This window comes from Shewanella aquimarina, assembly GCF_023349185.1.
Taxonomy (GTDB): Bacteria; Pseudomonadota; Gammaproteobacteria; order Enterobacterales; family Shewanellaceae; genus Shewanella; species Shewanella aquimarina.
The window spans coordinates 1-57,671 of record NZ_JAKIKY010000004.1 but is presented as its reverse complement, the minus strand read 5'-3'; the positions used below and the strand labels follow the sequence as shown (position 1 = coordinate 57,671).

Below are 57,671 nucleotides of genomic sequence, written 5' to 3'. Positions count from 1 at the left end.
ACCTGCAGGAGCAGGAACCTCATCCCATAGAGGTGTATGCCAGAGCCAGGCAGATAGATATCCGTGTGGCCCTCAAGAGCCCGAGCCTGAGGATGTTGGTGGATCATGTCAGTCACAGCGAGGATATCGGCCTGCTCTCCTCGGCCATGTCCATGAGCTATTTCGAGAATCGCAACGACGTGGACTACCTGGATATCTCTAAGATCTGGTTAGAAATCACAGACCTTGAGACGCAGAGCTACTATCTGCACTGCCACAAGGGGATCAAGCCTGAGCTGGTGAACTGCCTGCGCAGGATTTTAACGGAGAAATTACTCGAGATGCAGGCACACTGTGCTCGAGTGACCCAGAAGCGCGCCCCCCTTGCACGGGCCTTGGACCAAGCCTAGACAAGCACAGAGATAAGTTTAACCGCCAAGAACACTTAGCCGCTACAGGCCGCGCCGAATGCGCTGGCTAGTGCACGTTCTGCTTGATCAGCAGAGTTATCTCCCGCTTTAACCAGTCGAGATGGGTAGCGCAGCGACCGCCGCGGCTCAACATATAGAGCCTGGGATAGGGTTGCTCTTGATACAGACGCTTGGTATCCATGCTCGACAGGCAGCATACATGCAGGCCAGGTAATAGCTCACTGTGTTCGTATACCTTGCTGTAAGGCAGCAGGCTCACCGTCTTATCGTCCGACAGATACCGATAAAGCTGATTAAAGGCCAGCCCCTCTCTTCCTATCTCGGTAGGCGCAGGATGGCAGCTGAGTCTGTGTTGGGCGCAGTAACGCTGGAAGGGATCCGGCGCCAGCTTATCAAACTGGCCGAATGCGCTTAGGTAGGGATAGTTGGCGATATTGGCCAGACTGATCTCCTGCTGCAGCAGGGGATGCTTGAGGGAGCAGAGTAGATACAGATGGGTTAACTGTTTGAGTGGTTCGACACTGAGCCTATCATCTTGCAATGCCTTATCCGAAGACTCGCTGACAATTGCCAGATCGATAAGCCCCTGGGCCAGATCTTCTACCAGATCCACACTGCCGCTACGCAGCTCATAGCTAATAGGCAGCTGTGCCTCGCTGATGGCGCCACTCAGGCGTTGAGGCAGCTCGGCAATCAAGAGATCGCTGACATAGAGCACCATGATCTGGCTCGCGGCCTGATCGTGACAGATCTCCAACTGATGCAGCTGCTCGCCACATTGCACCAGCGCCTTCACCAGAGGGTAGAGTTGACGGGTAAAATCGTTGGGTTCCAGGCCATGCTTCTTACGAATAAACAAGGGATCGTTAAAGATCATTCGGGCATGCTGCAGACAGCGGCTTACCTTGGGGGCGGGTATATTCATCTCCATCGCCACCGAAGAAGCGGAATGCTTTTCATACAAATTAACTAATATATTGGCGCTCAGCATATCTAAACTATCTAGAGTCATATTTTTCATTTAAAAATACCTCTCCCGACATCGAATATACCCATTGAGAGTATAGTAAATATTATTAAGCAGACAATACTTTTATTCTGATTCAATAAAACAAATAAAATAGACCTAGATCATATTTCTAAATTTCAAGCATTTACAAAAACATTGCAATGACTTAATTTTAATGCAAAACATCTTATAAACCCCACCAACATTCAGATATTCGACAATTAAAAATCACATATCTAATTATTGATTATCTACAAAATGAAATAGCAAAAAACAAGTATCTGATCCAAGGCTAAATTTTAATAATCCGATTTCAATAGTTATTGTAATTAAGTCCCATAAGGTAATAATTAAATCGAGAGTTAAAAATCAAAATAACCTTGGAGGTTTATCATGAACGCCACCGCTACCGTTATTTTAAGCTATGCATTTATGTACTTTGTTTTGTTTATCATTTGTCCTCTCGTCATCGTGACCTTCGTGATGACCTGCATCAAGTTCTTTAGATCAAGCGAGAACCAGCTGGTCGATGCCAGCGTAAGCATCAAGCCTCACCTGCTCGACAAGGATTCAATGCAGTTTCTCAAAGGCCTAAAGGCCATCGCCGCCAATCGCTACGATGTCCTTTACGGCGCGTCACTGGTGAATGTCGTCGACTTGGATGATTCCCTCAAAAACCACGAAGAGGTACAGGACTTCATGGAGCACTGCCACCTGGATTACGTGGTCGTCGATAACGAATCTTCTGCAGTCAAACTCGTGGTGAGCGACCCTGCGGCCAGCTCTCCAGAGCAGATGAAGTTTGTCGAAAAATGTTTAGATTACATTGGTGTACAGCTCATCAAACTCGACAAAGACAAGCATTGCGACGAAGCCTTGCTGCGCACCGCACTCGCCGCCTGATGAGCGCCTTTCACAGCAAGTATTGACGAGCGTCAACCCCTCCATTGACGCTCATCTTTCCCCACAACGTCATGCTCACTGAGGTGTAAGGATGCATTATGTGTCAAATTACCCCTTGTACTACTCTGCTGCTCAGCGTCCTCACACTTGGCCTGGTGGGCCTAGCGCCCAACGCCCTAGCCGCCGACGAGCTGGCCAGCCGCAGCTGTATCAAGTGTCATAAACGCAATGGCCAGCTCGAGGGCATACACGCCAGCCCTGGCCTCGCCATTCTCTGTCAGGACTGTCACGGCCCCAAAGGCAGCCATCCCAAGAAGGGATCGACCATCATGACCTTTGGGCCCGATAGCCCCTTCTCGGCTCAGCAACGCGGCGCCGTCTGCCTGACCTGTCACGATCATCAGGCCCTGGGTGAAGTCGAATGGACCCACAATGTGCACGCCAACCGCCTTGGCTGCGATCAGTGTCATCGACTCCATCCCGAGGCAGATCCCATGTTGTCGCTCGATACGCAACAGCACAGCCAGCTGTGTATCGGCTGCCACCAAGTCGAACAATAGGAGGCCTGTGATGCAAGTTTCTAAACGCCAATTTCTAAAGGGAGTGGGGGCGCTACTGGCCGGTGTCTCTGTGTATGGTGCCACCCGCACGCCCCAGGCCAACTCCCTGCTCCAGCCCGAGAAGGAAAGCGAGCTCAAATACGCCATGGTGCACGACGAGAATGCCTGTATCGGCTGCAACGCCTGCGTCCAGGCCTGCCGTGAGGTCAATCATATCCCCGAGGACGTCACCCGGGTGAAGATAGAACGCAAGGGGCCCTTTGGCGAGTATCCCGATCAGAGCTACCGCTTCAGCCGCGTCTCCTGTCAGCACTGCGAAGCCGCACCCTGTGTACGGGTCTGCCCCACAGGCGCCGCCTATATCGATAAGGAGACGGGCATAGTCGCGGTCAATAGCGATCGCTGCGTCGGCTGCCAGTATTGCATCGCCGCCTGTCCCTATCAGGTCAGGTATATTCACCCCGAGACCCGCACCGCCGATAAGTGCGACTTCTGTCAGCAGAGCCGTCTGGCGCAGGGGTTGCAACCTGCCTGTGTCGAGGCCTGCCCCACCAAGGCACTGACCTTTGGTAACCTCAAGGATCCCGAATCGGATCTGGTCAAGCTGCTGAAGACCAGGCCCAGTTACCGCGCCAAGGTGGACCTGGGCACCCGGCCTAAGCTGTTCCATATTCAAACCATAGATGGGGAGATAATGCTATGAGTGCTCTTCATTTCGAAGGCCTGGTATGGCATTGGCCTATCGCCATATACCTCTTCCTCGCCGGCCTGTCTGCCGGGGCGGTATTTTTCGCCATCATGCTGAAACACTTCAAGTTATCCCACGAAGCCTGGCATTCGCCCTTCGTGCAGGCGGCGGCCATCATAGCGCCGGTCGCCGTGTTTGGTGGCCTGGGGATCCTGGTATTCGACCTCACCCGGCCACTGGATTTCTGGAAGATCCTGGTGTTCTACAACACCAGTTCTGTGATGTCTATGGGGGTGCTGGTGCTGATGGCCTATCAGCTGGTGCTGTTTGCCTGGATAGCCAGCGTCTTTCAGCGCCGCATCACTCAGCTACTGGATAAGCGCCTGCCTATCGCCAACCGACTGCTTAACTGGCTGGTGAAACAGGAAGCGGCGATCACAGGCGTCTTGGTGATCCTCGCCATCTCGCTTGGGGCCTACACCGGCTTCCTGCTGTCGGCGCTGATCGGCTTCCCGCTGCTGAATAACCCGGTATTGCCGCTGCTGTTCTTGATCTCCGGGCTCTCCTCCGGCGCCGCCGCGACCCTACTGGGTGGGGTGCTGCTTCGGGGTAATCCCAATGGGGTCGAGGTGCGTTTCATCCACGGCATAGAGATCCCGTTGATTTTGGTGGAGATTGGCCTGCTGTTTACCTTCTTCGCCGGATTAATCCTCTCCGGTGGTCAGAGCCAGGTCGCGGCGCTCAACGCCTTGGGCTTCGGCTTCTGGGGTTGGATCTTCTGGGCCGGCGTGATCGGCATAGGCCTTACCCTGCCACTGGCCTTCAACCTATGGATGAAGGTGTCGGCGGATCGTAAGTTCGCCTATGTGGCGGTCACCGCCAGCTTCAGCCTGATAGGGGTGTTCTTGCTGCGCAACTTTATCCTCTATACTGGCCAGATGACGGGGATCTAATCCCCGCTGGCCATTCAATCGCGGGCGTCATCTGCGCTGATCAGGTGCAGCGGCGCCCCATCACTCAAGTAAGCCTCATCCACCTGATCCAGGCCGTTGTAGCGGATCATATGGCGAATCCCATCTATGTAGGCCTGACCTCGTTCGGAATATCGCTCCAGAGTGCCCGCCAGTTCCAGGCCTGTGATCGGCTTGTTGCCTTCGCGCAGCTGCGACCTAAGATCCCGCAGCGACTGGTAGGCATTGTTGGTGTTGAGGTTAAGCAGGTAGCCCTCCACCGAAGCCAGCGGTGTGTCGAAACGGGCCAGGCCATAGTTGCCCAGCTCCTTACGCTGTTCCTTTGGCTTCATCCCCTTGCCGCTAAAGTCCCACTGGCCGAAGAAGGCGTTGCCCTCGACGGTAAAGCGAGACGTCGCCCAGCCACTCTCCTCCGCCGCCTGGGCCAGCACCAGAGAGGGCGGCATGATATCGACCCGCGCCAAAAGCTGCTGGCGCTGCTCTTCGGTCAGGCTGCCACTCTCATCGGTATGGCTGCCGCTCTCATCGGTTAACAGGCGATACTTACGCGCCAGGGCCAGTAGCTCTGGGGCATCTAACTCCGCCTGGGCGATAGTCTGCCGCTCCAGCAATATCTTCTCATTGGCCACCAGGATAAGCGGCGCCATCAGGCGAAAGAACACCATCTTCTTGAGCTGCACCGGGATCTGCGACGAGGTCTGCTGCCAACGCTCACTCACGGCCTCGAAGGTGAGCCTGGGTACCTCACGACTGCCCGCCTGCCAGGCCGCCTGGTTATAGTCCAGGCGATCAAACAGGGCGATCAGCTCATCGAGGGAATTTAATACCACATCCTCAGGCGCCTGAGTGGGCCGCGCCTCGGAAACCGTCTTGAAACTGGTCTGTGTCTGCTGGCTATCGGCGGGAGTGGCCAGCTGACTGGCATCTTCGACCTGCGGTTCCATCCCGGCGGCGGCCAGCACGGCCGACAGCTGGCCATCGTCGCTCGGGCGATACCAGAGCGCCCAGAGTATCGCCAACGCGGCGACCACGAGCAACATAGGCAAAATCATCTTGTTTAGGCGGTTTTCTTTCGACATATCGGCTTCCTGTAACGGGTAACGACAGAGAGCAGTTGGCGCCTCCACTTCTTTGTTTACTCTAATCTATCTTATTACCTGAGTCTCTAGTGATCTGTCCTATTTAGTTAGCATCCGTGCGTAGACGCGGCCGAGCAGTTGTCGTCTCAACACTCAACTGACAGTATGGCCACATGTAATGAGAGCACACATTAACAATGTAATAGATTATTCCCTTAATTAAATAAATCTTTTATTCAATTATGCATAAAACTCATCATGTACCCTAGTTAACTCTCTATAAAGTCTAACCAAAGCTTTTATATTAAAATCTTATTCAAAAATTCGCCTAAAATACTTTATTTAAAACAAACTACACAAAATCAATCTAATTTAGAAAACACGGAACCAACCAGAAAGCGTAAACAGGTGGATAAGAAAAGGTTAACAAGCTTTAAATTAAAGAGATAAAAACGCACCTAAATGTGATAAGACCCACAATATTTAGGTTAATGCTATTTTAATATTGATTAAAATTTACCTGTTTCATACATTGAATATTCGTCTCAAATTTAAATGTATCTTTTTGTATCATTTTGGCGATATATTCATTTCTACTTAGCTGGTTATATGTTGAAACAAGGAACTGTCACACTATCAAGCTTAACTCTCTTGCTTGGCCTGCTGGTACTCTGCCACCTGAGCGCTAGCCTAATGGCTGATGAGCAAAGTATTAGCTCAGGCAAGACGTTGATCTGTGGTACTATTCAAGGAGAGAACCTCGCCACCAAAGAGGTTGCTCCCTCAGGACAAACAGCATTAATCTCATTGCATAGGCAATGCAATTACCAGCAACCAGATAACAGCATTTTTCAGCTAAAGGGTGAAATCCACGAAAGCCAAAACAGCAATGTGACACAGACTGTCGTCATCTTCTGCCTATTATTTCTCTCGGCTGGCCTTCCTTGTTATGGCCAGAGAAAATACCGCACCCCAAAAAGTATTTTGGAATCTAGTTCACTACTCATGAGCTGGATTAAGCCGATTAAGGGCATGCCTTCATAGAGCCATCAGCGCAAATATAAAGGTAACTTTCGCCATTTATATTCACGCCAATAACCAAATCTAAAAAATCTAGCCACATTATTATTAAGCTTGGCTGAATCTTCTAACTTATTCAAATGAGGTTTATTTAATGCCTTATGCACACTCACGTCTGTCGAGTGCGAATTATTGCGCGCGCTCCACGACACGGCATGCAAAATTATCCCTGGGACTAATAATGAGCCTGATGCTGTCGAGTCAGGTATTGGCAGACAATGAAAACGTTGCCGCCGCCATAGACACCAAGCGCTCCCACTGGTCCGGTTATCTCAGTGCCAGCGCCGCCAGCAACACCTTCGAGCAGTCGGCCCCCAGCTCCTACCAGGCCCTCAGTGCCAGCGGCAGGATAGCCTACCGCGACACCTGGGGCAGCATACGTCTCTCCAGCGGCGGCGAGGTGGAGACGCGCCATAACCAGAGCTATTTCTACGACACCTTCTTAGAGTATCGCACCCCGTCCAAGGCTCTGGGCAATGACTGGAGCTATGTCGGCAGCGCCGGGATCTATCTGCCTACCGGCCATACGAGCAAAGAAAACAAGTTGAGGGCCGCCCCCAGGCTGGCGGGCTATCTCTTCTACCGCCCGAACCAAGACTGGAACTTCTATCTCTCACCCCGGCTTAAATATAACGCCTATGAACATGAGATAGGCCGTCACGGCGAGCACTTCATCGAGCACAGCATCAGCCTGCTGGCCGATGCCACCTGGCAGTTCATCGACAATTGGTATCTGGATGTCAACGCCTCCTACACCATGAACAAGCCTTTTAACACCAGTCGTTATGACAACCGTTTCACCATCAGCGAAGAGATCGGCTGGTCGTTTGCCCCCACTTGGGTGGCGGCCATAGGCCACAACAACAGCGGCTATTTCTTCGACCCGGATCGCGGCCCGTCCCACAGCTTTACGCTCTACGACGAACGCAACTCCGTGTTTTATCTATCGATCACTAAATATTTATAAAAAGCACTTATAAATCAAACAACTAGGAGAGGTTTCAATGTACAAAAGCACTGTCGCCATCGCCATATTGAGCGCGATAGGATTGAGCGCCTGCGGCACAGACGAGCCGTATCAGGAGGTCAAGAAAGATGAGCGGATGATCGCCGTCAAAGACTTCAAAGATGCCACCACCAGCGGCGCCGCGGGGGATCAACTTACCTCCTCGACCACCACGGGCGAATTAGCCAGCAAGCAGCCCGAACGACTCTTTCTCTACACCCGCAGCCTGGGTGAGGCACCGCGCTACTCGGCCCCCATCCATGGTTTCTCTCAGGGGGAAGCCAAACTGGTGACCCTGCGCATGACGGAAAACGGCATCCAGCTGCGTCAGATCGACAGAGACAACATAGGTCTGGACCACGACTCGCGCTTCGATAACGAGTACAACAAGGCACCTGTGCTCACGATTCCCGGCGATTACATCGATTTCCAGTGCCAACAAGACAACTGGGGTGACTGCACCAACCGCGAAGAGGAAGTCACAGATCGCAATATCACCTGGGATCAGAAGAAGTTCTTCATTCCTAAGTTTGAAGGTGCACAGATCGCCGAAGAGAACTACACAGATCTGGTCACCTTCAAGCAGTGCACCACTGAAACCGAGTCGGCCCACCTGGTAAAAGATGGAAACTGGGAAGGCTATGAGATGGACTTGGCCAAGGGGGTGATCAACTTCGAAATCGAGCACACCTATCAGGCCAATCCCGCCTGTTTCGGCAAGTTCTTCAAGGGCAGCTTCGACAACCTCTCCTTCACCACCACGGAATATATCTCTGTCGTGGCCCTGGATCAGTTGGCCAGCAAGGACTTTGTCACCATCCCTTATAGTGAGGATGAGAACGGCACCTTCGGCTTCTTCCGCACCCAGCATGAATACCGCGACGGCAACAATGCCGATGGTAAGGATGGCTATGTGCGCCAGTACCTCAACCATTTCAATCCCAAGAAGGAGGCGATCACCTACTTCTTGAGTAACAACTTCTTCGAGCCGAAGAATCAGCCCTTCCTGGACGCGGCCAAACAGAGCATTACCGCCATCAACATTCAGAACAAGCTGTTCGAAACCGGCCTGCCGGAGCTCAAGCTGGCCCAGGCCAACGAACGCAGACACGGTGACTTGCGCTACAGCAACATCACCCTATTCGACGAGCCATTAGATAACGGTCTGGCGGGCTATGGTCCCTCTGCCGCCAACCCGCTGACCGGCGAGATTGTCAGTGGCCGGGTTGACCAATACAGTGCCAACCTACAGCAAGGATCGACCCGCTACTACCGCAGGGTGCAGCTGGACTACAACCGCGGCATGCTAGATCCTAACTCGGTAAAAGATCTTACCGGGGTCGACTATACGCCTTCGCAAGAGGCGGTAGATCGTGCCAATCAGGTGGCGGCCAACAAGCTCATTGCCGAGCAGAACAGTGTCAGCCAAGATCCTATGGTGCAGCAACCACGCACCGAGGCGCAGCCGCAGACAGTCATCCCAGATCTCTCCACAGATGATGCCAACAACGCCCCCTTCGAGGAGCTGGTCAATCAACACAATAAGACCGAAGCCTTCTGGGCAGAACATAACCTGATGAGTGTGGATCAGGCCTTCGGCCTCACAGGCGGCGCTCTACGCGAACTGCCTCGCGGCATTCAGGGTTATGAGATCGACTGGAAAGACACCAACTTCTGGGTCGATGGCATCATAGGCGGCAAGCTAAGGGATATCGAAGCCATGCCCAGCAGCTTCCAGGCGGATCTGGTGACTAAGCTGGCGGCTCAGGCCTTTGCCGGTACCCTTACCCACGAGCTAGGTCATACCCTGGGGCTAAGACATAACTTTGCCGGTAGCCGAGATCAAGCTAACTTCTTTAACGAAGAGGAGATCACCAAGTTCAGCCAAGCCTTCAGTGAGGCGGGTTATCCTCATCTGACGGTCAAGGCCGACTTCTCCAGCCAGATGGATTATAACGCCGACCGTTTCGCCACCACCTTCCAAAAGTACGATCTGGCCGCACTGCGTTTCGGCTATGGTCGTCAGGTAGAGACCCAAGATGGCAGCCTGGTATCGCTCGAGGCGGCCGATGCCAAGCGCCGCGAGGAGCTACGCCAGGGCAATATCACGGGCGAAATTCAATATGGCGCCCTGCATCAGATAGGCAAAGAGCACGACCTGCGTTACTTCGCCTTCTGTACCGACGGCCATGTGACCCTCAACAGCAACTGTAACCGCTTCGACGCCGGCACCAACAACGACGACATAGTGCAGTACTATATCGACAGCTACCACGACAGCTATGACACCATGAACGTGCGTCATAACCGTCAGACCCTGTTCGAAGATCATATCCTGCCCTATACCATCAACCGTCTGAGAGGCTTCAGCGACATACGTCAGTTCGTCGAAGACACGGCCACGGTTGAGGAGCTGTTTGCCTTCGATCAGAACGAGCTGGCCGATTTCTGCCCAGGCCATGAGAACTACTGGTTCTGCGCCTCACAAAGGGCGGTGGAAAAGGCGGCCGACACCTTCCTTACCGCGGCCGGTCTGAGCGACATCTATCTGCATGTCACCTATCGCATGAACAGCGATGACAGCCGCGCCCTGACCAAGGTGCACTCGCTGGAAGATATTCTGACTCGCCTCTACCGTCTCAATGCCGGCAAGCTGGATGAAGGCTTCGAGCTGGGTCAGATCATCACCGCCTACGAGCAAGCCCCTGAAAAATTGAAAGAGCTGCTGCTCAAGGCCGACATCGTCGAGGCCTACCAGGATCTGCTCTATGCCGATGTCAGCGCCAACAAGGGACGCCTGCTCAACGGCGTCAAGGCCCCGGCATCGAGCCCGAATCACCCTTATGTCAACGAACGCGACGTGCTGGGCATGTGGCCCGATAAACTGCTGGCGATGCGTCAGCTGCTGACCCGCAAGTCGCCTCGCAGCACCACGGGCCGCACCTACTACGCCCTGGCAGATTACCCTAAGGTGCACGAGCAGCTCGAAGGCATGCTATGCCAGATGACCATGGGCAATACCGTCAAGGAGATCAACCAATACCTGACCAAGCCTGTGCTGAGCGACAAGTGTAAGGCAGTAGACGCCAAGTACTATATCAACGACGTGGATTATGCCGACCAGCATATCGAGGCGCTGCCAAGCTATGCCACCTCACTGGGACGCTACTTCGGTTTCCCCCTGAGCAGCTATGAGATGAAGGGTAAGAGCAACCTGCTGCAGATGATGCTCAAGCAGGTGGTGCTGGCATCGCGCGACAGCGACTACCGCGGCGAAGAGAAGGCCAGAGTGTGGCGCGAGTATGTGGGCATTCATCTTGCCAGCGACGCCGTTGCCGCCAGCAAGCAGATCAGTCTACAGGGCAAAAACTATGTGGCGACCGAAGAGAACCAGCTGGCTCTCATGCTGATCGACCAGATAGACACGCTCAAGGCACTCATCGCCAACTCGCCCGAGCTGATGAAACATCAGATGAACAGCAAGGGTGAGACCTTCCAGCAACTGGTGGTTGACCCCATCATCGCCCGCGATGAGCGAGTGATCACCTACCTACCTGTACTCTAAGGTCTGGTTTATTCAACACAAAAGAAGCCGTCTGTCGGCTTCTTTTTTTATTGGCACTAACCACTTAGCTGCGCACCTTACCAAAAAATCCAAGGAGGTCATCTCTACTCTTCATAAAAACCTCACCGAATCGGTTGCCAGGCCTGGGCTGCAACAAACGTAGCGAAATGTATCATCTCGTTTAAACGGTTGTTTCGCTACCCAATAATGGTTAACTTATGCTTGATAAACATATAGGAGATCCCCACTGATGGAGCCGGATGAGCAAGCATCCAATCAGTCAGCACTTACCGACCTCATTGCCGAGCTTAAAGCCGAAAATGCGGCGCTCAAACGCGAAAACGCCAAGCTGAAGCTACTCAATGATCGCGCCGAAGAAAAACTCTTCGCGGCGCTGGACGGCAACCGTCTCTGCCTGTGGGAGCAGCATATTCCCAGCGGCAACCTGACCATCTTTAACATGCGCTGGGGCGAGCTGCTGGGCTTTAGCCGTGAAGAGCTGGCGGCCCATGTGGACAGCTGGAAACGGAATCTGCATCCCGAGGACAGAGATTGGGTGATCAAGGCCTTCGAGGATCATGTGGAGGGTAAGTCCGACTACTATCAGGCGGTGCACCGGATGATCCACAAGAATGGCTCGGTTACCTGGGTGTCCGATCGCGGCCGTATCGTCGAGCGCATGGGTGACGGCACGCCACTTAGGATGATGGGCACGCATATGGATATCACCCAGGAGAAGCGTTACGAGCAGGAGCTATCTGAGCTGGCACACTGCGACCCCCTCACCAACCTTAGCAACCGCAAGGCGATCACCCAGGCCTTTGAGGAGCAATATCGACACGATGCCGGGAGCGTCTTCTTCATCGATCTCGATGGCTTTAAGGAGCTCAACGATAAGCTGGGCCACAAGTTTGGCGATCACCTGCTAATCCATGTGGCCGACACCCTCAGAGGCGTGATTGGCACGCAGGCCGACATCGCCCGTCTCGGCGGCGATGAGTTTTTGATCCTGCACCCAAGCCAGGACCAGACACTGCTGCAGGCGCGGGCTCAGTCTCTACTGGATGTCTATCGTCAGCCAATCATCTTAGAAGGAACAGAGGTTAAACTCGGCCTCAGTATCGGCATCTACTGCTTCACCCCGAGCGATGACTTTGCCAGCGCCTGCGAGTTCGCCGATGCCGCCATGTATCGGGTCAAGGCCCAGGGCAAACACGACTACCAGTTCTGGCAGCCCGAGCAGGCGGCCGAGGGCTAGTCGCTATACTCACCTGAAGATTGAACTCACCCGAAGATTTAACTTATCTGAATATTTAACTTACCTAAGCACCTTGCTCAAGAACGCCTGGGTGCGCGGCTCTTGGGGCTGACCGAACAGCTGCTCGGGTACATTGCTCTCCACCACATAGCCACCATCCATGAAGATCACCCTGTCGGAGACATCCTTGGCAAAACCCATCTCGTGGGTGACGATCACCATGGTCATCCCCGCCTGGGCCAGCTGCTTCATCACATCCAGCACGTCGCCCACCATCTCAGGATCCAGCGCCGAAGTCGGCTCGTCGAACAGCATCAGCTCGGGCTTCATCGCCAGGGCGCGGGCGATGGCCACCCGCTGTTTCTGACCGCCTGACAGGCTGGCGGGATAGGCGCTCGCCTTATCGCTCAGCCCCACCTGCTCGAGTAGCCTCATCGCCTCACTGTCGGCCTCGGCCTGACTCATCAGCCCCAGCTTTACCGGCGCCAGGGTGATGTTTTGCTGCACCGTCTTATGGGGAAACAGGTTAAAGTTTTGAAACACCATGCCCACCTTCTGCCGCAGCTTGTCGATACAGGCACCCGGCGCGGTGATCGACTGACCGTCGATCACTATCTCCCCCTGGGTGGGCTGTTCCAACAGGTTGATACAGCGCAGAAAGGTGCTCTTGCCGCTGCCGCTGGGACCTATGACGCTGACCACCTCGCCTCTTGCGATCGACTCGTCGATCCCCTTGAGCACCTGGTTGTCGCCGAAATATTTATGCAGATTACTGATCTTAATCACTTTGCTTAAGCCTCTTCTCAAACTTCGACAACATAAAGGTAAAACTGTAGGTCAACGCCAGGTAGATGAGTGCACAGGTAAACAGGGGCACACTGTCTTCGAAGGTGCGGCTACGGATGATCTCGCCCGAGCGCATCAGATCCACGCCGCCGATGAAGCCGATCACCGCCGTCTCTTTCAGTAGCACGATAAACTCGTTGCCTAGGGCGGGTAGAATGTTCTTAATTGCCTGGGGCAGAATCACCTCCTTCATGGTGACCGCCTGAGACAGCCCCAAGGAGCGGGCCGCCTCCGTCTGTCCCTTATCCACCGCCTGTATGCCGGCGCGGATGATCTCCGAGATATAGGCGCCGCTGTTGAGGCCGAAGGCGATGATGGCGGCGCTCACCTTGTCTACATCCCAGGTGGCCAGCACGATAAAGTAGAGGATCACCAACTGCACCACCACGGGCGTGCCGCGGATAATCCCCACGTAAAAGTTGGCGGGCCAGCGCAGATACCAGCGACTGGACATCTTCATCAGAGTGGTGGCCACACCCAGTATGGCCCCCAAGATCATGGCAAACAGGGTGACGATCAGGGTCACCTTTAAGCCATTGAGGATCAGGTAGATACCTATGAGGCCATCTTCGCCTATGGGGGTAAATAGTGAGGTATTAATTGCGTCTAACATGGCGGCCTACTTCATATGCTTGGCAAGCAGGGCGTCGTATTGACCGTTTTGCTTCATGGTTGCCAGCGTCTGGTTGATGCTGGCCAGCAGCTCGGGCTGACTCTTGGCCACGGCGAAACCGTAAAACTCGGGGGGAAAGTCCAGGGTAATAAGCTTTAGATCAGGGTTCTTGGCCAGGTAGTTGGCGGCCGGTTCGCTATCGAACAGTACCAGATCCACCCTAGCGTTCTTCAGCTCCATGATCGCCTCGAAGCCGGTATTGAAGGCGGTCACCGACTGAGTATATTTCTTGGCCATCATGTCGGCGGTGGAGCCCAGCTGCACCGCGAAGTGTTTACCGCTGAGATCCGCGAGGTTGTGAATGCTGTCGTCCTGCTTGTTGACCAAGACCACCTGAGTCGCCTCATAGTAAGGCTCAGAGAAATTCACGCTGGCCTGACGCTCAGGGGTGATGGTCATGCCAGAGGCGATCATATCTATCTTGCCCGCGTTCAGGGCCACGATCAGCGAGTCGAACTTCATGTTCTCCACCTTGAGAGTCTTGCCTGCATCCTCGGCTATTTGACGCGCCAGATCGATATCGAACCCCATCACCTGATCACCACTGACGCCGCCCACATATTCGAAGGGCGGGAAGGCCGCATTGGTGCCGACCACCAGATAATCTTGCTCTTTGCCACAGCCACTCAGCACTAACAGGGCTGAAAAACAGGCTAACATGATAGATTTGTTCATTATTTACTCGCTTGCTCAGAATATTCACCGAATTGGCAACGACTATAGGCAGCCCACCTCACACAGTCAATACTTATGCGATAAAAATGACTATTTAGTCATTTTATTTGCTTTTTATTAACATACGCCCGGCTATTAATCAGTGTAGTCCGCCCAGCAAGGGACGACCTTGTGGCCAACGGCCGACTTGCACCAATGCAAGTCACGAGAGCACCAAGTTGGTGAGCGCTGTGCGCCTGGTCACACTCGACCGCCCCAAGCGAAAATAGAATATATAGTTAAAAATCAATAAATTAACTTATCATTATAAAGTTGGCACAGAACTTACATACTACTTTGTAGGTAGTTGCTAAGGCGGGCTTACCAGAAACAGATTTAAGCCCATAAGGAGTAGAAGATGAAACCTTGGTTATTGGCGGTCAGCCGCTTCGAAGATTGGCAGTTTATCCTTCACCTCGGCATCAGCCAGTGGGACGTCGAATAGGCAAACACGCAGATTCATCCATAAGGAGTCACAGATGAGTACAATATCTAAGAGTATCTCGCCTAAGATGGCAGAGCGGATCGTCACCGAAGTCAAAAGCAATAACTGCCTGTTATCAGAGGTCGCCAAACAGTTTGGCGTCTCAACCAAGACGGTCTACCAACTGGTCAGGCAGAGCGAGCAGCAAGGTGGACGCGTGGGTGTGCTAAGGGCGGAAATAGACCGCCTCACCCTACAACTCAATCAGCTCATGCGTGAGCTCAAACTCATCCAAGGATGAGACGGCGACAGAACAAAATAACAATAATATAAGAAAACAACGGAATAAGTGGTCTGCAGGAAGCATGGGATTTCAGGTTAGAGGGCAGCAAACATAATAGCCTAAGTCGAGGGCCAGAGACCGACGACGGGCCTGAATCCCAAAGCCATTTAAAAGAGGTGTTTTACAGGTGGCACCTCTAGGGAAGATGCAAACGAGTCCCACAAGGACTTATTCGCAGCTTCCCCAGCGCTCCCCCAAAGGCGCTTTCGCCTGGTGATAGGCAGGACGCTCTATCACCAGGTTTTTTCTTTTAGGCAAAGCACCAAATCGCCCCAAGAAAAACTTTTCAATTTATTTAACCCCTTTTCAGATCCGCTCCGTCTATATGCTCAAACAACTGATTCATATCCGCTAACTTTATAGAGCGTTTGGAGTATTCGATGAAAAAGACCCTGATTGCCACCCTATTTGGTTCATTGGTTTTCACCGGCAGCCTGCTTGCTTTACCTAACGCGGCCGCCGCAGAGCTAAACTTCCCCCATATCGAAACCGTCGGCACCAGCGAGCTGGTCGTCAAGGCCGACATGGCCGAGCTAACCGTCGAGGTGGTGACTAAGGCCGACAACCCGGCCAAGGCCAAGGCGGGATCAGACAAGGCGGTCAGCGACTTCCTGGCCAGATTAGCCAAGGCGGGAATCGCTCGAGAGGATGTACAGAGCGCCAACCTGAATCTACGTCCCGACTATCTGTACGACCCTGAGACACGCACCAACAAGGAGATCGGCTACCTCGCCAGTCGCCAGGTTGTGGTCACCCTAAGGGCCCTGGACAAGCTTAACGACCTGCTCGACAGCGCGCTGCAGCAAGGGATCAACCGCATCCATCAGATCAACTTCAAATCCAGCAAGGAGGCGGAGATGATTGAACAGGCCAGGCTGATGGCGATCAAGGACGCCAAGCAGAAGGCCGCGGCACTGGCGGAAGGCTTCGGCGAGCGCCTGGATGGCGTATGGGAGATCCGCTATCAGGCCCAGGGAGCGGTGCGCCCCATGGTGTATAAGATGAGCGCCGCCCGTGGTGATGTGGCCGAGAGTTACCAGGAGGCGCAGACTAGCATCAGCGATCGCGTCGAGGTGATCTACCGCCTCAAGTAATGCTCCGGCAAGACCGGATCCGCTCAGGCCCGCTGGCTGACACCGGCGGGCTTTTACATGTGTTATGCTCAGCTAACTCCCAGTAACTGAGCCTTATCCGCTATCCCCATGTCTACACTCAAACGCCAGTGCCACCTCTTAAGCCTAGCCCTGTTACTCGTCGCCCTCTCAGGCTGCTCAGATAAGCAGACAAGCCAGCCACCGCAGAGCCTCAAACGTCTGGTGGAAAATAGCTTGGTGGCTGGGCTACTGGCAGAGGATGCCAGCCTGGCCATCACATTGAGCCGCAGTCGGGATCTCAGCGTCTGGACGCTGCCCGAGGGCAAGCAGCGTTTTCACTGGCCGGCGACTGCCTTCGAGCATCCGGGTTATCAACTGGCTTTATCGGGCAACAAGCGTTATCTAGCCTATGCCGGCAAACGCCAGATAAGCCTCATCAATCTTAGCCAAGGCAATATCCAGCTGACCTGGCAGGTCAACGGCTTTAACGACTATGCCAGCATCTCGACCCTGGCACTCAATCAGACGGGAAGACGCATCGCCATCGGCATGAATGAAGGCAGCGTGATCCTGGTGGATCTCACGGCGCAGCATTTTTCTCTGTTCAAACAACACGACACCGAGGTGTCCTTCCTGAAATTTGGCACCACGGACGATCGCCTCCTGTCCGCAGGCCACGATGGCAAGGTGCTCTGGTGGGAAAGTGCCAGCGGAAAGATCATCAAGCAGTTCTCTCTGCCTCAGCGGATCACCAGCCTAGCCTTCGATGAGGCCGATAGGCGCATCTTCTTCGCCGACAACCTGGATAATCACCAACTGCTGGCATTCGATACGGGAGAGGCGCTGAGTCAGCTGAACTATTTCGAGCGCTACCGCTATTTTCGCCGCGCCCGCTTCATTCACAGGGGCGATGAGTTGATCACCGCCACCTCGAAGCAGACTATCTTTCGCTGGCAGGTCGCCACCGGCAAGGAGCTAGAACGCTGGCAGCTCACCCCCTTCTCCATGGGCACGACCGTCATGGATATGGTGAGCCAGGGTGGGCAGCTCATCACCCTCAGCTCAGACGGCGCCCTAGAGCAGTGGAAGTTGGGCGCAGGGAATTAAGCACTTTTCTCTGAGCACTGAGATTTGAACACTGTGAGTTGAGCTTAAAAAATAGAGCGCAAGGCTCTGAGCAATGCCCCTTAACTGTCGCTATTGAGCCCAAGCCGCTTGGCCAGTGGCTCTATGGCCGCCCCCTGTAACAGGATGGAGAAGAGCACGATGAAGAACACCAGATGCACCATCTCCACCGCCCCCTCGACACCGGCCGCCGCCGGGATCAGCGAGAAGACGATGGGGGTCGCCCCCTTGAGACCTATGGAGGAGATAAACAGCCGCTTCTTCCAGCTCGCCTGACGAAAAGGCAGGTAACAGATCTGCACCGCCAAGGGGCGGGCCACCAGCATCAGTAGCGCCGCCGGAATAAGCGACAGGAAGAACACACTAAACAGGGTCTGGGGGAAGATCTGCAGCCCGAGTATGATGAACATCAGCGACTGCGCCAGCCAGGAGAGGCTGTTAAAGAAATGCCGCGTCACCTCCACGCCCCGGCGTATGCCGTTGCCCATCACCACGCCACACACGTAGGAGGCGATCAGGATATTGCCGTCGGCCAGCTCGCTGCCATAGGCCGCCAGCACGAAACTGGCGAGCACAAACACTGGGATCAGGCCATATTCCTCGAGATGTATGCTGTTCAGTGCCCACACCGCCAACTTGGCCACCACGAAGGCAACGCCTATCCCTAAGGCGATCTGCAAGCCTAGCATCTGGCCTATCGCCCAAGGCGATACCGGCGCATCCGGCGCCAGAGCGATACCTGTGAGTATCATCACCATCACCAGGGCGACCGGGTCGTTGGTGGCCGACTCGAACTCCAGCACGGTATCCGTGCGCTCCTTGAGCTTGAGCTTCTTCGACTCCAGAATCGAGAACACGGCCGCCGCATCGGTCGAGGAGACCACGGCGGCAAACAGCAGGCAGATCACCAGGCTCCAGTCCGTCAGCGGATAGAGGAGCGCCCCCAAAATAAGCGTGGTCAACAGCACCCCAAAGGTTGCCAGCACCCCGCCCTCCTTGTAGGCCAGCTTGATGCTCTCCGTCTTGGTATTGATGCCGCCGACGAAGACGATCATGTTAAGGGCGACCGCCCCGACCGTGGAGGTCAGGGTGAGGTTATCGTAGACAAAATTAAACTCGCCATTGCCCAGGCTCAGGCCCACGCCCATGAAGATCAACAGACTGGGCAAACCCAGGGTCTTTGAGGGGTGATGCAACAGGATCCCCACGGCGATTAGCGCGGCGATCCCTAACAAGATAACCTGGTAGGACATAGGTCTCCTTCTGGCAGATGAATAGGCTGGGACAATCAGATTTGCCCCCCTATTTTAGCAGAGGAACTATTAATTGGAGATGAGTTAAATGATTGATTAACTGTTTTTAATTGAAAAAAAAGCCCGAACTGAGTCGGGCTTGTTTATCGCTATTTGGTCTTGGATGCCAAATAGGGCTTCACCAGCAGGAAGACCCCCACCAGCAGGAAAGGAATACTCAGCATCTGACCGGCGCTCATGGTCCAATCTTGGGCGTAGGCCGCCTGCTTCACCTTGACGAACTCTATGGCAAAACGGGCACTGAACACCCACACCAGGAAGAGGCCAAACAGGGCGCCCTGCTTCTGCTTCATCTCTGTGGTCTTGTAGATAGCCCAAAGGGCGATGAAGATGCTCAGGTAGGCCAACGCCTCATACAGCTGGGCCGGATGGCGCGGCAACATGTCCACCCGCTCGAACACTATTGCCCAGGGCTTGTCGCTCGGCACGCCAAGGATCTCAGAATTGACGAAGTTGGCCATGCGCACGAAGAAGCCGAAGATGGCCGTGGCGATCGCCAGTCGATCCAGCAGGAAGAGGAACGGCAGCTTCATCTTGCGATGGTAATAATAAAGCGCCAGGATCGCCCCCAGGCCGCCGCCATGGCTGGCCAGGCCGCCTTCCCAGATCGCCAGAATCTTAGCCGGGTGCGCGAAGTAATAACTGGGCTCGTAAAACAACACATGGGCCAGACGCGCCCCCACCACTATGCCGATAACGCAGTAGATCAAGAGGTTATCCAGTGACTCAACATCCAGGCCTTCGCGCACATAGATGCGTTTCATCACCTGAAAGCCCGCGAAGATCGCGCTAGCAAACAGCACGCCGTACCAATGTATTGTCAGCCCCATGAAGGAGACCAACACAGGGTCCATATTCCAAATAAAGTGATCCAAAAACCTAAACTCCCTCGCCTGAGGCCGACTGGCCTGGTGAATAACGCTGCTGACAGGCAGTTTTACGCGCTTCGACTTGGTTATTCAAGGTCTTGTGGCGATTTTCAACATACAGATACAAAAAAGCCCGGGAGAGGGTCCCAGGCTTTGGCTATTTATTTAAAATAAGGGCGACTTAGTTCACCAGGCTCTCGAACAGCGTCTTAAACTTGGCCAGCCCCTCGGCCATGATCTCATCGCTGATGGTCAATGCCGGCAGGAAGCGGATCACGTTGCCATAGAAGCCACAGGCCAGCAGCACCAAGCCATGGGCCGCGGCGTTGGCGATAATCGCCTGGGTCAATGCAGTGTTGGGCTGCTCACTGTCACCGTCGATCACCAACTCCATGGCGATCATGGCGCCTTGATTGCGCACCTCGCCAATCAGCTGTGGATATTGCTCCTTGAGGGCAGAGAGCGCCTGATTGAAGCTGTCGCCTATCTTAACGGCACGCTCCACCAGCTGCTCCTCTTGCATCACCTCGAGCACCGCCAGCGCCGCCACACAGCCCACGGGTGAGCCGCCATAGGTGCCGCCAAGCCCGCCCGGCAGCGGCGCGTCCATTATCTCGCTCTTACCCACCACGGCCGCGAGTGGGAAGCCACCGGCGATCCCCTTGGCCATGGTCATCAGATCCGGCTCGACGCCCGCGTGCTCGCAGCTAAACATCTTGCCGGTACGGCCAAAACCTGTCTGGATCTCATCCATCACCAGCACGATACCATGCTGATCGCACAGCGCCCTGAGCGCCTGTAAGAACTCAGGTGGCGCGGCGTAGAAACCGCCCTCTCCCTGCACGGGCTCGACCACGATCGCCGCCACATCACAGGGGGCGATATCCACCTTAAACAGATGCTCGATCGCCTTGAGGGAGTCTTTCACGCTCACGCCATGGAAGGCCACCGGATAGGGCGCGTGGAAGATATCCCCGGCGAAGGGGCCAAACTGATGCTTGTAGGGGGTGATCTTACCCGTCAGCGCCATGGTCAGGTTGGTGCGACCATGGAAGCCACCGTTGAAGGCGATCACGCCGCGACGCCCCGTGTGGGCCCTGGCGATCTTGACGCAGTTTTCCACCGCCTCGGCGCCCGTGGTCACGAAGATCGCCTTCTTGTCGCTGTCGCCTGGAGCGATGCGATTTAGCTGCTCCGCCAGGGCTACCGCCGACTCATAAGGGTTGACCATCACACAGGTGTGGCTGAAGTTATCCAGCTGCGCCTTGACCGCCGCCACCACCTTGGGATGGCTATGGCCTGTGTTACACACGGCGATCCCTGTGCCGAAGTCGATGTAGCGCTTGCCCTCGACATCCCAAAGCTCGGCGTTTAACGCCCGCTCCACATAGACGGGATAGGCGTTCCCCTGTCCCCTGGCGATTGCCTGTACCTTACGCGCCTGTAATTCTGCGTTGCTCATCGTCTCTATCCTTCCGTTTACTTATCCAAGCCACTACTTATCCAGGCCACCGAGGCACAGGTATTTAATTTCCAGATAATCGTCCAGGCCATACTTGGAGCCTTCACGGCCGTTGCCCGACTGCTTCACCCCGCCAAAAGGCGCGGCGGCGTTGGAGATGATCCCCTCGTTGACGCCCACCATGCCGTACTCCAGCCCCTCGGCGACGCGGAAGATGCGGCCGATATCCCGAGCGTAGAAATAGGCGGCCAGGCCATATTCGGTATCGTTGGCCATGGCCAGCGCCTCATCCTCGCTATCGAAGCTGATGATAGGGGTCACGGGACCAAAGATCTCGTTGCGAGCCAGCGGCATCTCGTTGGTCACATCTGTGACGATCACGGGTGCCAGGAAGCTCTCGCCCAGCTCGCTCGGCTGGCCACCGGTCACTAGCTTGGCACCGCTTGCCACTGTGTCATCCACCAGCTTGAGCACGTTTTGCACCGCGTCTTTAGAGATCATGGGGCCGACGGTCACGCCATCGCCCAGGCCATCGCCTAGCTTGAGATTGGCCACGGCGGCGGTAAATTTTTCGGTAAAGGCCGCGGCAATTCCCTTCTGCACAAAGATACGGTTGGTGCAGACACAGGTTTGCCCGGCGTTGCGATACTTGGAGATCAGGGCACCTTGCACCGCGGCGTCGATATCGGCATCGTCGAACACGATGAAGGGTGCATTGCCCCCCAGCTCCATCGAGACCTTCTTCACGCTGGTGGCGCACTGGGCCAGCAGGATCTTACCCACGGCGGTAGAGCCGGTGAAAGTGAACTTGGCCACGTCTGGATGCTGGGTCAGCACCTTGCCCATGCCCACGGCATCTTCGCCCACCACTATGTTGAACACCCCGGCAGGGATACCGGCGCGCTCGGCCAGCTCGGCCATCGCCAGGGCCGACAGCGGCGTCAGCGGTGAGGGACGTGCCACGAAGGTACAACCGGCCGCCAATGCAGCCGCCGCCTTACGGGCGATCATGGCGTTAGGGAAGTTCCATGGGGTGATAGAGGCCACCACGCCCACAGGCTGCTTGAGCACCAGAATACGCTTGTCGTTGGCGGGCGCCGGAATGGTATCGCCGTAGACACGCTTGCCCTCCTCGGCGAACCAGTCGATAAAAGCGGCGCCGTAGGCGATCTCCCCCTTGGCCTCGGCCAGCGGCTTGCCCTGCTCCAGGGTCAGCAAGCGGCCCAGATCTTCCTGGTGCTCCATCATCAGGTTGAACCACTTACGCATCAGGGCGGCGCGCTCGTTAGCCGAACGCTTAGACCACTCAGGCAGTGCCCGCTTGGCGGCCAGTATGGCGGCCTGGGTATCGTCGAGACTGGCGTCAACCACCTGGGCGATCACCTCCTGACTAGCCGGGTTCACCACGTCGAAGCGCAGGTCGCCCGCCGCCCATCTGCCGTCGATATAGGAGGATAGTTTGATTAACTGAGTGTCTTTAATTCCCTGCATAACAGTTCCCTGCATAAATAGTTCGAATCTAAAGGGCTGCACCATAGTGTGAATCGAGAAGGCGCGCTAATTTCTCTATTGAATAGCAAAACTAACTCGGGTTAAATACCAAATATTCAACATAAAGTTTGAAACATATAAAACTAATGAGCAAACAGTCCATCATCCCCAAGGCGATCACCGAATACGATCTGCGTCTGCTGCGTATCTTTCGCACCGTGGTGGAGAACGGAGGCTTCGCCGCCGCAGAGACTGAACTCGGGGTCACCCGCTCCACCATCAGCGTACATATGTCAAACCTAGAGAGCCGTATGAAGCTCAAGCTCTGCAGCCGGGGACGAGGCGGATTTGCCCTCACGGAGGCGGGCCAGGCCGTGTATCACGCCTGTATCGAGCTCTTCGATTCCCTCAACGACTTCTCGATGTTTGTGAACAACTTAGGCGAGGAGTTGATCGGCGAGCTGGTGATCCTCTGCGCCGATCAGCTGGACTACGGCATGCAGCAGAAGCTGGCCAAGGTGATCGCCTACATACACCAGCGTCAGCCCCAGCTACACCTGATTCTTGATGGCGAGGCGCTGCACCAGATTGAGAAGTCGTTGCTACAGGACAAGGCCCACGTCGGCCTGCTGCCCAGCTATCAACAGATCCAGGGCCTCAACTATCAGACCATCTTCAGCGAGCCCATCTACCTGTGTTGCAGCGCCAAGCATCCCTATTTTCATCTGAGCGACGAAGAGATCAGTGCCGAGATGCTGGCCAAGACCCCCTCAATCCACCCAGGTGTCGATATCGACCCCGAGGGTAGAGAGCAGCTCAAACGCCTCAACCTGTCGGCCAAGGCGTATCAGTTTGATACTCGTAAAACCTTAATTCTATCGGGTTGCTACATAGGTTACCTGCCCCTAAGCTACATACAGGAGGAGCTGAAACAGCAGGAGATCAAGATCATTCACGGGGATGAGGCCTGCTACCAGTTCAACCTCTCCATGGTGGTCAAGCAGTCGGCGCGTGAGAGCGCCAAGGTAGAGCTGCTGACCCAGGCCTTCAACGAGGTGTTTGGCCTGGATAAGCCCCGTGGCGAGCAGAGATAGAGGAGCTAAAACTTCTCCAGCAACGACTCATCAAAACCTTCAGGGCCGATATTAAGCCCAAGTGCAGCGATGCGCGCCTTGACTGCCTCCAGCTCCTTATCGACCTGGCTCAGGGTCAATGTGTTGTCGTCCAGCAGATAGACCAGCTTCTGGCTGCTGAAATAGAACACCTGTATGGTGAGGGCATCGATATCGTTACGCTCCGCTGCCTGTTTGATTTGCTTGAACTTGCGGTAGATACGGTTCTGCAGCGCCTTGAGGCGAGACACATAATAGATCTCACGAAAGTAGTCTTTGTGCCTCTGCTGGTAGAGCCCCCAGGCGCAGATGGCGAACCCCAGTAGCACGCCGAGAAAGTTCAGGTGCAGATTACCTGTCGACTCGCCGCTGACCACCGCCTGATTGCCAAACAAGGCGATCAACAGCTGACCAGATATCAGAGACAGCAGGGCCAAACTTGCAATAAACACCGCAATCACCCTATTTAAGTGCTGGCGATAACGCGCCTTATCCACCTCGACTAACATCATTTTTCGATTTCCAATCCGTTTTAGGCTAAGCCACATGAGGCGCAAGCCTAGCATGAGTAATAAGTTAAGTGACAGTTTTCACAAGATAAAAAATTTGATCTCTCGGCTTTAGCTAGGCAAGTTAAGCAGATGCTTAATTTTGAATGTTAACAAGCCTGTCAGAGGATTTAACAGCAACCAAACATTTAGAAGTAAAAACATCTAGACGTCTAAATTGACAGACGTCTTTCGATCTCATATCCTCTCACCTATTGAGATGTGCCATTTCGCCACAAGCGAGATGTTCCAGCTAGGAGGGCAAGGGAAGAGCATCCAGTTTTAATGACACGTCTCCATAGAGATGTTTAGTGAGAAGAGAGAGCGTTTTGACAACACCAACACAAACCACGGCCCCCAAGGCATCATTTATCGCCCTACTGCCATTATTCCTGTTTCTGGCCCTGTTTATCGGCGCCGGCGTCTACTTTCAGAGTCAGGGCGTCGACTTTGCCTTCTATCAACTGCCGAGCGTGATCGCCATCCTGCCCGCCATCATACTGGCGATAGTGATCTCGAAAGAGAAGCTAAATCAAAGCATAGAGACCTTCATCGGCGGTATCGGCCACTCCAACATCATCGCCATGTGTCTCATCTATCTGCTGGCCGGTGCCTTTGCCTCGGTCGCCAAGGCCACTGGCGGCGTGGATGCTACCGTGGCGCTGGGTCTGTCGTTAGTGCCCTCTAATCTCTTGCTACCCGGTTTCTTCGTGATCGCCGCCTTCATCGCCACCGCCATGGGCACCTCTATGGGCACCATAGCCGCGGTCGCTCCCATCGCACTGGGCGTCGCCGAAGAGGCGCAGATCGATCTGGCGCTGATGGCCGGGGCTGTGATTTCAGGCGCCCTGTTTGGTGACAACCTGTCGATCATCTCTGACACCACCATAGCCGCGACCCGCACCCAGGGATGCGAGATGAAAGACAAATTCAGAGAAAACCTGATCTTCGCCATTCCCGCCTCGCTGATCACCCTGGTGGTGTTCACCCTGGCAGGACAGGGTCAGGCCGAGGTGGCGCCTCAACAAATAGATTTTCTTAAGGTTATCCCCTACCTCACCATCTTAGTGCTGGCGGTCGCCGGGCTGAACGTGTTCGTCGTACTGACGGTAGGGATCTTGCTGGCCGGCATTACAGGCTTTGCCACCCTGGACTATGGCCTGATCCAGTTTGGTAAGGATATCTACACAGGTTTTAGCAACATGCAGGAGATCTTCATCCTCTCCATGCTGGTCGGCGGCCTGGCGGCCCTGATGCAGCAACAGGGTGGACTGGCATTTGTCAGCAAGCAGATAGAGAAGCTTATCGTTCGCTTCTCCAGCGCCAAAGGCGAGGCCTCGACCCGCGCCTCTGAGCTGGGCATGGCGGGCATAGTGGCCCTGACCAACACCTGTGTGGCCAACAATACCGTCTCTATCGTGGTGACCGGCGATATCGCCAAAGATCTGGCCGAGAAACATGAAGTCACGCCTAAGCGCGCCGCCAGTATCATGGATATCTTCTCCTGCATCATTCAGGGCTTAATCCCTTACGGTGCTCAGGCACTGCTTATCGCCTCCACCTTCAGCATCAGCCCGCTACAGGCGGTTGCCCACGCCTGGTACTGTATGATTCTCGCCATCGTGGCCATCGCCATAGTGGTACTACGCAAGCGCCACTAAACTCAAATTCGTGCGCCCTATCCCTGGGTGCACGGATCAATTTGTGACATTCCTCACTATAGCAGTTCCACTATATGGGGGTTTTCACTTAAACTAATAGCATAGGGATATAATTGCGACGCAGTGAAGTAGGTTAAGCATTTACTGAAATAAACCAGGCGTCGAGACGAAAGGAGTACCACAAGATGGGCTCCTTTTTTATATTCAAAAAATAACAAAAAATGGCATCGCTATGGCCCTACACCAACCCATAAACTATGACCTGCAACGCATGGTGGTCTTCACCATTCAAGCCGGTGCGCTCATCTCTGCACTGGGCATCTCTATCTCCCTGTTCGCCAAGTTTCAGGTGATGGGACTAGAGGCGTTAAACCATAGGCCCGATCTTCTGGGCAACTATGTCGACTCCCCCCTGGCCTATATCTTCAACATGGGGCTGATCCTGGCGGGTTCCTGCATACTGCTGGCCATGTATGGTCTGTTACAACTCAAGTTGGGACACTTTGGCAACTATATCGCCTTCGCGGGTTTTGTGGTGGGAATAACCATCATCCTTATCGGTATTTACCCCATCAACTACCTCAAAGAGCACAGGCTGTTTTCTACCATCTTCCTGATCGCCACCATAGTCCTCTACTTCCTAACCCTCTCGGCCAGGGTCAATCATAAGGGTCTCTGCTCGACGCCGCTGTTTATCGTCAGCGGCCTAGGCCTCATCGCCGCAAGCAGCCTGGCCCTCATGATCGACTGGGCGCTCCTCGATTTCGCTCCCTGCAATCACCAGGACGGTTCGATATGCGGCGTCGCCGTGGCCATGTGGGCCCAGACCAATCTGGTGATGATCTGGTGCGTCACCCTGGCACTCACCATCAAGAAATTAGCCAAACACAGCTATCAGGATAACCTGATCAGCCAAGTCTCGGCCCAAGGCTAGGCGCACCAATGCGCCTCGCCCAGTACATCGCCTTAACCGGCCTCTGCTCTCGGCGCGCCGCGTCGAGACTGATCCGCGACGGACGAGTCAGCCTGGGCGAGCGATTGGCCAATCACACGGATAGGGTCGAGCTTATCCAAACTCCTGCGGGCAAGCAGGCATCGCTTAGCGTCTGTGTCGATGGCGAACCTATGCCGCCCATTGCCGACAAGGCCTACTGGATACTCAACAAGGCGGTAGGCACAGACTGCCGCCTCCTGGCAGAGGATACAACCAGCCTGCTACACCTGCTGCCAGCGCAGCCACGTCTCTACCCCGTGGGTCGCCTGGATAAGGACTCGAGGGGGCTGCTGCTACTCACCAACGACGGCGAACTGACCCAGAAGCTGATGCACCCAAGCTTCGCCCACCACAAGCGCTACCATGTCAGGCTAGACAGGCCCTTCGATGATGATTTTGTGGTTCAGATGGCGGCAGGCGTCAGCTACAAGGATGTCACCACACTGCCCTGCCGGGTGACACGCCTGGGGCCAGACAGCTTCGAAATCATCCTCACCCAGGGACTCAACCGCCAGATCCGCCGCATGAGCCAGGCACTCGGCTATCACGTGATTGACCTTAAACGCGTCGCCATCGAATCCTTAACCCTGGGCGATCTTCCCGAGGGCGAGATGAGGGAGTTAACCGAGCAGGAGATTGCTATGCTTAGGCGGTGATCATCCTCAGGATCTCTTACCTGAGCTCACAAATACGTTTGTGAGTCGCCTATACAAATAGGCTGTGGATTGTGTGATTTTTTATTTAGCGTCGGGCGATATTGAAGTTTAATTGGTATTTTAAAGTTATACCTTCATGGCTGTCTATCACCTGCGGTGAGCTTATGTGCAAACACGTTTTTGGCACGCTGTGTATCTTTGGCCAGCATCGATACTTGAGAGGCTGTTGAAGGTCACCCCTTCATGGCAATCTATCGCCTGCCCGGCGGGGGTTGTGCAGATACGCCTGTGAGACGCCATGAATAAGTCCCTTTAGGCTCTGCCGAAACATCCCTGTTTCGGAAGCTCACCGGCGTATCTACACTCGGTATCTAACGTCTCTTCGATTTGGCCTCATTTGTTAACGATAAGTTAAAAAACACTTAGAGCATTACCACCAAAGTTCTAGTTATAGGTGATAGATAATATCGACAAGTGAGCAATATCAAAGTCCACTTCGCAAGCTTTGGTGCTCGTTTATAGAGTATGAGTCTGGTAGAGTAGTTATTAATCAATGGTTTCGCCATCACGATGGCTTAATTTATAGATTTGAAAAATGCACGAGCATACTTTACCAAACATATTCGCATTTTCTATCCACAAATTTTAGGCTCATTTGTAGGTAAACTCGACAAAGGTGATTGAATTTGAATAACGATCTAGTGAAAGTTTGTTATGAGGGTTCTGAAGGAATTTCCGACATCAGAACTATCAAAAAGGGCAATGTGCTCTTTATTTCTTTGGTTGACGTACAGTACACATTAAACAAAGAAAACAGAAACATGGACGAAAGACATGTATCTAAGTCAATGTTAGGAATTATGAATGGGCTAATTAATGATCTAGATGCAGATGAGTATCTTCTTATAAAAAATGATGCTTTTAAACATTTCCCAAATGGTGAAATGTTTGTAACTCAACCAGGCCTATTCAGAGTGCTTACTCATGACAAGAGTAATGCTGGCAAAAAGTTTCAACGCTGGCTTTTTCATGACGTAGTGCCTTCTCTAACCAAGTATGGTGTCTACCCACCACCATTGGTTTCACAAGATTCTGATCTAATGAGAATGGCAAAAACTCTTCTATTGGAAATTGAACAACGTGAAGAGTTGGAGCGCCAAACAAGAGAACAATTTGCGAAACACGAGAAAATGATTCGTTCTCTTGGAAACAAGCTTACTTCCATAGAGAACAATAGCTTGGATATAGACTTCATTACGGTTAAAGATTATTGCAATATGAATGAGGTATTCGAAATTGACCGTCAACTGATCCAAGGTTGGTGCATAAAAATCTGTGCAGAAAAGTCTGAACCAACAAGTAAAACCATTATTGATATGGAAGAAATGCCAATGTTTCCTGTCCATGTGGTTGTTGAAGCAATAACCAGCATTAGAAAATTAGCCTAATAAACTCATAACGTCACCGAACAAAAGAACGATAGAGAAACCAAAATTAAGCAACGATTAATTTCGGGCGCTTGTCCCAAGTTAAAAAATCACCACTTTTGTTTTGACTGACCTGATGATCCAATACGGCTAAATCGAAGAGATGGATAACTCGGTGTAAACATGCTTTTGGCCTTCGAAATCAGGGATGATTTCGCAGAGCATCCATGGATGGACTTGCTGCGAGCCAAAAGAATGTTTGCACATAAGGCCTGCCGCAGGCAATTGATAACAGTAACGGCTAACGCTAAAACAAGGGTAATGAATTTCAACTAAATACAAAGAGTAAACACCAAAAAAGTTACCCCTTTAACGCAAAAAAGGGCCTAGATTCTCATCTAAGCCCTTTCAAAACTGGCGCCTATGGCTCGCTAATAGTAACTAAAGCGCCTCCACTAATCGCTAGAATTAGTGAACAATCTCCATTTCCGCCAGCAAGTTATCGGCGTTGTCCAGATACTTCATCACCCATAGCATGTAGCGGCTGTCTACCTGGATAGAGCGGTTGGTGTCGGTATCGTAACCCCAGTCGCCGATGATTGACTCATAGACGCCGTCAAACAGCAGCCCAACCAGCTCGGCGCGGCCGTTTAGGGTTGGTGAACCTGAGTTACCACCTGTGGTATCCAGAGTCGACAGGAAGTTCACCGGCACAGAGTCGATAGACTTCACATAGTAGTCGCCATATTGCTTCTGCTTAATCAGCTCAAGCTGCTTCTTAGGCGCGTCGAACGGATCTTCACCCGTGTCTTTGGCCACTATGCCTTCCAGGCGAGTGAAAGGTACGGCAACCAGACCATCTTGTGGCGAGTAGCCCTTCACATGACCCACGGTCACACGCAGGCTAGAGTTGGCGTCGGCGTACACCGGCTTACCCAGCTCCTTGTTGTAGGCGATGATGGCGTCCATATACTGAGGACGCACCTTCATCAGCTTGCCATACAGCTCCTTCTCTTTCTTCTCCTGGGCCATATCTGTGTCATACATGGCGACGGCAAACTGAATGAAAGGATCTTTAGAGGCCTTGAAGTCGGCTACCGACTTGTCCATCCAGGCAAGACGAGTCGCCTTATCGCCCAGCTCGGTCTTGGCGTACATCTTGTCCAGCACCTTGCTCAGCTTGGCGGCGTCGAACTTCTTGCCGATGCCGAATGCCTTGTCCAGCTCAGGGATACGCTCTTCGCTAGGCAGCTTGGCGTAACGGGTCAGCAGATCCAGTACCACGGCCTTATCCACACTCGGTGCATAACGACGGTCGATACGCTCCAGGCCCGACTTGAAGCGAGTCATGTCGCGCTCCTGGTAGCCAGGCTCGCGAGCCATGTCGTCCAGCTGCTTCTCGTTAGCCAGACGGTATAACTTACGGGCAGTCGGCAGCATGGTGGTGTAACCGATATAACCTAAGATGATGTCGCGGGCCTGGTGCTCCTGGCTCTCCTTGATCAGCTTGTCCAGCTCGGCCATGGTTTGGCCATACTTAGCCTGACGCTTGCTGTCTTTGTTTATCCAGCTGGTCAGCGCCGCCTCACGCGCCTTGCGATCGTCGAGCATGGTCGACTTGCCATAGAACTCGATCATCGAGGTGAAGTTTTTGGCATAGTTGGCCAGACCGGCGATCAGGCTCTCGTACTTGATGCGCTCGTCGCTGCCCTCAGGCGCGGTTTCCTTGATGATCTCGATGAAGCGTTCACGCAGCATCTTGCCTTCTGGATAGGCCCACTCGAACTGATTTTCCACCTCGTTGGCGGTGCGGTAACGATTGGTGCGCCCCGGATAACCGGCAACCATGACGAAGTCGCCATCGCTGACGCCCTTGGCCGATACCTTAAGGAAGCTCTTTGGCTCGTAAGGCACGTTGTCTTTGCTGAAATCGGCCGGCTTGCCATCTTTAGAGACATAGCCGCGATAGAAGGAAAAGTCGCCGGTATGACGTGGCCACATCCAGTTATCGATGTCGCCGCCGTACTTACCTACGCTGGCCGCCGGGTTATACACCAGGCGCACGTCGCGGATCTCAAGCTGCTTAACCAGGTAATATTCTAGGCCGCCGTGGAAGCTGTAGACCTGACAGCGATAGCCGTCATCGGCCTCACACTGAGCAACCAGCTGCTTCTCTTTGGCTTCGATGCCCTGATAGAAGTCGTTACCTACCTTGTTTTCCAGCCCCTGCTTCACCTTGTCGGTCACATTGGTAACTTCTTCGGTGACATAGATACGTGAACCAGGGGTGGCTGGCAGCTCTTCGCCATAGTTCTTCGCCAGGAAGCCATCTTTTAGCAGGTTCTTCTCAGGCGTCGAGTTGTATTGAATCGAGCCATAGGCACAGTGATGGTTAGTCACTACCAGGCCCTTTGGCGACACGAAAGACGCGGTACAACCACCTAGGCTGATCACGGCGTTCATGGGAAATTCGGTGAGTTTTGAGATAGATTTGGCGTCGATCTCCAGCCCTTTAGCCTTCAGCTCATCTGCCATGGCAGGCAGTTGATAGGGCTGCCACATCCCTTCATCGGCTTGGACGCCGAAGGCAGCGGCAAGCGCCACTGACACGAGTAACTTTTTCATTTGTTAAGTCCGTTTTATCGTTATAAAAATTTTTATAATACCCAATGGTCTTTTAAGTCTTCAGCGCATGAAGCCTTAAAAGCCCTACAAAAAAGTCGGGCAATGGCCCGACTTTATCATAAATTCTTGAGTAACAAACAGCTTAGCAAATCAGCGAAAAGGTAAGCAGGTATTTCCAGCCTCCTCCCCCTTCGCTTTAGCGACCATTGTCAGGCGCTTTTTACAGTGCGACCCAGAGCTGAGCGGCAATAATCACCAGCCCCACCAGCGCCGCCGCACCCAGGGCAAACTGACCACCTGTCACCTGGTAACCGCCCAGGTTCTGCTTACGCTGTCCCAGCGCCATGGCGATAGGCAGGAAGATGATCATCACCACCAGCGGCAGGGCCGCGAAGCCTAACACCTTAATGAAACCATCTGGATAGTAGAGCGCGCACAGCAGCGGCGGCACAAAAGTCACCAGCCAGGTCTGAACGCGGCCCAGCAGGTTTTCTCTGGCGCGGGTCAGCTCGGCTATATAGTCGAACAGGCTCATGGTGACCCCGAGGAAGGAGGTGATCAGCGCCAGGTTGGCAAACAGATCGATACATTGCTGCAATATGCTCGAGTGGGCGATTCCCTGCAGCGCGGCGACCAACTTAGGCAGAGAACCCTCGAAGCCGTGTACGGTCGCGCCGCCCACAGTACCCAGGGTCACCATCAACCAGAGGATGTAGCACACCAAGGGAATGGTCGAGCCGATCATGAGTACCTTGCGCAGCGACATGGCATCACCATCCAGGTAGCGCACTATGGTCGCGATACAGACATGGAAACCGAAAGAGGTAAACACCACAGGGATGGCCGCCAGCCAGAGGTTACCCAGCTCGCCCTTAGACACGAGTTCGGCGGCCGATTCACGCAGAATATAGTTCGGGCTCACCTCTGGTAGCAGGAAGAGCACCACGATGACAAACAGGGCCACCATGGCGGTAAACAGTACCCGAGAGACCTTATCGATCCAAGAGACACCTATGGCGATGAAGCCACCGAAGATAAAGGTAAAGAGTAATACCGCCGCCTCATGACTCACCTCGATCCCTAAGGGTTCGAAACGGGATTTGAGCAGGGATGAGCCGCCCATCAGATACACCATGGTCAGGGCGAATAGCAGGCTCAAGAAGGAGCCGCCTTGAATAAGCTGTCCTACTTTACCTAGGGTCTTGCCCGTGATGGCGTGAACATTTAACCCTACCCCGGCACGTAAATTAATCTCTAACATGAGTAGCGAGGTGTAGATGGACACCGCCCAAATCGCTACCAGTAATAGTAAGGCTGGAATCGTCCCCAAAGAAGCCGTTGCCAGAGGCAAGGCCAACATGCCTCCCCCAATTGCGGTACCCGCAACGATGGCAATAGAGCCAAGCATTTTTAAGTTCACAAATTAGTCCTGTCTTTATTTATTATCTCTTTTTGGAAGGTCAGATTTAGAACGACTGCGAAGGCGGGATTTAGTCATGAAACACGCTAAGTGATAGCCTCCTAACCGAACTAAGGATCTCTGCCCTAGCACGCGTTGGGTTGGCCTCAACAGCTTAGCTTTTACTATCTTACGATCTAGCTAAGCCCCTGAGGCTGCCTAAATCGGTAACAATATCGATAGGTTTGTTTCATCACTACCTTTACTCTATAAATTTGACTGTTTGGCACATTAACAGAGCCACAGGCGGCGCACAAGGTATGCAAGATGATCGGATGCAAGTTTGTACAAAGGCGTAAAAGGCCCGAAACAAGCTGTCTACAGAGTGATCACCCCAGGCGAGTTGGCAGCACCTTGCGCCGCTAACGGATTTGAGTATAATGGCCGCCACTGCTTCAGGGGAGTAGCTAACAAGGCGAGACAATTTGCCTTGAGTGAGTGTCAACATACTTGGCCACATGCCATGGTACTCACGGTAAGGGGAGCACCTCTTACTTTGCAAGACCTGAGCACGGTTACCGTTCATTCATTAGGGGGCGGCGGATCGTGCTTGGATTTTTTGCCCCCTTAGGAACTATGATGGAAGCATTACTCGCCTCAACCTTCACCGTCGCCATTGCCGAGATAGGTGACAAGACCCAGCTGCTGGCACTGATCCTCGCCGCAAGATTCAAGAATAAGACCGCCATCATCCTGGGGATACTGCTATCTACCCTGGCGAACCACTTTGCCGCCGCCTGGATAGGCCAATGGGCCATCAACTGGATAAGCCCAGAGATGGCCACCTATATCGTCGCCTTCTCCTTCTTCGCCATCGCCCTCTGGGTACTGGTGCCCGACAAGGTTGACGCCGAGGAGAGCCGCTTCTATCAGATGGGCCCCTTTATCGCCACCTTCATCCTGTTTTTCCTCGCCGAGATGGGCGATAAGACCCAGGTGGCCACCGTCGTGCTGGCGGCCAAGTATGATGCCCTGCCGCTGGTCGTCCTGGGCACTACGCTGGGGATGATGATCGCCAACGTGCCTGTGGTGATCGCCGGGCATTTCAGCGCCGAGAAGCTGCCGCTCAAGTGGATCCACCGCGGCTGCGCCGCCCTATTTGCCCTGCTGGGCGTAGCCACCCTGGTCTACTAAGTTAAGTCAGCCAGGCGCAGGACGTTAGCCCTGCTGGATAGCAAAAAGCCAGTGACTCAGATCACTGGCTTTCTATTTTCGGCTGTTATAAATCGAGTTGCATAGCAGCCTAATAGGCTATGAACCTAGTGACCTAAAGACCTAGCCCCTGCTTGATGCGCTGACCATAGTCTTCATCGGCCTTGAAGAAATGGGCCAACATGCGCTCCTGCACCTCCAGGCTTGCCTGACTCAGAGAGCCCGAGATGGTCGCCGCCAATCTTGCCTTTTCTTCCTCAGAGAAGATGCGATACAGGTTGCCCGCCTGGGTATAGTCGTCCTGATCGTAACGGCTGTAGCGGTCGGCTTCGCCATCGAGTCTCAGCGGTGGTTCGGCAAACTGTGTAGGCTCCACCAGGGCATCTTGCGTGCTGTTCGGCCCATAGTTGGCGCTGGCATCGCCGCCCGTCTGACTGCCACTGAATGGACACTGAGTCCCCGCCATGGCACCACCACGCTGATGATGATTCGCCTGAGCGGCGTGCGGGCAGTTAACCGGCAGCTGGTTATAGTTGGCACCTATGCGGTAACGCTGGGCATCGGCATAGGCAAACAGGCGGGCCTGCAACATCTTGTCGGGCGAGGCCCCAACCCCAGGTACCAGATTACTCGGCGCCAGAGCCACCTGCTCTACCTCGGCAAAATAGTTCTGTGGCAGACGGTTAAGCTCTAGCACGCCTATCTCGATCAGCGGGTAGTCGCCATGTGGCCACACCTTAGTCAGATCGAATGGGTTGATATGATAGCTGTTGGCATCAGCCTCGGGCATGATCTGCACATTCACCGTCCAGCGTGGGAAGTTGCCATCCTGTATCGCCGCCACCATGTCACGCTGTGACGAGTCGGGATCGATACCTTTAAGCTTATCCGCCTGCTCGTTGGTTAGATTCACCACACCCTGCAGTGACTTGAAGTGGAACTTCACCCAGAAACGCTCTCCCTTGGCATTCCAGAAGGAGAAGGTGTGCGAGCCGTAGCCGTGCATCTGACGATAGTTGGCGGGAATACCGCGATCTGACATCAAGATGGTGACCTGATGCATAGCCTCAGGGTTAAGCGACCAGAAGTCCCACATCGCCTGTGGATCTTTCAGGTTAGTCATAGGGTTACGCTTCTGAGTGTGGATGAAGTCCGGAAACTTGATGCCATCACGCAAGAAGAAGGTCGGGGTGTTGTTACCCACAATGTCGTGGTTGCCGCGCTTGGTGTAGAAACGCAGGCCGAAACCACGGGGATCGCGCTCGGCATCGGCAGAGCCCATCTCACCGCCCACGGTCGAGAAGCGCACGAAGGTATCAGTCTGCTTGCCTTCACCGTTAAAATGGTCGGCGATGGTGTAATCACTCAGATCTTTGGTCAGGGTAAAGGTGCCATAGACACCCGTGCCCTTGGCATGCACCACGCGCTCGGGAATGCGCTCACGGTTAAAGTGCGCCAGCTTCTCGATAAGGTGCCAGTCCTGTAGCAGTAGCGGGCCGCGCTCGCCGGCAGAGAGAGAGTTTTGGTCGTCGGCAATTGGGGCGCCGCTCTGGCTGGTTAAGTTGTTGGTTGTCATAATTCGCTCCATCCTGTTTAGCATATCTGGCATTTGTTTTGGGGTTAGATTAGGTCTTGCGCTAGCGATTGGTTTAAGCCTTGAATCAGCTCAACCAATCTTCGATAACATCAAATATTGTGGCCATAGCGTTTACTCCGCTAAGTGCTTACTCCAAAGCCGGCGATAAGCCCTTGCACCAGATGCTTCACTTAGCTATTTAACTTGTCGATGAAGTAAGATTAGGCGAGCGACAGATTAAGTTAAAACGATTAAAACAAATAACCTTAACCTAATTTATAGATTAAAGTTAAAACCAGCCTTGCCGCTATGCTCTCGAATCGATCTCGGCGAGCGCCTTCGCGCTAGATGGCAGGTGTGAAATTAACTCGAAAACAGCAGGTTAAAGTCGGGAGCTAAAAAACAGGTAGAGCAGCCTACAATAAATGCCGACTCAAACCCGACAGGACAGGAATAGGTAACAGAAATAGGCAACAGATACAGGCAACAGATACAGGCAACAGATACAGGCAACAAGAATAGACAAATGTAGCCGGAGTAGGCGGATAGCCCAAAAGAGCGAGGATAAGTCAGCGAGAATAAATCGTCTGAATTGAGTCACTTAAAATAGAGAAGCTGACATCGATAAACAGGAACCGATAAACAGGCATAGATAAACAGTAATCGATAAATAGAAATCGATGAATAAATAGGACAGTGGTATTCGCCGGGCAGGCTACAACCAGAGGCTGAGCGCATTTTCCCGGCGTCATCTTTAGGCTCAGCTCTCCTTGTCGAGCTTAACCTTTGAAACCTGATACAGCTTCACCAGATAGAAGGCATCGATCAGCACGATGAAGAAATTCACCAATGCCACCGGCAGGGCACCAATCGCCAGGCCATAGGCGACAAACAATGCGGCCCCTATCAGGTTCCACCAACGCAGCTTCTTGATATTTGACATCATGAGGGAGATGGCAACCACCACAGAGGCCAGATAGCCTACCCACTCCCAAATTGTTGCCGTATCCATAGGCACTCCTTAACCCTAAAACACATCTTCCCTAATTATGGCACCAGGCTGCTCAGCTGGCAGCCAATCTTTCAAAATTATCTCACCAATTCAGGTGCATGTCAGATGAATGCGAGCTTTACGCCAGAGCCGTTCAGCTCCTGGCGTCCAGCCATCAGACCATCGCCTGTCGCTTAACCACGGCCGCCGTCATACGTGAGATACAGCAGAGCTCACCGGCGCTGTTGTGGATCAACACCTCCCACACCGAGCTGCGTTTGCCCAGGTGAACCGGCTTGGCTGTCGCCGTCAGGGTACCGTTGCGTGATGCCTTGAGATGGTTGGCGTTGATCTCCTGACCGACACAATAGTAGTGCTCAAAATCCACCACGAAGTTGGCCGCATAGCTGGCAACCGTCTCGGCCAGAGCCACATTGGCACCGCCATGAACTATCCCCAGGGGATTATGTACCGCTGGCGAGGCTGGCATGGTGGCTTTCATGTAATCTTCGCCAATTTCGCTGATGGTGATCCCCAGGGTCTGCATCAGGGTGCCTTTGCCGTGCATGCCTGCGTCCATCTTGGCGCAATCTTCCAGAGTGACGGGTCTAAACCAAATACTCATGTCTCATTCCACTACTTACAAAAATCAACAAATAGTCTACTTGGTCACAGGGCAATAAGATATAGGAGAATAAGCTGAGGGAACCAAGGCCTGATATCGGCATATGCCCAGGGAAAATGGTCCATCTGGAGAGCAGCGAATTTAGGCAGCAAGTTGGGCATAGGATGATTAAACATGCTGGGAGTGGCCTTCATCCGCCCTGAATTATTAGTCTCGTTTGCCGCCAAATGGCCGCATCAAGTGGGTTTGTGTGACGAATGAAGGCCTAGGGTAACTGGTAAAAATCTCGCACCAAATCAAGGCGCTGACGCAGCACTTAAGCTGGGCTGGTAACGCGCGACAGTTTAGCCTGAAAACGCAAATTAACAAGCCCGATGAGTTAGTGAAAAACAGAAAATTATCACGGCGTTACCTGAGCCGCAGAAATGGCAAGGCGGCGCTACACAAACCAAGAGAACCGCTAACAAGACGCTAAACTTACGTCTAAAGAGATGAAACACAAGCGAATGCAATCTGTAACAGGCATAAAAAAAGCCAGCTGGGGAGAACAGCTGGCTTTGGGGAGACTCGGCAGACTAGTTGCGGCGACGCAATCCAGCCAGTCCAAGTAACATCAGTCCTAGGTAACCTAATGAACCGCCGTCATCCTTTTCTTTCGGCTCTGGCTTAGGTTCTGGCTTAGGCGCAGGGTAGCTTAGGGCCACGATCACTGGGTCGTGATCCGATGCAGAGAAGGCATTTTCAGACTTCTCAAGCTCGCCTGTGTACTTGCTGCTGTATTCGAACAGGTTCGACTCGACTGAATTGATATGCCAATCTTGAATATCAACCACTCGCGCAGCCAGGCTAGTGTTGGCTAGCGCATGGTCGAGATTACCTAACTCACCGTTATAGCTGTATGAGTAGGTTGCAGTACCGTGAACCTGAGTATTCAGGTTGACCATACCGTAGCCCTTCTCGATCTTGCTGCCTTCACGCTCGTACACCTTACCGCCCAGCGTAGTCCAAGAGGCGGTCATGATGTCACGATCCGAGTTTGCCGCGTCATAATCGGTCAGCACACGGATAGGATCTTCCAGGCCATAGGCATTCATGTCGCCGATAACCAGTAAGTCACCTTCAACATCTTGCAGGGCATCACCGATCACCTTAGCGGCCGATACACGGAACTCGTTACACTTGCCCTGAAGATCCGCAGGATCGCTGCTGTCTTCAAAGTTAGCCCAGTCTTCGATACAACCCGAACCCTTAGACTTTAAGTGGTTAACCACAACGGTTAGCTTCTCGCCATTAACGCTAAAGGCCTGGCCTAAGCTGTGACGCTGGTACTTATCGAACGCAGGGCTTAGCTCAAGCTTGTCGCCTTCGCCGCGTGTTACTACGCCTTCCATCGCATGCTGCTCTGGCGTCTCGATAACAAAGGCGTCACCCGTTGGCTCAACCTTGCTTGGACGGTACAGCATGCCTACCGTGATGGCGTCACCGCCGACATACTCGCCCTTGTACTTATCCGCATCCGCAACCTCGATAAACTTATACGCATCGGCGGCTGGCAGGTTAGCGTTGAGATCATTGACTAAGTACTGAATCGAACTGTCTTCGCCAAAGCCATTGTTCTCGATCTCCATCAAGCCAATGATATCGGCGTTCATCTCGGTCAACGCGCTGACAATCTTAGTACGCTGCAACAGGTAATCTTCTAGGGTATGGGCACCACGACCACAACCTCTTGAAGCATCGGCATCGGCCTGATCCTTACAAGACGCATTTAACGCACCACCCACATCGCTGTCGCTGGTAAACAGGTTCAGTACGTTGAAGCTGGCGACACGAATATCACCCTTGGTCGCTACCTCTGGCGCGTCGACGCGATCGTCTTCCCGAATGAAGTCGCCAGCCACGATCTCGTTTGTGGCAACCAAACGATATTCGTTGTAGCTGTAGCTAATGACACCTTCGAGGTTAGTCAGCTGATCGCCCACACGGATATAGCCAGTCTCGGCATTGAAGGTTGGGAAATAAGGCACTTCACCGTTCTTCGCCTTAAAATCAGACTCGACGAACAACTGGTTCGCACGATTTTTCTTCTCAAGCGCGATAGCCTCGTCTGTCATGGCAGGATAAAGCTGTGTAGGCTTCATCAGCGGCGCCTTGTGCGATAACATCATGTTGTTACGACGCGCAGCATAATCATAGCTAAATGTGCGGCTGACCTTCATGTCGCTACCGGCATCGAGCACCACATTCATGCCTTCGAAACGCTCTAGCGCATCGCCAAGATTTTCGCCGTCAGCCACATAGAAAGGCGTTGCCGCAGGCGCGCCCAGGTTCTCGCCCACTTCCATCTTCTTGTCGGCTTTAATATCGAGCTGAGTCAGACCATAGTATTCTTTCACCAGACCTTGAACACAGACTTCAACGCCAGGCTGGATCTCTTCACCGGCCGCTTCGCCCAGGTAAACAAAAATACCGTCAGAGGTATAAGGCGAACCGTCGCCCTGCACTTCCTGCAGGTAGAAGCCTTTGAACAGGCTATCACCACGAGCGGTAACCACACCGCGAATAGTGACTTCCTCTTTAGAAGCATACTCGCCGTCGGCGATCAGCGGGCTAGACTTACCGGCGCCCTGTACGCTGTAGATAGGAGTGATCTTGGCACCTGTGCAGGTGAAGGCTGGCGCTTCTGGTTCGGTCGGTGCACTGCTGCCATCAAGATTACCCAGGCCGCTAAAGGTATCGACAGGCAACACCTTCCACTGGCTCTCGACGAAGACGTTTGATGCGCTAAGAGCATCGGTATTGCGCTGCATGGTGGTATTCATGCCCCAGCCACTAGGCGTTGGCACAGCACCAATGATGTCCACCACGGCACCGTCTTTGACCAGTGCTACGGCATCACCACCGTTGAAATAAAGATTACCCGTGCTGCTGTCGACATCGCTACCTAAGGCGATTTCGGCACTTGGATGTACGATCACTTTGAGTTTTTTGGCATCTATGGTGAGACCGTCTAGGGCGACCATATCTAAGGCATTGGTAGCGCCATCTTTGTAGCGCACCAGCTTGTAACCGGTAAGATCTAAGGCGGCGTCGCCTGAGTTATACAGCTCTATCGCCTTATTGTTGCTGTTGCCTTCAACGTATTCGCTGATGAGCAGGTCGGCTTTCGCAGAAACGGGCAAAGCCGCGGCTATTGACAGTGCGAGCACTGACAACTTTTTAACATTATCCATTGTTCAACCCCATTTTTATAATAATGCCGCTAATTTTTATTAACGTGCGGCGAGATTGTTACAGAAGTGCCCAAGCCGATTTGTGATATAGATCACATTCCAAAATAGCGAACATTATGTTTATAAAATGCGATTAATATCTATACAGGAGATGGCATACATATTAGTAAATTGTGATTAAGCGATTGGTTTCGCGGCACAAAAGTAAAGGCCGTCGATATTCATTCGTGACAGGTTCAGAGAATATCAAATAAAACAATAGATAAGTCTGAGCATTTAAACGCTCACCATCAGACCTGATTAGTATAAATACTCAATGAATTTACAAACCGCGGTTTTAAATTTTGGTCAATTTAACTTTTTTAACGGTGAGAAGGTGAAATGTCGAAAGTGTGACAAGCCGCAACCTGGGTTGGTCAGAATAGCGCTCAAAATCAAATCAGCTTCGGCCAAGCGCCTAACGCATTGGGACAATTAAGCGCCAAAACTAAGCCAAATGCTAAGCCCAGCATCCACCGGGCTTTGACTCGCAGTCTTTAATATCCCGAATGGATTAACAAAACTCGAAGTGACAGGCGTTTGCTTGGGACCAGCGCAGCAGCTCGACCCGGTTACGAGACTGTGTCTTACGGAAGATAGAGGAGATATGGGCCTTGACCGTATGTTCGCTGATACAGAGGCGATCGGCGATCTCCTTGTTGCGGGCACCGCTGGAGACCAGCTGTATGATGGTACGCTCACGGCTGGTAAGCTTTTGCAGCATGGCAACCATATCCTGGGTCAGTTCGACGCCACTGTCCTGGCGACTAACAAGCTGTCGAAATACCTTAGAGATCAATGGCCTGTCATACCAAAGCTCATCGTTCACCATCTTACGCAGGCCGGTCAGCGAGAGATCCATACGCTGATCGGAAAACAGCAACCCACGCACCCCTAGCAGCAGGGCAGATTCCGGCTCCAGGCTGCCACGTTCGACCTGATAGAGGGCGATAGGCACATGGGGTAATAGACGCGCGACGATCAGGGGCACGCCCTTGCTGTCAAGCGCCGCGCCTTTCTGGGCAATAAGGTAGAAACTGTTGCGATCACGCTCGGGGTCCAGGTCGCTGACCTGACGTGCGATACGTGTCTTTAAGCCGATGGATTCGGCCAGAACGGCCAGATGGCACGGTGTTGAATCTTGGTGTAGAAAAACCAGTTCATCAATTTTACTCATACGCTTCTCTCCCTGAAAAGCACCTCAACGCAATTAACCATATGTGAGTAAGCTATCCCTGTTATTGATCTTTATGAACTTCATTCCTCCTAGCCATAGATAGCACTGAATCTATTCAGCCATGACTAGTAAAAAAGTATGTCAGCTATATTAACTAACTCGAGTGAGAATAGTTATCACTATTAGTTATATAAAGCTAAATAATCACATCATTAGCATATAATAATGCTTCTGATGTGATAGGCAAGCTACAGATTATTATTACTTTTTCAGGTTCAGCAGCAGTCTGTCATGCCAGCGAGAGAGAAGCAGCACGCTCGCCAGGGCCCCAATTAGCGCCATCCCCATGTCAGACTGGGTGTCCCACACGTAACCCTGAGTACCCAGGAATGCCTCGGCATCTTCACCGGTTGCCAGCGCCACCCACCACTCGATCAACTCATAAAAAGCCGACAATGCCAGGGCGAAGCAACACACGAGGAAATGACACCAGGCGCCTTGTTTCACCACCTCGAGCCGCAGAAACACTTCCCTTGCCAACAGCGCGGGAATAAAGCCCTGGGCAAAGTGCCCTACCTTGTCATAGTTGTTACGCTCGCTGCCCATCCAGTCGGCCAGGGTGTCAAACAGGGGCACCTCGGCATAGGTGTAGTGTCCCCCCACCATGAGTATGATGGCATGGATCAAGATAAGGCCGTAGGCCAGAGAGGTCAGCGGGAAATTTTTACGGGTCAGAAACAGGATAGGCAGGGCGATCAGCGCGGGGACGACCTCTAAAAACCAGGTAAAGCTATCTTTTGGTTCTATCCCTGACCAGATCAGCACGGCGAAGAAAATTGTGAGCCACACGGTGCTTTTATTCAAAATAAGAACTCCTTAGATGATATTGTTTTAATATCAGAATAATAACTTTAGCCATCTAGCCCTCCACACTGACTAAAAAAGGTGCTATTTTGTGGAGGCATTGACAGGCAACAGATAAAAATCACCACAAGAACAGGGCTTGTAGACCTTTCTGGGCGCATTTTTACCAAGGTTTAGAGGCTTTGCACCGAAAATGCTTGCTCTGTGTAGTCATTCTACACAAGTCGGCCAGCAACCGCATAGCGTCTCCATAAACCTTGCCCGACCGAGTTCAGCGTCCTGCCAAAAGTAGAAGTTCAGCGTCCCATTTTGGCCCAAAGCCAACAGCAAGACGATGAAGATTCGCTGGTATCAGGCCACCGAACGAAAGCCGAGTAAAAAGAGTCCTCGAGAGCGATACTCACCTAGCAACAATTGAGCAAGAGGGTACCTAAATCATGGCGAAACATTCGCTGGACAAGGATAAGATCAAGATCCTGCTGTTGGAAGGCGTCCACCAATCTGCGGTAGATGTATTCAAGCGTGCAGGTTACAACAACATCGAATATCACAAGGCATCACTGGGGGAAGAGGAGCTGTTGGCCTCGATAAAAGATGCTCACTTCGTTGGCATCCGATCCCGTACCCAACTCACCAAGGCCGTGCTGGAGAAGGCTGAAAAGCTGGTCAGCGTAGGTTGTTTCTGTATTGGGACTAACCAGGTCGATCTCGCCGCCGCCGAAAAAATGGGTATTCCGGTCTTTAACGCGCCGTTTTCCAACACCCGCTCCGTCGCCGAGCTGGTACTGGGTGAGATCATCATGCTGCTGCGCGGTATTCCTCAGCGCAACGCCCTGGCCCACCGTGGTGGTTGGCTCAAGAGCGCCAATGGCAGCTTCGAGGCCCGCGGTAAGACCCTTGGGGTGATCGGCTATGGCCACATTGGTACTCAGCTGGGGATCCTGGCCGAGACCCTAGGCATGCGCGTCATCTTCTTCGATATCGAAGACAAGCTGCCTCTGGGTAATGCCCAGCAGATCCACTCGCTAGAGCAGCTGCTGTCCCTGGCCGATGTGGTGAGCCTGCACGTACCTGAGACGCCGCAGACCAAGAACATGATCGGCAGCAAAGAGCTGGCGGCCATGCGTCAAGGCAGCATATTGATCAACGCCTCTAGAGGCACAGTGGTAGATATCGACGCCCTGGCCGAGGCGATCCGCGGCGAGCACATAGTCGGTGCCGCCATCGACGTCTTCCCGGTCGAGCCTAAGTCGAACGACGACGAATTTGTCAGCCCACTGCGCGGCCTGGATAACGTCCTGCTGACCCCACACGTGGGCGGCAGTACCCAGGAAGCTCAGGAAAATATCGGTATCGAGGTGGCAGGCAAGCTGGCGAAATACTCAGACAACGGCTCCACCATGACGGCCGTCAACTTCCCTGAGGTATCGCTGGCGCAGCATAAAGACACCTCGCGTCTGCTGCATATTCACCACAACCGTCCGGGTATTCTGATCAAGATTAACCAGGCCTTCGCCGAGAAGGGGATCAACATCGCCGCCCAATACCTGCAAACCACCGCAGAGATTGGTTACGTGGTGATGGAAGTCAACTCAGATCAGGCCGATGAGGCACTGGAAGAGATGAAGGCGATCGACGGCACCATCAGGACCCGTCTGCTGCACTAAGACGGCCCCGTGTTTGAAAATAAGCGTCGCGAAAAAGGCATCACTCTGTGGTGCCTTTTTCTTTAACAGCGCTTTATTTCACGATTCAGTCTCTCGACCGCCCGGCAGAATCTGGCACCTCTGACAGTGCATAGGGTATGATGCGCGCAATCGGTGGCCTTGCAACTTGGGCTCATCTTGGACTCATAAAGGGAAATCGAGCAATCATGGATAAGCAACGCGCGTTAGTCTCACTGGCGATCACGGCGCTGATACTGTTTGGGGCGGCGCTCGCTATCCGCGGCGGACTCAACAGCTACCAGAGCCTGCTCAGCTACGGCTGGCAGGAGACTCAGGCCAAGGTACTGACCAATCATATCGGCCGGTTTCGCCCCAGCGGCGCCCGTCACGGCACCGACTTCTACCAGGCCAAAGTCGGCTATGAATATATCTGGCAGGGGATAAAACACCATGGCGAGTTACTCTATCCAGATTACAGCGGCGATCGCACCCAGGAAGACGCCGAGGAGCGTCTGGCGCCCTATGGCATAGGTCAGCAGGTATCCGTGTATGTCGACCCAGACAATCCACGCCAGTCGCGGCTTATCAGGGGCGTTCAACTTCAGCAGCTCGGCGATATTATCCTTGGGCTGGCGATTGTCCTGTTTGGCCTGTGGAGCCTGAGAAGCTTCCATCGCCGCTAGTGACGACTCGCTCAGTAACTTCTCTGTCAGTCCGTTCTCGCTAACAGCGCCAAGGCAAAAGCATTTAGGGATCATAATTTTAAAGATTCGGCCTTACCGCCCCTTTAAATTTCTTACTGCGCCCCTATATTGATGACAATGAGCCCATTAAGGGTACAATCAAACCTCTGCCCAATCGCCCAGGAACATGATATGACGCTTACCGTTTCTCAACCTCAGTGGCCCCTCAATGAGGCGCAACCCGCCATCGTTTTCAGCCAACTCTCCCATCTCGGCCTTATCTCAGTTACCGGCGAGCAGACGCGGAGCTTTATTCATGGTCAGGTGACCACAGATATCACCTCACTGACAGACGACCAGTGGCGCTGGGGCGCCCACTGCGATCCTAAAGGCAAGATGCTGGCCAGCTTCAGAACCTTCGCCCATCAAGATGCCCTGCTGATGATGATGCCAAGAGACACGCTGGCGCTCGACCTGCCGCAGCTGCAGAAATATGCCGTGTTCAGCAAGGCTGAACTCGTCGATGCCAGTGAAGACTGGTTCCTCCTGGGGGTTACCGGCGAGCAGGCCAGCGCCTGGCTGAGCCAGACCTTCGGCGAGCTCAATGCTGAACTCACCACCATCCCAGCTGGCGTCATCCTGCGAGACGGCGAGCGCTACATAATAGCGGTCAAGGCGGAGGCACAGGCCGAGCTAGTGACCAAGATAGATCAGCCCATCTATGATGCCGGCGCCTGGCAGGCGGTAGAGATAGCCGCAGGTCTGCCTAACGTCTATGCCCGTCATCAGAGCCAGTTTGTGCCGCAGATGTGTAACCTGCAGGCGGTCGATGGCATCAGCTTTACCAAGGGCTGCTACATGGGCCAGGAAACCGTGGCCCGCATGAAGTATCGTGGCGGCAATAAGCGCGCCCTCTATATCGCCAAGGGCTCGGCCAGTGTGGCGATCGATGCGACCAGCCAACTCGAGATCAAGCTAGAAGACGATGAGGGTTATCGCCGCGCCGGCACCATACTGGAAGCGGTGCAACGTGACGATCAGCTGCTGCTGAGCGCCGTGCTACCCAACGACACGGCATTAAGTGCTCAGCTAAGAGTGGCGGGCGATGAGGCATCAGCACTCACCCTGGTACCGCTGCCCTACTCGCTCGATGAAGAGTAACCGATTTAATCGAGAAGGCGCCCATGGCGCCTTTTTTAATACACTGTCTTAGCACTTTTTAATGCACGGTCTTGGCACTATGCAGCGCGCCTATCCCTTACTTTAATACCCTTGCTCTAATCTTCTCGCTCTAATCTTCTCGCTCTAATCCCCTTACTCTAATCCCTTGCACTGAGCCCTGTCATGAAGCATGTCATGGCTCTTGACCGACTCGCCAGCCTTCCCGCCTGCTTCTCGCATCCATTATTTTAGGGAAAGGCTCCCGCTAAACAGATAAAAATAAGCCGATTTAATCAGTCCTCTGGGTGTCATCCACAGGCATAAATTCCCCTGGGTGTCACAGCAGAAAGATCCTTTAATCGAGGCGCCGCGTAAGTAACAGATATCACCCCACAATTGAGCTAGGTTGGCGGTTGCAATCTGCTATCGATAAGGTTATCAATGGGTTTAATGGAAATTGTGCCAGGAGCGTTTCCCTGCACTTGGGCAAGCTAAACGATAAGGACGGGCAATGACGAGTGTCGCGACCCTGAGCGAGATCTCAAAGGGCTTCAACGATGGCGATAAGTTTCACCAGGTGCTGGACAGGCTCGACCTCAGGCTTGCCCTTGGCGAAACGGTCGCCCTCACAGGCCCGAGCGGTAGCGGCAAGAGCACGCTACTCAATATCATCGCAGGATTCGAGCGCCCCAGCTCAGGCACCCTCTCCCTGCTGGATCAAGATACCCGAGGCTGGGACGACAGCCGCTGGAGCCAGTTCAGGCACCGGCAGTTAGGCGTCGTCTTCCAGCAATTTAACCTGCTCACCCCGCTCAACGTCGAAGACAACATCGCATTTCCCCTGCACCTGCAGGGAGACGGCTGGAACGCCTGGTGCGATCACCTCGCCGACGCGCTCGGGCTAAGGCCCCTGCTCAAGCGCCATGTGGATACCCTGTCCGGTGGTCAGCAGCAGAGAGTCGCCATCGCCAGGGCCCTGGCCCACAAGCCAGCCCTGCTGCTGGCAGATGAACCCACGGGTAACCTGGACCAGACCACCAGCCTGGAGGTGATGGAGCTGATCTGTGCCCTGGCGGGCGAGCACGACACCAGCATCTTGATGGTGACTCACTCCATGGAGTGCGCCGACTTCATGCAGCGCCGTTGGCACCTGGATCTTGGTCGGGTGCATGAGTAGCCTAGTTGTTAACAGTCAGGCCAGCGACGGCGTGAAGGCGCTGCTGCGCGCCACCCGTCTCACCCTCAGAGTCTTTGCCGCCCACTATAGGAAGGCGCCGCTGCAGGCCGGCGCCATACTCATAGGCATAGTGCTGGCGGTCACCCTGCTGACTGGCGTCAGGGCCACCAACGAGAGCGCCATCGAAAGCTATGGCCAGGCCAGCGAACTGCTGAGCGGCCAGGCAAGCCATCTGATCACGCCGCTACCGGGTAAGCCACTGTTAGAATCGCTCTATTTCGAACTGAGAGCCCAGGGATTCCATCCTAGCCTGGCAGTTCTCGAGGGCACGGCGGTCGATGACGCCCAGCAACGCTGGCAAGTGACCGGCAGCGATCTTATCGCCGCCCTCTCGGCCGCCTCCTCCTCAGCCTTAGCCCCAGTCCCAGCCTCCGCAGGCCAGCGGGCAGCAGCTGCTCCCGCTAAGCCCGACATGCCGCTAAAGGGCCCGCTGCCCCTGGCGGCCATGTTGGCGGGCGAGCCGCTAGTTGTGATGAGTGAGCAAAAGGCGAGTCTACTCCCCGAGCCCTGGCTTACCTTGAATGATACGCGTCTCAAGGTGATGGCCGTCGATGAGGGTTACCGCCTCGGCGATCGCCTATTGATGGATATCTCCCTGGCCCAGCAGCTGCTGGATAAACCTGGCCAGCTCAGCTATATCGCCCTGTTTGACCCGCCCAGCGAGCGTCAACAGCAGCTTCTTACATCCTTACTCATCGGCCGGGGCGAGCTGGTAGAGAGCGATAACGGCGAGGCGATGAAGGCCCTGACCAACAGCTTTCACCTCAACCTCACCGCCATGAGCCTGCTGGCCTTCATCGTCGGCCTGTTTATCGCCTATAACGGTGTGCGTTACAGCCTGCTCAAGCGTAAGCGGCTGATCATCCAGCTGCAGCAACAGGGCGTGCGCCGCGCCGCCATCATGATATCTCTGACTTTGGAGCTCACCCTGCTGGTGCTGCTAGGCTCGCTGATTGGTTTCATCCTGGGGCTACAGCTGAGCTACTGGTTGCAGCCTATGGTGTCAGTCACCTTAGAGCAGCTCTATGGCGCTAACATCTTGCCGGGGCGCTGGCGTTGGCAATGGCTGGCCCAGGCAAGCCTGCTGACCCTGATCGCCGCCCTGCTGGCCTGCGGCTCCCTGTTGAGGGAGCTGCTCAATCAGCCCCTGGCCCAGAGTAGCGGTCAGCTCAGCCTGCAACGCAGCAGCCAGCAAGCGCAAAACCGCCTCATGATCCTTGCCTGTGTCTTGGGCGCCATAGCCCTCATCCTGATGCCGCTAAGCCAGGACTACCGGTTCACCATGGCGCTGCTCGGCCTGGTGGTTATCGCCATCCCGCTGGCCTTGCCCTATCTGCTGAGACAGCTTATTGGCCTGCTACAGAAAATTAGTCCCAAAGGGCTGATGAGTTACCAGGTGAGTGAAACCCGGGAGCTGCTGGCACCGCTATCGCTAGCTATGATGGCCATGTTACTGGCGCTCACCGCCAACATCGCCATGAACAGCCTGGTGGGTAGCTTCGAGATCACCCTCAAGCAGTGGCTGGATGCCAGGCTGCATGCCCAGCTCTATCTGCGTCCCCCCGCCAATCAGATGGCCGAGGTGGAGAAGGTGCTGAGCGATGCGCCCGAGGTGACCGGCCTGTATAAGCAGTGGCTGCTGAGGAGTCATTATCAACAGACACCCATCTTCCTGCTCATCAGAGACCCTTACTCCATAGAGCACACCACCATCATCAAGCAGGCAAGGCCGTATCTGTGGCGAGATTTTTTCTCGGCCGAGCCTGAGACTAAGCCACTCGCCCTGGTGAGCGAGCCCTTCGCCATCAAACACGGCAAGCAGCTTGGGGATAAGATACAGATCGCGGCGCTGGGAGAGACAGCTCTCACCATAGGCGCCATCTATTATGATTACGGCAACCCCTACGGTGAGGTGATCATCCCGCCATCCCTGTGGCACAAGGCCGGTCTGGGTGAGCTGCCCTTGAGCCTGGCCCTCAACCTCAACACGGATGTGGCCCAGTTTAGCCAGACACTCAAGGCACGCTTCGACCTGCCCGATGCGCTGATCTACAGCCAGGAGAAGATCAAGGCCCAGGCGATAACCATGTTTAAGCGCACCTTCTCCATCACCCAGGTGCTTAACAGCCTGACGCTGATGGTGGCCGCCATCGGCCTGTTCAGCGCCTGCTATATGCTGACTCAGGCAAGGCTGGCACCCATCGCGCGCCTCTATGCCCTGGGGGTCAATCGTCGTCAGTTGATATGGCTGGTCATAGGTCAGATGCTGCTCATGGTGCTGCTCACCTGTCTGGTTGCCCTGCCCACAGGCGCCCTGCTAGGCTATCTGCTGATCCATAAGGTCACCCTGCAGGCCTTCGGCTGGACCATCGCCATGGTGTGGGACTGGCTGGCCTACCTGGAACTGGTGGGACTGGCACTGGTGGCCAGCACACTGGCGGTCGCCTTCCCCCTCTATCAGCAAACCAGGCGCCCCTTGGTATCCAGCCTGCAACGGGAGGTACTATGACGCGCATGCTGATCTTCACTCTCTTCGCCCTACTGATACAGGGCTGCGACTCGCCCCAGCAGCAGGCGAGCGGCGGCATGGGCGAGCTCATGGGCTCAGACACGGGCGGTTACGCCGAGGTCATCGAGGGAAGAACGCTCAGCTTCCCAGCAGATCACCTCGCTCACGACGACTTCAGGCAGGAGTGGTGGTATCTCACCGCCAATCTCACAACAGACACGGGGAAGCCCTTAGGGCTGCAATGGACCCAGTTTCGCATCGCCCTCTCGCCCGAAGCGCCGACATCTGACTCTCCCTGGGCGACCAACCAGCTCTATATGGCCCACGGCGCCATAACCAGCCCGACCACACACAAGGCGAGTGAACTTTGGTCCCGCGGCCTAGACCCAATTGCGGGCGTCCAGGCCTCGCCCCTGACCATAGCACTGGATGACTGGCGCTGGCAGAGCGCGGGGAAGCAGCTGTTTCCGGCCACACTGGCGGTCAACGGCGACGACTTTCGTTATCAACTGCAGCTGACAAGCAGGGCGCCACTGCAACTACAGGGAAATAAGGGCTACAGCATCAAGAGTAAGAATGGCGAGGTGGCCTCCTACTACTACAGCCAGCCCTTCATCGACATCACGGGCACAGTCACACTCGAGGGCTTAACTCACAAGGTGACGGGACAGGGCTGGCTCGACAGGGAGTGGAGCTCGCAGTTTCTCACCCGTCAGCAACAAGGCTGGGACTGGTTCGCCCTGCGACTCGATGATGGCTCGGCGCTGATGCTGTTTCAGCTGAGATCAAGCGCTGAGCCCTTCTACAGCGCACGGCGCATGTTCGCCGACGGCAGCGGCCGCAACATAGCGAGCCATGCCATCACGATGACGCCCAGCGACTGGCGGCAGATAGACGAGGCCAACTACCCGGTGGGATGGCAGATAAGTATCCCCAGCGAGCAGTTGCAGCTAAACATCGCCCCCCTCAATCCAGATAGCCTGATGCCGCTAAGCGTGCGCTATTGGGAAGGCCCCATACAGATTAGCGGCTCCCATCGAGGCCAGGGATATATGGAGCTGACCGGTTACTAGCCGGATATGAACTGAGTTGAGACCGGCTAAGGCAGAGGCCTGCGCTTCTTGCCGGTCCACATGGCTCTCACCAGGTTTTCCCTGTGGGCCAGGCTACCGACAATCACCCCCACGATGTGCACCACAACCAGCGTCAGGCTGAAGTTGGCAAAGAACTCATGCACCTCTTCCAGCGCGCCTTCGGGCCAGGCGGCGATGAAGCTGCCCGCAAGGGGGCCATGACCTGTGGTGGCGTAGAGCGCAATGCCGGTGAGCGCCGTCAGCGACACACAGACGATCAGCGCCACTATCATCAGTCCGCCAGCGGGATTATGGCCCAGATAGTCCTTTGACCTGCCGGCAAACAGCTGCTTTAGATATTCCATGGCCTCTGCCGGTGGCCTGACAAAACTGCTAAAACGAGCATATCGAGTGCCCACCAGCCCCCAGATAATGCGCAGCGCCAATATACCTAAGATGATATAGCCGCCGTAGCTGTGCACCAGCATCCATTCATCCTCCCCCTCGGTGAGATAGGTCAGGGTAAACAGCAGCACCAGGGACCAATGAAACAGACGAATAAACAGATCCCATACGGGGATCTCCCGCGTATTTTCGTGCGTCATATCGGTCTCCTCTCGGGGCAAAACCCAAATCACTAAATTAGCGCCAGCCCAACTAAGCTTGGGCTTTCGCCGCAAGGGCAGATATCACCTTTGCCCCTCTTTTGGTTATACGCCCCGATGCCACATTGAGCAAATTAACCACGGTTAAGGTGTTTGAAAACCGTAGATGTCCAGCCCTAAAAACTGTTTAAATTTCGAACTGAGAGGCAGGTCACACGAAAAACTTTGATCTCGATCTATAAAAACCTCAGTTACCTCTCAAGAGGTATACCCCTATCAAAAGCAAGGATTAGACTGAATCCTATCCTAATGCGGCCAACCCCTAAATATCGCCAATATCCCGGGAAGCAAGGCCGCCACAGAAAGGTTAACCCATGACACAGGAATATCATGTGACCAGCCTGGTGGTACACGCCGCCCCCGGCCAGCTCGCAAAAGTTACAGCGGATATCGACGCCCTTGCGGGTGCGGATATTCACGCCATTACCGACGAGGGTAAGTTCATCATTACCCTAGAGGGGGCCACCCAGGGTGCAATCCTCGATAACGTCGAAGCCATCAACGCCCTTAGCGGGGTGTTATCAAGCAGTCTTGTCTATCACCAAGTTGAACCATTAGAAGAAAAGAGTGAGGAAACACCATGAGCATTAGCCGTCGCGAGTTTCTAAAAGCCAACGCCGCAGTTGCCGCTGCGACCACGGTTGGCGTCACTCTGCCAGTGAAAGTAGTTGAAGCCGCTGAGCAGAATGACAACATCAAGTGGGATAAGGCCCCCTGCCGTTTCTGCGGCGTGGGCTGTAGCGTATTGGTCGGCACCAATAACGGCAAAGTCGTTGCCACCAAAGGCGATCCAGAAAGTCCGGTCAACAAGGGCCTTAACTGTATTAAGGGCTATTTCCTGTCGAAGATCATGTACGGTAAGGATCGTCTTACCACGCCATTGCTGCGCATGAAGAACGGCCAGTACGACAAAGAGGGTGAGTTTACCCCGGTCAGCTGGGACAAGGCCTTCGACACCATGGCCGAGAAGTGGAAACACACACTGAAAACCAAGGGCCCAACCGCCGTCGGCATGTTCGGCTCGGGTCAGTGGACAGTATGGGAAGGCTACGCCGCGTCTAAGCTGCACAAGGCAGGTTTCCTCACCAACAACATAGATCCAAACGCCCGTCACTGTATGGCATCGGCCGTGGGTGGCTTCATGCGTACCTTCGGTATCGACGAGCCTATGGGTTGCTACGACGACCTAGAAGCCGCCGACCAGTTTGTGCTCTGGGGCGCCAACATGGCAGAGATGCACCCTATCCTGTGGGCACGCCTGTCAGACAGCCGCCTGAGCAAGCCAAACAGCCGCGTGCACGTGCTGTCGACCTTCGAAAACCGCTCTTTCGACCTGGCCGACAACCCTATGGTGTTCCGCCCTCAGTCTGATTTGGCGATCCTCAACTTCATCGCCAACTACATCATCCAGAATGGTGCGGTAAACAAGGAGTTCGTCAGCAAGCATACTAAGTTTGCCCTGGGCACCACAGATATCGGCTATGGTCTGCGTCCCGACCATCCGCTGGAGCAGAAGGCCAAGAACCCTGGCAACGGCAAGTCAACCGCCATCAGCTTCGACGAATACGCCAAGTTCGTCAGTACCTACACCCTGGAATATGCCGCCAAGATGAGTGGCGTCGAGCCTGAAAAACTCGAGACCCTGGCCAAGGCCTACGCCGATCCTAAGGTGAAGATCATGAGCCTGTGGACCATGGGCATCAACCAGCACGTGCGCGGTGTATGGGCCAACAACATGCTCTACAACATCCACCTGCTGACAGGTAAGATAGCCACCCCAGGTAACAGCCCATTCTCGCTGACGGGTCAGCCATCTGCCTGTGGTACCGCCCGTGAAGTGGGTACCTTCGCCCACCGTCTACCAGCAGACATGGTTGTGAAGAATCCTAAGCACAGAGCCGTTACCGAGAAGCTGTGGCAGCTGCCGGAAGGCACGATTCCGCCTAAGCCTGGCTTCCACGCCGTGCTGCAGAGCCGCATGCTCAAAGATGGCAAGCTCAACTGTTACTGGACCATGTGTACCAACAACATGCAGGCCGGTCCTAACATCAACGACGAGATCTACCCAGGTTTCCGTAATCCAGACAACTTCATCGTGGTCTCGGATCCTTACCCAACGGTTACCGCCATGGCGGCCGACCTGATTCTACCGACCGCCATGTGGGTCGAGAAGGAAGGCGCCTATGGTAACGCCGAGCGCCGCACCCACATGTGGCACCAGCAGGTGAAGGCACCCGAAGGCGCCAAGTCAGATCTGTGGCAGCTGGTCGAATTCTCTAAGCGCTTCAAGATCTCGGAAGTCTGGCCGGCCGAGCTGGTGGCCAAGAAGCCTGAATACGCCGACAAGACACTCTACGACGTATTGTTTGCCAACGGTGTGATCAACAAGTTCCCAACCTCAGACTGCAAGGGCGACCTGAACGATGAGTCTGAAGCCTTCGGCTTCTACCTGCAGAAGGGTATCTTCGAAGAGTACGCCCAATTTGGTCGCGGCCACGCTCATGACTTAGCCGACTTCGACACCTACCATGAAACCCGCGGCCTACGCTGGCCAGTGGTGAATGGCAAAGAGACCCTACGCCGCTTCGTCGAAGGTAGCGATCCTTATGTCAAAGCCGGTGAAGGCTTTAACTTCTACGGTAAACCAGACGGTAAGGCGGTGATCTTCGCCCTACCATACGAGCCTGCCGCCGAAGAGCCTAACGCAGAATACGATCTCTGGATGTCGACGGGCCGCGTGCTCGAACACTGGCATACAGGATCGATGACCGCCCGCGTACCCGAGCTGTATCGCGCCTATCCTGATGCACAGATCTTTATGCATCCGGATGACGCCAAGGCCCGTGGTCTTAAGCGTGGTGATGAAGTTGTCGTGGCCTCGCCTCGCGGTGAAGTCAAGACTCGTGTTGAAACCAAAGGCCGGAACAAACCGCCACGAGGCGTGGTATTTATGCCATTCTTCGACGCGCGCCAACTGGTCAACAAGTTGTTACTAGACGCCACGGATCCTCTCTCGAAAGAGACGGATTTCAAGAAGTGTCCGGTAAAAGTGATGAAAGCCTAAAGCGGTTCACCGAACCCTTTAATCGCTTGAGTCAAACATCAGATATGAAGAGCTAGATATGAGCCAGGTCAATCGCAATAGTAAAGCCAAGGGGGTCAACCGCCGCCAGTTCTTAGCCACTACGGCTAAGGCGGGCTGTGCCATGGGCCTCTTGGGATTAGGCGTCAGTGGGGTTGCCAAGCAATCTTCACACCTTGATCCTATGGCGATTCGACCGCCTGGCGCGTTAGATGAGCAAGACTTCTTGTCGGCCTGTGTACGCTGCGGACTCTGCGTGCAGGCCTGCCCCTACGACACCCTGAAACTGGCACGCTGGTTTGAGGGGGCACCGACGGGCACGCCCTATTTCACGGCGCGCACCGTGCCCTGTGAGATGTGCGAGGATATCCCCTGTGTGAAGGCCTGCCCCTCTGGGTCGCTGGATCACGCCTTGACCAATATTGACGAGGCCAAGATGGGGATTGCCGTACTGATCGACGAGAAAAACTGCCTCAACTTCAAGGGCCTGCGTTGTGACGTCTGTTACCGCGTCTGTCCCTTGATCGACGATGCCATTACGCTCGAACGGCAGCGAAACCTACGCAGCGACCATCACGCCATGTTCCTGCCCACGGTTAACAGCGACACCTGTACCGGCTGTGGCAAGTGTGAGCATGCCTGCGTGCTGGAAGAAGCCGCCATCAAGGTTTTGCCTGCCCATATCGCGCTCGGAAAGACGGCTACACACGATACCTATATCAATACCGAAGAGACCACGCTTGAGATGTTAAACAAGGGGCTCACACTATGACAAACGGCATGAGTAATACGAAGATGAAGACGCCAGGTGCGGCTCAGACACGTTTCGCTCAGGCGGCGATAGACGAACTCGGCTGGTGGCGCGCCCACAAGTTCCTGTTCCTGCGCCGTGCCAGCCAACTGTGTGTGCTGCTCACCTTTGCCATCGGCCCCTGGATGGGCCTCTGGGTACTCAAAGGCAATCTCTCCAGCAGCGAGCTGCTGGGCACTATCCCGCTGTCAGATCCCCTTGTGACCCTGCAAGTGCTGATGACGGGACACCTACCCGAGACAGCGCTGCTTGTCGGCGCGCTGCTGATCGCCCTCTTCTACCTGCTTGCGGGTGGACGCGTGTTCTGCAGCTGGGTTTGCCCGGTCAACCTGGTTACCGACAGTGCAAGCTGGCTAAGGCGCAAGCTGCGTCTGCCACGCACCGCCGAGATGCCTAGGAACCTACGCTACTACCTGCTGGCCTTGGTGCTATTACTGCCCCTGGTCACTGGGATAACTGTGTGGGAGTGGGTCAACCCAGTGCCTATCCTCTATCGCGCCCTGCTGTTTGGTGCCGGTAGCGGCCTGTGGGTACTGGCGATGATCTTCTTGCTGGATCTCTTTATCAGTGAACGGGCCTGGTGTGGTCATCTGTGCCCCACAGGCGCCCTGTTTGCCCTTCTGGGCAAGGCGAGTCCGGTCAAGGTATCTGCGGTCAATGCCAGTGCATGCGACAACTGCATGGATTGCTTCGAGGTCTGCCCCGAACGGCAGGTGTTGAAGCCCGCCCTCAAGGGCGACAAACCCATGATAGTCGACAGTGATTGCACTCAGTGCGGCCGATGTATCGATGTTTGCGCCCAACGCGTTTTCCAGTATCAAAATCGAATTGCCCTAAAGGCGGAGAACAACCAATGAAAAAAGTACTCACTTTAGTCGCGCTGATGGCGCTAGGAGCCTGTTCTGGTCAGCAAACTAAACCTGCGGCCGAACCCGTGAACATCAGTTCACTCGGAAAAGGCGAAATCACCGCGGTACGCGCCGCCGACGAGATGCCGACCTATCCTAGGAAAGGTCAGTCAATTGAGCGCGGCTTCGTCCACCAGCCACCGCTGATCCCCCACAAGGCGGACTATAAGATCAGCATCAAGAAAAATGGCTGCATGACCTGCCACAGCCCGGAAAAGGCCAAGCGCATGAAGGCGACCCAGATCCACTCATCGCACATTCTGCCAGACAGCAAGCTCAACTATGAGTATTTCAACTGTACTCAGTGCCACGTGCCACAGGCGGAAAACAAGCAGAAGTTGGTTGATAATAGCTTCTCGAATCAATAAGGCTTGAAGTTCGGGTCTTGCAGACTTGAACGTTAGACGCTGAAACATAAAACCACCCGATAATGGGTGGTTTTTTATTACCTGGCGGCAATGGGACGCTTGGTGTTGAGGGTTTTAGATATCTGATCTTTATGGTGTTTACCCAAGAAATGGAGGGTCGCATCTGAAATACAGCATTCGTGGCACACTTGATTGACCTTACGGCCCGCTTCCACTGCTTTAAGGTATTGACGTTCTGTGTTTGGGAGTAACGCGATTCCTTCATCGCGAGCTCTCCTTCTCTACTCAGCCTAAGTCGAAGAACTCAAAAATGGTATGTCGCTAGTTTAGAGGAGGTTTATACAGACACTGTCTTATTAGGCCATATCATTTTATTGTAGTGGCATAGTGAATTTGGCCACCTGAATAGACGAAGTGATAGACTCACTTCTGGAAAAAAGGTGGTAGAAATGAAGAACACAAGACCGACATTCAGTGCAGAGTTC

Annotated in this window: 48 protein-coding genes (1 of these 48 running past the window's edge); 29 read left to right on the top strand and 19 right to left on the bottom strand. The window is 54.1% G+C overall.

Annotated features, from left to right (window positions below; translation table 11 throughout):
* Positions 1-389 carry the 3' portion of a LysR family transcriptional regulator gene (locus tag L2731_RS06450; protein WP_249252332.1) on the top strand. 604 nt of this gene lie to the left of the window's left edge, so the window shows 389 of its 993 coding nt (coding positions 605-993); its start codon lies off the left edge, out of view; the stop codon is at positions 387-389.
* Positions 390-456: 67 nt separating this feature from the next.
* Here L2731_RS06450 and L2731_RS06445 read toward each other — a convergent pair whose 3' ends face one another.
* Complete coding sequence (locus tag L2731_RS06445) at positions 457-1,335, bottom strand: LysR substrate-binding domain-containing protein (protein WP_249252331.1); 879 nt, start codon at positions 1,333-1,335, stop codon at positions 457-459.
* A gap of 477 nt (positions 1,336-1,812) precedes the next feature.
* Here L2731_RS06445 and L2731_RS06440 point away from each other — a divergent pair, with 477 nt between their 5' ends.
* From L2731_RS06440 to nrfD, 4 genes are all read left to right on the top strand, one after another.
* Positions 1,813-2,322 (top strand): PDDEXK family nuclease, encoded by a 510-nt coding sequence (locus L2731_RS06440; RefSeq protein WP_249252330.1) that lies wholly within the window; start codon positions 1,813-1,815, stop codon positions 2,320-2,322.
* Positions 2,323-2,420: 98 nt separating this feature from the next.
* On the top strand, positions 2,421-2,882 hold the full coding sequence (locus tag L2731_RS06435; protein WP_249252329.1) for a cytochrome c3 family protein: 462 nt from the start codon (positions 2,421-2,423) through the stop codon (positions 2,880-2,882).
* 10 nt (positions 2,883-2,892) lie between these two features.
* Positions 2,893-3,585, top strand: coding sequence for a 4Fe-4S dicluster domain-containing protein (locus L2731_RS06430; RefSeq protein ID WP_249252328.1), 693 nt, complete (start codon positions 2,893-2,895; stop codon positions 3,583-3,585).
* Positions 3,582-4,523: a cytochrome c nitrite reductase subunit NrfD gene (nrfD, locus tag L2731_RS06425; RefSeq protein ID WP_249252327.1), complete on the top strand. Its 942-nt coding sequence runs from the start codon at positions 3,582-3,584 to the stop codon at positions 4,521-4,523. The genes L2731_RS06430 and nrfD overlap by 4 nt, the downstream gene beginning before the upstream one ends.
* Before the next feature lie 14 nt (positions 4,524-4,537).
* On the opposite strand, the gene L2731_RS06420 is transcribed toward nrfD, so the two are convergent.
* On the bottom strand, positions 4,538-5,620 hold the full coding sequence (locus tag L2731_RS06420) for a glucosaminidase domain-containing protein (RefSeq protein WP_249252326.1): 1,083 nt from the start codon (positions 5,618-5,620) through the stop codon (positions 4,538-4,540).
* 609 nt (positions 5,621-6,229) lie between these two features.
* On the opposite strand from L2731_RS06420, the gene L2731_RS06415 reads away from it, so the two are divergent.
* The 4 genes from L2731_RS06415 to L2731_RS06400 all read left to right on the top strand — a co-directional run bounded on the left by L2731_RS06415 (position 6,230) and on the right by L2731_RS06400 (position 12,529).
* The gene (locus tag L2731_RS06415) at positions 6,230-6,664 is read left to right on the top strand and encodes a hypothetical protein (RefSeq protein ID WP_249252324.1); all 435 of its coding nucleotides are present in this window, start codon (positions 6,230-6,232) and stop codon (positions 6,662-6,664) included.
* Positions 6,665-6,881: 217 nt separating this feature from the next.
* A complete protein-coding gene (locus L2731_RS06410; protein ID WP_239849611.1) occupies positions 6,882-7,667 on the top strand; it encodes a hypothetical protein in 786 nt (261 codons plus the stop codon).
* 37 nt (positions 7,668-7,704) lie between these two features.
* Positions 7,705-11,271, top strand: coding sequence for a zinc-dependent metalloprotease (locus tag L2731_RS06405; RefSeq protein WP_249252321.1), 3,567 nt, complete (start codon positions 7,705-7,707; stop codon positions 11,269-11,271).
* A 250-nt stretch (positions 11,272-11,521) separates the two neighbouring features.
* Entirely contained in the window at positions 11,522-12,529 is a 1,008-nt protein-coding gene (locus L2731_RS06400; protein WP_239849609.1) for a diguanylate cyclase domain-containing protein, read from the top strand.
* Between the two features lie 60 nt (positions 12,530-12,589).
* Here L2731_RS06400 and L2731_RS06395 read toward each other — a convergent pair whose 3' ends face one another.
* From L2731_RS06395 to L2731_RS06385, 3 genes are read right to left on the bottom strand one after another with little or no spacing between them, the layout of a single operon-like run.
* Entirely contained in the window at positions 12,590-13,315 is a 726-nt protein-coding gene (locus L2731_RS06395) for an amino acid ABC transporter ATP-binding protein (protein WP_249252320.1), read from the bottom strand.
* Positions 13,308-13,988 (bottom strand): amino acid ABC transporter permease, encoded by a 681-nt coding sequence (locus tag L2731_RS06390; protein ID WP_249252319.1) that lies wholly within the window; start codon positions 13,986-13,988, stop codon positions 13,308-13,310. Before L2731_RS06390 ends, L2731_RS06395 begins: the two co-directional genes overlap by 8 nt.
* 6 nt (positions 13,989-13,994) lie before the next feature.
* Positions 13,995-14,723: a basic amino acid ABC transporter substrate-binding protein gene (locus L2731_RS06385; protein WP_249252318.1), complete on the bottom strand. Its 729-nt coding sequence runs from the start codon at positions 14,721-14,723 to the stop codon at positions 13,995-13,997.
* A gap of 518 nt (positions 14,724-15,241) precedes the next feature.
* Here L2731_RS06385 and L2731_RS06380 point away from each other — a divergent pair.
* The 3 genes from L2731_RS06380 (at position 15,242) to L2731_RS06370 (ending at position 17,730) form a co-directional block, all read left to right on the top strand.
* A complete protein-coding gene (locus L2731_RS06380) occupies positions 15,242-15,487 on the top strand; it encodes a hypothetical protein (RefSeq protein WP_239849605.1) in 246 nt (81 codons plus the stop codon).
* A gap of 422 nt (positions 15,488-15,909) precedes the next feature.
* Positions 15,910-16,623, top strand: a complete 714-nt coding sequence (locus L2731_RS06375; protein ID WP_239849604.1) for an oxidative stress defense protein — start codon at positions 15,910-15,912, stop codon at positions 16,621-16,623.
* A gap of 108 nt (positions 16,624-16,731) precedes the next feature.
* Positions 16,732-17,730 (top strand): WD40 repeat domain-containing protein, encoded by a 999-nt coding sequence (locus L2731_RS06370; protein WP_249252317.1) that lies wholly within the window; start codon positions 16,732-16,734, stop codon positions 17,728-17,730.
* Between the two features lie 80 nt (positions 17,731-17,810).
* On the opposite strand, the gene L2731_RS06365 is transcribed toward L2731_RS06370, so the two are convergent.
* The 4 genes from L2731_RS06365 to L2731_RS06350 all read right to left on the bottom strand — a co-directional run bounded on the left by L2731_RS06365 (position 17,811) and on the right by L2731_RS06350 (position 22,883).
* Positions 17,811-19,001, bottom strand: a complete 1,191-nt coding sequence (locus L2731_RS06365; protein ID WP_249252316.1) for a potassium/proton antiporter — start codon at positions 18,999-19,001, stop codon at positions 17,811-17,813.
* 149 nt (positions 19,002-19,150) lie between these two features.
* Entirely contained in the window at positions 19,151-19,915 is a 765-nt protein-coding gene (gene lgt / locus L2731_RS06360) for a prolipoprotein diacylglyceryl transferase (RefSeq protein ID WP_415837037.1), read from the bottom strand.
* Positions 19,916-20,111: 196 nt separating this feature from the next.
* Positions 20,112-21,392: a 4-aminobutyrate--2-oxoglutarate transaminase gene (gene gabT, locus L2731_RS06355; protein ID WP_249252313.1), complete on the bottom strand. Its 1,281-nt coding sequence runs from the start codon at positions 21,390-21,392 to the stop codon at positions 20,112-20,114.
* 33 nt (positions 21,393-21,425) lie between these two features.
* Positions 21,426-22,883, bottom strand: a complete 1,458-nt coding sequence (locus L2731_RS06350; protein WP_249252312.1) for an NAD-dependent succinate-semialdehyde dehydrogenase — start codon at positions 22,881-22,883, stop codon at positions 21,426-21,428.
* 146 nt (positions 22,884-23,029) lie between these two features.
* Between L2731_RS06350 and L2731_RS06345 the strand changes: the two genes are divergently transcribed.
* Positions 23,030-23,977: a LysR family transcriptional regulator gene (locus L2731_RS06345; protein WP_249252311.1), complete on the top strand. Its 948-nt coding sequence runs from the start codon at positions 23,030-23,032 to the stop codon at positions 23,975-23,977.
* Positions 23,978-23,982: 5 nt separating this feature from the next.
* Here the strand turns inward: L2731_RS06345 and L2731_RS06340 are convergent, their stop codons facing one another.
* Complete coding sequence (locus tag L2731_RS06340) at positions 23,983-24,507, bottom strand: DUF3087 family protein (RefSeq protein WP_249252310.1); 525 nt, start codon at positions 24,505-24,507, stop codon at positions 23,983-23,985.
* A 365-nt stretch (positions 24,508-24,872) separates the two neighbouring features.
* Here L2731_RS06340 and L2731_RS06335 point away from each other — a divergent pair, with 365 nt between their 5' ends.
* The 4 genes from L2731_RS06335 (at position 24,873) to L2731_RS06320 (ending at position 29,302) form a co-directional block, all read left to right on the top strand.
* Complete coding sequence (locus tag L2731_RS06335; protein WP_239849596.1) at positions 24,873-26,204, top strand: Na+/H+ antiporter NhaC family protein; 1,332 nt, start codon at positions 24,873-24,875, stop codon at positions 26,202-26,204.
* Between the two features lie 232 nt (positions 26,205-26,436).
* On the top strand, positions 26,437-27,138 hold the full coding sequence (locus tag L2731_RS06330; RefSeq protein ID WP_239849595.1) for a DUF998 domain-containing protein: 702 nt from the start codon (positions 26,437-26,439) through the stop codon (positions 27,136-27,138).
* Between the two features lie 8 nt (positions 27,139-27,146).
* Positions 27,147-27,854 (top strand): 23S rRNA pseudouridine(2604) synthase RluF, encoded by a 708-nt coding sequence (locus L2731_RS06325; RefSeq protein WP_249252309.1) that lies wholly within the window; start codon positions 27,147-27,149, stop codon positions 27,852-27,854.
* A 686-nt stretch (positions 27,855-28,540) separates the two neighbouring features.
* Complete coding sequence (locus L2731_RS06320; RefSeq protein ID WP_249252308.1) at positions 28,541-29,302, top strand: BRO family protein; 762 nt, start codon at positions 28,541-28,543, stop codon at positions 29,300-29,302.
* A 447-nt stretch (positions 29,303-29,749) separates the two neighbouring features.
* Here the strand turns inward: L2731_RS06320 and L2731_RS06315 are convergent, their stop codons facing one another.
* Both L2731_RS06315 and L2731_RS06310 read right to left on the bottom strand, forming a co-directional pair.
* On the bottom strand, positions 29,750-31,906 hold the full coding sequence (locus tag L2731_RS06315; protein ID WP_249252307.1) for a S46 family peptidase: 2,157 nt from the start codon (positions 31,904-31,906) through the stop codon (positions 29,750-29,752).
* Positions 31,907-32,126: 220 nt separating this feature from the next.
* Entirely contained in the window at positions 32,127-33,326 is a 1,200-nt protein-coding gene (locus L2731_RS06310; protein WP_249252306.1) for an amino acid permease, read from the bottom strand.
* Between the two features lie 618 nt (positions 33,327-33,944).
* On the opposite strand from L2731_RS06310, the gene L2731_RS06305 reads away from it, so the two are divergent.
* Positions 33,945-34,499 carry a TMEM165/GDT1 family protein gene (locus tag L2731_RS06305; RefSeq protein ID WP_249252305.1) on the top strand — a complete coding sequence of 185 codons (555 nt, stop codon included), beginning with the start codon at positions 33,945-33,947 and terminating at the stop codon, positions 34,497-34,499.
* Between the two features lie 133 nt (positions 34,500-34,632).
* Here L2731_RS06305 and katB read toward each other — a convergent pair whose 3' ends face one another.
* The 6 genes from katB to L2731_RS06275 form a co-directional block, all read right to left on the bottom strand.
* On the bottom strand, positions 34,633-36,093 hold the full coding sequence (gene katB / locus L2731_RS06300) for a catalase KatB (RefSeq protein ID WP_249252304.1): 1,461 nt from the start codon (positions 36,091-36,093) through the stop codon (positions 34,633-34,635).
* Between the two features lie 760 nt (positions 36,094-36,853).
* Complete coding sequence (locus L2731_RS06295; protein WP_041510030.1) at positions 36,854-37,105, bottom strand: YgjV family protein; 252 nt, start codon at positions 37,103-37,105, stop codon at positions 36,854-36,856.
* 154 nt (positions 37,106-37,259) lie between these two features.
* Positions 37,260-37,709: a PaaI family thioesterase gene (locus tag L2731_RS06290; protein ID WP_220072276.1), complete on the bottom strand. Its 450-nt coding sequence runs from the start codon at positions 37,707-37,709 to the stop codon at positions 37,260-37,262.
* 575 nt (positions 37,710-38,284) lie between these two features.
* Positions 38,285-40,942 carry an extracellular exonuclease ExeM gene (gene exeM / locus L2731_RS06285; RefSeq protein ID WP_249252303.1) on the bottom strand — a complete coding sequence of 886 codons (2,658 nt, stop codon included), beginning with the start codon at positions 40,940-40,942 and terminating at the stop codon, positions 38,285-38,287.
* A 553-nt stretch (positions 40,943-41,495) separates the two neighbouring features.
* The gene (locus tag L2731_RS06280; protein WP_041510027.1) at positions 41,496-42,158 is read right to left on the bottom strand and encodes a helix-turn-helix transcriptional regulator; all 663 of its coding nucleotides are present in this window, start codon (positions 42,156-42,158) and stop codon (positions 41,496-41,498) included.
* A 261-nt stretch (positions 42,159-42,419) separates the two neighbouring features.
* Positions 42,420-43,022 carry a DUF2238 domain-containing protein gene (locus tag L2731_RS06275; protein WP_249252301.1) on the bottom strand — a complete coding sequence of 201 codons (603 nt, stop codon included), beginning with the start codon at positions 43,020-43,022 and terminating at the stop codon, positions 42,420-42,422.
* 437 nt (positions 43,023-43,459) lie between these two features.
* Here L2731_RS06275 and serA point away from each other — a divergent pair, with 437 nt between their 5' ends.
* The 6 genes from serA (at position 43,460) to L2731_RS06245 (ending at position 51,352) form a co-directional block, all read left to right on the top strand.
* Positions 43,460-44,689 carry a phosphoglycerate dehydrogenase gene (gene serA / locus L2731_RS06270; RefSeq protein WP_041510025.1) on the top strand — a complete coding sequence of 410 codons (1,230 nt, stop codon included), beginning with the start codon at positions 43,460-43,462 and terminating at the stop codon, positions 44,687-44,689.
* Between the two features lie 206 nt (positions 44,690-44,895).
* Positions 44,896-45,372, top strand: a complete 477-nt coding sequence (locus L2731_RS06265) for a DUF3592 domain-containing protein (RefSeq protein WP_249252299.1) — start codon at positions 44,896-44,898, stop codon at positions 45,370-45,372.
* Positions 45,373-45,564: 192 nt separating this feature from the next.
* A complete protein-coding gene (ygfZ, locus tag L2731_RS06260; RefSeq protein ID WP_249252298.1) occupies positions 45,565-46,533 on the top strand; it encodes a tRNA-modifying protein YgfZ in 969 nt (322 codons plus the stop codon).
* Positions 46,534-47,044: 511 nt separating this feature from the next.
* On the top strand, positions 47,045-47,710 hold the full coding sequence (locus L2731_RS06255) for an ABC transporter ATP-binding protein (protein WP_249252297.1): 666 nt from the start codon (positions 47,045-47,047) through the stop codon (positions 47,708-47,710).
* Entirely contained in the window at positions 47,703-50,279 is a 2,577-nt protein-coding gene (locus L2731_RS06250) for an ABC transporter permease (RefSeq protein WP_249252296.1), read from the top strand. The genes L2731_RS06255 and L2731_RS06250 overlap by 8 nt, the downstream gene beginning before the upstream one ends.
* Positions 50,276-51,352 carry a lipocalin-like domain-containing protein gene (locus L2731_RS06245; RefSeq protein WP_249252295.1) on the top strand — a complete coding sequence of 359 codons (1,077 nt, stop codon included), beginning with the start codon at positions 50,276-50,278 and terminating at the stop codon, positions 51,350-51,352. Before L2731_RS06250 ends, L2731_RS06245 begins: the two co-directional genes overlap by 4 nt.
* A gap of 26 nt (positions 51,353-51,378) precedes the next feature.
* Here the strand turns inward: L2731_RS06245 and L2731_RS06240 are convergent, their stop codons facing one another.
* Positions 51,379-51,957 (bottom strand): cytochrome b/b6 domain-containing protein, encoded by a 579-nt coding sequence (locus L2731_RS06240; RefSeq protein WP_239849580.1) that lies wholly within the window; start codon positions 51,955-51,957, stop codon positions 51,379-51,381.
* 374 nt (positions 51,958-52,331) lie between these two features.
* Between L2731_RS06240 and L2731_RS06235 the strand changes: the two genes are divergently transcribed.
* Genes L2731_RS06235 through L2731_RS06215 form a run of 5 tightly spaced genes read left to right on the top strand, consistent with a single transcriptional unit; the run spans position 52,332 to position 57,186 of the window.
* Positions 52,332-52,601 carry a chaperone NapD gene (locus tag L2731_RS06235; protein WP_239849579.1) on the top strand — a complete coding sequence of 90 codons (270 nt, stop codon included), beginning with the start codon at positions 52,332-52,334 and terminating at the stop codon, positions 52,599-52,601.
* Positions 52,598-55,081, top strand: a complete 2,484-nt coding sequence (gene napA / locus L2731_RS06230; protein ID WP_249252294.1) for a nitrate reductase catalytic subunit NapA — start codon at positions 52,598-52,600, stop codon at positions 55,079-55,081. Before L2731_RS06235 ends, napA begins: the two co-directional genes overlap by 4 nt.
* 58 nt (positions 55,082-55,139) lie before the next feature.
* Positions 55,140-55,871 (top strand): ferredoxin-type protein NapG, encoded by a 732-nt coding sequence (gene napG / locus L2731_RS06225; protein ID WP_249252293.1) that lies wholly within the window; start codon positions 55,140-55,142, stop codon positions 55,869-55,871.
* Entirely contained in the window at positions 55,868-56,767 is a 900-nt protein-coding gene (gene napH, locus L2731_RS06220; RefSeq protein ID WP_249252291.1) for a quinol dehydrogenase ferredoxin subunit NapH, read from the top strand. The genes napG and napH overlap by 4 nt, the downstream gene beginning before the upstream one ends.
* Positions 56,764-57,186: a nitrate reductase cytochrome c-type subunit gene (locus L2731_RS06215; RefSeq protein WP_239849575.1), complete on the top strand. Its 423-nt coding sequence runs from the start codon at positions 56,764-56,766 to the stop codon at positions 57,184-57,186. Before napH ends, L2731_RS06215 begins: the two co-directional genes overlap by 4 nt.
* Positions 57,187-57,671: the final 485 nt, after the last annotated feature.

Coding starts and splice junctions, on each gene's coding strand:
- L2731_RS06445 (WP_249252331.1), bottom strand. CDS start 1,335: ATGAATATACCCGCCCCCAAGGTAAGCCGCTGTCTGCAGCATGCCCGA.
- L2731_RS06440 (WP_249252330.1), top strand. CDS start 1,813: ATGAACGCCACCGCTACCGTTATTTTAAGCTATGCATTTATGTACTTT.
- L2731_RS06435 (WP_249252329.1), top strand. CDS start 2,421: ATGTGTCAAATTACCCCTTGTACTACTCTGCTGCTCAGCGTCCTCACA.
- L2731_RS06430 (WP_249252328.1), top strand. CDS start 2,893: ATGCAAGTTTCTAAACGCCAATTTCTAAAGGGAGTGGGGGCGCTACTG.
- nrfD (WP_249252327.1), top strand. CDS start 3,582: ATGAGTGCTCTTCATTTCGAAGGCCTGGTATGGCATTGGCCTATCGCC.
- L2731_RS06420 (WP_249252326.1), bottom strand. CDS start 5,620: ATGTCGAAAGAAAACCGCCTAAACAAGATGATTTTGCCTATGTTGCTC.
- L2731_RS06415 (WP_249252324.1), top strand. CDS start 6,230: ATGTTGAAACAAGGAACTGTCACACTATCAAGCTTAACTCTCTTGCTT.
- L2731_RS06410 (WP_239849611.1), top strand. CDS start 6,882: ATGAGCCTGATGCTGTCGAGTCAGGTATTGGCAGACAATGAAAACGTT.
- L2731_RS06405 (WP_249252321.1), top strand. CDS start 7,705: ATGTACAAAAGCACTGTCGCCATCGCCATATTGAGCGCGATAGGATTG.
- L2731_RS06400 (WP_239849609.1), top strand. CDS start 11,522: ATGGAGCCGGATGAGCAAGCATCCAATCAGTCAGCACTTACCGACCTC.
- L2731_RS06390 (WP_249252319.1), bottom strand. CDS start 13,988: ATGTTAGACGCAATTAATACCTCACTATTTACCCCCATAGGCGAAGAT.
- L2731_RS06385 (WP_249252318.1), bottom strand. CDS start 14,723: ATGAACAAATCTATCATGTTAGCCTGTTTTTCAGCCCTGTTAGTGCTG.
- L2731_RS06380 (WP_239849605.1), top strand. CDS start 15,242: ATGAGTACAATATCTAAGAGTATCTCGCCTAAGATGGCAGAGCGGATC.
- L2731_RS06375 (WP_239849604.1), top strand. CDS start 15,910: ATGAAAAAGACCCTGATTGCCACCCTATTTGGTTCATTGGTTTTCACC.
- L2731_RS06370 (WP_249252317.1), top strand. CDS start 16,732: ATGTCTACACTCAAACGCCAGTGCCACCTCTTAAGCCTAGCCCTGTTA.
- L2731_RS06365 (WP_249252316.1), bottom strand. CDS start 19,001: ATGTCCTACCAGGTTATCTTGTTAGGGATCGCCGCGCTAATCGCCGTG.
- lgt (WP_415837037.1), bottom strand. CDS start 19,915: ATGGACCCTGTGTTGGTCTCCTTCATGGGGCTGACAATACATTGGTAC.
- gabT (WP_249252313.1), bottom strand. CDS start 21,392: ATGAGCAACGCAGAATTACAGGCGCGTAAGGTACAGGCAATCGCCAGG.
- L2731_RS06350 (WP_249252312.1), bottom strand. CDS start 22,883: ATGCAGGGAATTAAAGACACTCAGTTAATCAAACTATCCTCCTATATC.
- L2731_RS06345 (WP_249252311.1), top strand. CDS start 23,030: ATGAGCAAACAGTCCATCATCCCCAAGGCGATCACCGAATACGATCTG.
- L2731_RS06340 (WP_249252310.1), bottom strand. CDS start 24,507: ATGATGTTAGTCGAGGTGGATAAGGCGCGTTATCGCCAGCACTTAAAT.
- L2731_RS06330 (WP_239849595.1), top strand. CDS start 26,437: ATGGCCCTACACCAACCCATAAACTATGACCTGCAACGCATGGTGGTC.
- L2731_RS06325 (WP_249252309.1), top strand. CDS start 27,147: ATGCGCCTCGCCCAGTACATCGCCTTAACCGGCCTCTGCTCTCGGCGC.
- L2731_RS06315 (WP_249252307.1), bottom strand. CDS start 31,906: ATGAAAAAGTTACTCGTGTCAGTGGCGCTTGCCGCTGCCTTCGGCGTC.
- L2731_RS06305 (WP_249252305.1), top strand. CDS start 33,945: ATGGAAGCATTACTCGCCTCAACCTTCACCGTCGCCATTGCCGAGATA.
- katB (WP_249252304.1), bottom strand. CDS start 36,093: ATGACAACCAACAACTTAACCAGCCAGAGCGGCGCCCCAATTGCCGAC.
- L2731_RS06295 (WP_041510030.1), bottom strand. CDS start 37,105: ATGGATACGGCAACAATTTGGGAGTGGGTAGGCTATCTGGCCTCTGTG.
- L2731_RS06290 (WP_220072276.1), bottom strand. CDS start 37,709: ATGAGTATTTGGTTTAGACCCGTCACTCTGGAAGATTGCGCCAAGATG.
- exeM (WP_249252303.1), bottom strand. CDS start 40,942: ATGGATAATGTTAAAAAGTTGTCAGTGCTCGCACTGTCAATAGCCGCG.
- L2731_RS06280 (WP_041510027.1), bottom strand. CDS start 42,158: ATGAGTAAAATTGATGAACTGGTTTTTCTACACCAAGATTCAACACCG.
- serA (WP_041510025.1), top strand. CDS start 43,460: ATGGCGAAACATTCGCTGGACAAGGATAAGATCAAGATCCTGCTGTTG.
- L2731_RS06265 (WP_249252299.1), top strand. CDS start 44,896: ATGGATAAGCAACGCGCGTTAGTCTCACTGGCGATCACGGCGCTGATA.
- ygfZ (WP_249252298.1), top strand. CDS start 45,565: ATGACGCTTACCGTTTCTCAACCTCAGTGGCCCCTCAATGAGGCGCAA.
- L2731_RS06255 (WP_249252297.1), top strand. CDS start 47,045: ATGACGAGTGTCGCGACCCTGAGCGAGATCTCAAAGGGCTTCAACGAT.
- L2731_RS06250 (WP_249252296.1), top strand. CDS start 47,703: ATGAGTAGCCTAGTTGTTAACAGTCAGGCCAGCGACGGCGTGAAGGCG.
- L2731_RS06245 (WP_249252295.1), top strand. CDS start 50,276: ATGACGCGCATGCTGATCTTCACTCTCTTCGCCCTACTGATACAGGGC.
- L2731_RS06240 (WP_239849580.1), bottom strand. CDS start 51,957: ATGACGCACGAAAATACGCGGGAGATCCCCGTATGGGATCTGTTTATT.
- L2731_RS06235 (WP_239849579.1), top strand. CDS start 52,332: ATGACACAGGAATATCATGTGACCAGCCTGGTGGTACACGCCGCCCCC.
- napA (WP_249252294.1), top strand. CDS start 52,598: ATGAGCATTAGCCGTCGCGAGTTTCTAAAAGCCAACGCCGCAGTTGCC.
- napG (WP_249252293.1), top strand. CDS start 55,140: ATGAGCCAGGTCAATCGCAATAGTAAAGCCAAGGGGGTCAACCGCCGC.
- napH (WP_249252291.1), top strand. CDS start 55,868: ATGACAAACGGCATGAGTAATACGAAGATGAAGACGCCAGGTGCGGCT.
- L2731_RS06215 (WP_239849575.1), top strand. CDS start 56,764: ATGAAAAAAGTACTCACTTTAGTCGCGCTGATGGCGCTAGGAGCCTGT.